We start from the raw sequence: 41,376 nt of genomic DNA, 5'->3' as shown, positions 1-41,376 counted from the left end.
ATACGCCGTGATGCGCGACCGGGTGCCCTACCGGGAGTAGCGTCGAAGGTTGACAAAACTATAGGAACACCCAACGACTAATGACTCGAGCGTGGAAAATCTCCCACTTTGAGCTCGCATGGGCACCAAAAGCAGGAGATTATCCACGCTCATTCTATTAGGAGTCGCAACCGCTACAACTCTACGACCTCAACGTTGCTGTAGATCTCGTCCCAGCGATCCATGACCAGGTGGCCGGTCTTGGGATCCATGGCGTTGAGCTTACCGCAGGTATTGGCGGTCTTGAGCACCGTGACGTCGTCGGCACCAGCAGCAATGGCATGCGCAAAACCGGCGATGGTCGAGTCGCCGGAACCCGTTGCGTTCACAGCCGCAATCGCGGGCGTCTTGGCGCGGAACGCGCGACCTTCATGGAAGCCTACCGAACCGGCAGCGCCCATCGAAACGACAACCCAGGGAATACCGGCAAAACGGTCATCGGCGGCAAGCGCCTCGCGCAGGGCATCGACATCATCGGTCGTAAAGGACGTACCCAGCAGGCCGTTAATCTCGGTCAGGTTGGGTTTTACGAGCTCAGGCTTAGCGTCGGACTCCAGCGCGGCCTCCAGCGATGCACCCGAGGTGTCGAGCAGCACCTTGGCGCCCGCCTCCTCGGCGATCTTGACGAGCTCGGCATAGTAGCCGGCATCGACGCCACGCGGCAGCGAGCCCGAAAGCGTCACAACGTCCGCCTTCGCCGCGAGTTCGGCGAACTTGGCCGTAAAGGCCTCGAGCTCGGCCGGGGCGATCTGCGGGCCGCTCTCCAGCAGCTCGGTCTGATTACCCTCGTGCAGAATATTCAGGCAAATGCGCGTCTCACCGGCGATGGGCACAAAGTCGTTCTTGACGCCGTCGGCATCCATAAGCTCGGCCATATAGGCACCCATGTGGCCGCCAAGCAGACCAGTCGCGAGCACGTCGTCTCCCAGTTGCAGCAGCACGCGGCTCACGTTGAGGCCCTTGCCGCCAGCGGTCTTTTCGGGCGTCACACGGTTAACATCGTCGATGACCAGCTTGTCGAGCTGATAGCGCGTATCAATCGACGGGTTCATAGTAACGGTCAGAATCATGTTGGACTCCTGTTTAGAAAACCGGCCCGCGTCCCCTCACAGAAACGCGAGCCGTCAACGGACTAGTTAATTACGCCGGATACCCGCTAGTCATGGTATTCGCCGCGGTCCCACTTCTCGAGGAACTCGTCAAAGAAGTGCGGGTCAGCCTGAGCCTCGGCGTCGGCCTTGTTGCAGGCGTCGATCTTGGCGATCAGGGCGTCGTGCTCGGGAGTCTTCTCGTAGGGCTCCTCAAGGAAGGCAAGCATGATGTCGGCCATCAGGAACTCGCCGGTGATCTTGCCGCCAAAGCCCACGATGTTGGCGTTGAGCTCGCGGCGGGCATACAGGGCAGAGGTCATGTCGCGGACCAGGGCGCAGCGAGCGCCGGGAACCTTGTTGACGGCGTTGGTGATGCCGATGCCGGTGCCGCACAGGGCCACGCCAAAGTCGGCCTTGCCGCTGGCAACAGCCTCGCCCACGGCCTTACCGTAGATGGGATAGTGCGTACGGGTGTGGCTGTAGGTGCCGCAGTCGAGCACCTTGTAGCCAGCCTGTTCCAGGCGGTCGGCCAGATAGATCTTCTCGTCCGTAACGATATGGTCGCAACCGATTGCGATGGTCTTCTTCATCAGAACGTCCTTTCGTCTGAATTCACAAGTTGAGGTAGAAGTTCGAGTTCTCGGTGGCTCTCGTTAGGCCATCTTGTTGAGCATGTCGACACGGATCTGGTGACGGCCGCCGGCGTACTGGGCGCGCAGGAACTCGCGGGCGATCTTCTTGGCGACCTCGGTGCCCACGACGCCCGGGCCCATGGTGACCATGCGCGAGCCGTTGTGCTCGCGGGTCATGTAGGCGGAACGCTCATCGGAAATGTTGGCGACGACCATGCCCTTGATCTTGACGGCGGCCATATAGGAGCCGACGCCGTACTTATCGAATGCGAAGCCCTGGGAATCCTTGTGCTCCAGCAGGTCCTTGGCAACGGCGGTCGAGGAATCGACAAAGTCCGCGGCAGGGGTCTCGGAATAGTCGACGACCTCGTGACCGTCGGCGATGAGCATCTCCTTGATGGACTCCTTCATCGACATACCGTCGGCATCGGAAGCGATTACAACCCTCATGACATCCTCCTTGAGAGATACGCAGGTGCGTAGTTTCTGTTTGGAAGTGTTGAATCGCGTTCAGGTCCGGGCATCTGAATGTGCGGTTCTTCACTGTTAATGTTTATTTGAACACATTCGAACATTTACTGCAACAACTATTTGTTTGTCTTTGTTCTTTTTTGAACAAATACCATTCACGGATGATTGCTGACCGCTTGGGCCCGGCGCGGACGTAGCGACCACGTGTTCAACAAACAAAAGGGCGGCCGAGAACGTGTCTCGGCCGCCCTTCTTACGGTTGATCTTCCAAAGAACGCTTTGCCGTCTACTCAGACTGCCCACTCTTCTTGGCATGTTTGGACGGAGCGCTCAGAAAACGACCCGTCAAATAGTTCGCTGGGACAGAGATATCGATCCCCAGTAGCACGTGTCCTAGCCACAGAAACGCCGCGAGCACCAGCAATGGGATCACACACGAGGTCACGATCATCACGATGACGCCTTCGATAAGATCGGTCACCTGTTGCACGATCTCGTCGGTCATCTGCTTGGCGCCGCTGGTCACCGACGTGACAAGACCCGAGGCGCCGTCGGCAAGCTGCTCAAGCACGTTCTTGGACTCTGTGGCCTCGGACTTTTTCTTGCTTGTTTTTGAGCTATCGGCATCTGCCGCGTCCGCAGCGTCGGCCGCCTTTTGCTCGGCCTGCTCGATGCTCACTCGATACGTTTCGTCGACCTTTTGCGACACCCATACGCTTGCAGGCACCAACGCCATGCCGATCACGGCGACCACCAGCACGCGAGTCGCCACGCGGCGTAGGACGGCGCTCGTGCTCCAGCGCCCGTGAATGCCGAGCGACACCGCAAAGAGCACCAACGCAAACGGGATCAGGATGCCCAGGCCAACCGACCATAAAATGGTCAGCAGGTATTTCTCGAGGTAGAGCACGGCAAGCACGATGCCCAAGTTACCCGAAAGCTGCGCGAGCTGCTCGGCAACCGGCGTTCCCGTATCGCCCGGCAGCGCCGTAATACCCGCAGATAGGGCAACGCACGAGGTCGTGAGCGCCAAAACGTTGCCCTTCTTTTGATCGATAACCTCGATGGTGGAGTCCCAGGTCTTGGTGTCGGCAAAATGCGGGCGCGCGACAAAGCCCGACAGCAGCGCCAGTACCACGAGCGCAACGATAAAGCCAATCTGCAGCTTTTTGTTTGCGCACACGACATCGGACAGGCTGGGCTGCAGCTCGGTTACTGTCGTGTGCTCGGTTATCTGGACAGAACGCCCATGAGCTACCTCGTGCGCGTCTCTTTTTTGTATTGACCCGTTATCCGGCATTTGGATACCTCCTCAGTCCGGCGTTTAATGCGAAGGGAAGTATACCCACCGAGCAAAAAACCGAACGGCAGGACGAACGGAGCGCACCAAGACTGTCCCCAATGACTAGTCGTTTAAGAACGTCCCCAATGACTATCACGGGATGAGTTGCGGTGAAATAGGGATTGTTTTGCGCCCGCCGGCCCCTATTCAATCCCTATTCCACCGCAACTTGGAGGAGGACAGAAAAGCCCTGTCGCGAGTTTGCGGCAGAGCTTTTGAAAGGGGACTTGGTTGTGAGAGCTCGTTAGGCGAGCTTGGCCTCGAGCTCGGCAATGCGCTTGTAGGCATCGATGGTAAAGCGGGTCTGCTTCTCCAGAATCATGGTGGTCATGAGGGTGTCCTGGGCGTGAGCCATGATGAAGGTCATCTCCATCTCGCCACCGCCGGCCTCCTGCGACAGCAGCTTGGTCTGCGTGTCGTGAGCGCCGATGAGCGCATCGCTGGCATCCTTGTGCAGCTGCTCGGCCTTCTCAAAATCACCCTCGCGAGCAGCATCGAGTGCTGCAAGCAGATCGGTCTGGGCGTCGCCCGCGTATGCGACAATCTCGAATCCAACCATCGAGATTTCTTCTTTGGTTGCCATATTGCGTTCCTTTCACATATGAACCAATGGAGAGCATCGCGTCCGGGCATACGCGCTGCGTTGTGTATGACAGAAACATTAACATTCAAACAAAAAAGAACAATGCAAAACGTAATTTTGAGCTATAAACGGTCGATATTTGCCCGTGAACGGTTTTTTAACCAATTCGAACAATATCAAACACTATTAGCGGCAACCCAAACAGGTCTGCACCCTAGCGTACATCGCGCACCGTATCGCCCTCGACGAGCACGCCCGGAAACAGCATGTGTTCCACGCCAGGCGAAACTCCCTCGGCGCCGGCGATCTTGTCGACCGCCCACATGCCGACACGCTTGTTATCAAAGCGCACCGTGGTCAGGCGACGATCGGGCACGATGTCGCCCAGGCTGTCATCGACACCCACCACGCTCACGTCCTCGGGCACGCGCTTTCCGCGCGACTCGAGCCCGCGAATGCAGCCGTAGGCCATGGCATCGTTGGAGGCATAGATGGCCGTGCAGGTCGGATCGTCCGCCAGAGCCTGACCGGCAGCATAGCCGCTCTGCGCCGTCCAATCGCCACGAATGAATCGCGGCGGCTCAATACCATGCGCGCGCAATGTCTCACGCCAGCCCTCCTCGCGCTGCATGCCCGAAAGCGAGCGCTCGGGGCACGATATAAAGTGCACGGTCTTGTGCCCCTGCCCCAGCAAGTACTCGACAACCTGGCGCGAGCAATCGAACTGGTCGTTATCGACCGTCGAGCACAGCGGGTGCTCCAACATGGTAACGAGCACCGTCTGCATGCCGGGCAGCGGCTCAAAGGTGCCAAAGTCCGCCGGCATGCGGTTCATAATCACAACCATGCCGTCCACCGGCAGTGCGCTCATGCGCGACGATGCGCTCTCGAGGGTATAGGGGTGTCCGTCTACTTTAGTAAGGGTGATGGCATAGCCGTGTTTGTCGGCAGCGGCGGCAAAACCCTCCATACGGTCGAGGTTGCCGGTGCCGGTAATGTTGAACATGGCGACGCCGACCGTCTTGAACTTGCCGCGGCGCAGTGACCGGCCGGCAAAATTGGGGCGATACCCCAGCTCACGCATGGCGGCGCGCACCCGCTCCTTGGTCTCGGGGCGAACGCTGGGCGAATCGTGCACGGTGCGCGAGACCGTCTGTTCCGAGACGCCCGCGAGGCGCGCCACATCCTTAACGGAAACCGATTTTTTAACAGCGGCCATAGGTCAATCTTTCTATGTCAACGATGCCATTGACGGCATCCTGCACAGTCATTTTAAACACATTTAAGTATATCCAACGTCTCTCCAACGATACGCTCACCACCCAAAACCTACCGTTCACCGACAATCCCGCTTCCCCGAACGGCTTTTGTCGACCAAATGTTAACGTTGCCATTGTGCAAACACAGAGCCACCGGGCGGCTCAAACGTTTACGCGTAAGGAATCGACGGTTCGCAGGTACAGGAACCCCCGATTCGCGTCTTTTTTTGTGCCGCAAAATGGCAACGTCAACATTTTGGCAACCGAACGCCAAAAGCTACCATCGTTGCTAACCCACCGACTCTTAGGAGCATTGCATGGAGCAACTCATCGCCATCATCGAAAAGGGCCAGCCCTTTTTCAACGCGATCGCCCGCAACAAGTACCTCAAGGCGATCCGCGACGGCTTTATCTCCGTCATCCCCATCATCATCTTCTCGTCCATCTTCTGCCTGGTAGCCTCGGTCCCCAACATCTGGGGTTTCTATTGGCCCGATGACATCAACAACGCCCTGTGGAAGTGCTACAACTACTCCATGGGCATCCTGGCCATCGCCTGCGCCGCCACCACCGCCAAGCACTTCGCCGACGCTCAGAACCGCGACCTGCCCAAGAACAACCAGATCAACTTCATCTCGTGCATGTGCGCAGCCATCATCGGCTTCCTGCTCCTTTCGAGCGATACGATCGCCACGGACGCCGCCAGCGGCTTCAACACCACCTACCTTGGTTCCAAAGGCCTGCTGACCGCCTTTATCGCTGCGTTTGTGACCGGCATCATCTATAAGTTCTTCATCAAGCGCAACATCACCGTCAAGATGCCCGAGCAGGTTCCGCCCAACATCTCGCAGACCTTTAAGGACATCATCCCCTTCTCCGTCTGCATCACCGTCTTTTGGGTCTTTGACATCGTCTTCCGCGCTGCCTTTGGCTTCTGCTTTGCCCAGGGCGTCATCCAAGTGTTCCAGCCCCTGTTCACCGCTGCCGACGGCTACATTGGCCTCGCTGTGATCTACGGCGCCATGAGCCTCTTCTGGTTCGTCGGCGTCCACGGCCCCTCGATCGTCGAGCCCGCCATCGCCGCCGCTCTCGTTGCCAACATGACCGACAACCTGGCTGCGTTCCAGGCCGGCCAGCACGCTTCCGCTGTCCTGACCCAGGGTGCCCAGTACTTCGTCGTCTGCATGGGCGGCACCGGTGCCACGCTCGTCCTGGTCTTTATGTTCTGCTTCCTGGCCAAGTCTCAGGAAATGCGCGCCGTCGGCAAGGCCGCCATCGTCCCGGTCTGCTTTGCTGTCAACGAGCCGCTGCTGTTCGCCGCGCCCATCGTGCTCAACCCCGTCTTCTTTGTCCCGTTTGTCTTTGCCCCGATCGCCAACATCTGGATCCTCAAGATCTTTATCGACTTCTTGGGCATGAACGGCTTTATGTACACCCTGCCCTGGACCGTTCCCGGCCCCATCGGCACCATCATGGGCTTGGGCTTCCAGCCGCTCGCCTTTGTGATGCTCGCCCTCATCCTGGTCGTCGACTTTGTCCTGTACTACCCGTTCTTCCGTGCCTATGACGCCCAGAAGTGCGCCGAGGAGGCCGAGATCTCCCAGGAGGAGCTCGCCGCCAAGAACGCCGAGAAGGCCGCCAAGCTCAACGATGCCTTCCAGGGCAAGGCTGACGCCAAGAGCGTTGCCGCCGGCGCTGCTGCCGAGGCCGTGAAGGTCGACTCCCCTGCCACTTCTGCAGCACCCGCTGCCGAGGCAACGACCGCCAGCGACCTCAACGGCAAGCGCGTGCTCGTGCTCTGCCAGGGCGGCGGAACCTCGGGTCTGCTCGCCAACGCGCTGGCCAAGGCTGCCAAGGAGCGCGGCATCAATCTTGAGACCGCTGCCGAGGCATATGGCAACCACGTGGACATGCTCCCCGACTTTGACCTGGTCGTCCTGGCCCCGCAGGCCGCAAGCTACCTGGCCGACCTGCAGAAAGACTGCGAGCGCGTGGGCAACAAATGCGTCGCCTGCCGCGGTAAGCAGTACATTGAGCTCTCCCAGAACGGCGACAAGTCTCTCGCCTTCGTCTCCGAGCAGCTTTCGAAGTAAGTAACGCCTAGGGCCAGCCGACCATCCAAGACCGGCTGGCCCTTCGATTTAGACGATTGGATCATCATGTCCGTTAATCCTGCTAGCGTCACCAATCCGCCTGCGCAGTTTCCCGAGGACTTTGTCTTTGGCGGCGCCACTGCTGCCTACCAGGTAGAGGGCGAGACCCGCACTCACGGTAAGGGCAAGGTTGCCTGGGACGACTTTCTGGAAGCCCAAGGCCGTTTCTCCCCCGATCCCGCTTCGGACTTCTACAACCAGTACCCCGTCGATCTGGAGCTGTGCGAGGAGTTTGGCATCAACGGCATTCGCCTCTCCATTGCCTGGAGCCGCATCTTCCCCAACGGCACCGGCGAAATCAACCCCGAGGGCGTCCAGTTCTACCACGATCTCTTCGCCGAGTGCCATAAGCACCATGTTGAGCCGTTCGTCACGCTGCATCACTTTGACACGCCGCTTCCCCTCTTTGAGAAGGGCGACTTCCTCAACCGCGAGACCATCGATGCCTTTGTGGACTTTGCCACCTTCTGCTTTAAGGAGTACGCCGACCAGGTGACCTACTGGTTCACCTTTAACGAGATCTGGGCCGACGCCTCCAACACCTACATCGAGGGTACCTTCCCCGGCGGCGTCAAAGCTCATCTGGCCGAGGCCTTCCAGTGCGAGCACAACATGATGCTCGCCCACGCCAAGGCAGTGCTGGCCTTCCACAACGGCGGCTTTAAGGGCAAAATCGGCGTCATTCAGTCGCTGGAGTTTAAGTACCCGCTCAACGAGAACGACCCCGCCGACATCAAGGCCGCCAACAACGAGCACGTGCTGCAAAACCAGTTTTTGCTCGACGCCACCTTCCGCGGCGACTACGCGCCCGACACCATCGAGTGCGCCAACCGCCTGGCTGCCGTCTCGGGCGGCACCATCGAGATCCTAGACGAGGATCTGGAAATCATGCGCGAGGCCGCGCTCTACAACGACTACCTAGGCGTTAACAACTACCAGTGCCGTTTCTTGAAGGCTTACGACGGCGAGAACGACCTGCACCACAATGGTACGGGCGAGAAGGGCACCGGCCGCTGGCGCGTCAAGGGTATTGGCGAGCATGTGAACAAGCCTGGCATCCCCACCACCGACTGGGACTGGATCATCTATCCCGAGGGTCTGTTCGATCTGCTCGTCTACATTAAGCAGCGCTACCCCAACTACAAGCAGATCTTCATCACCGAGAACGGTATGGGCTACAAGGACCCCTACAAGGACGGTTTTGTGGACGACCAGCCGCGCATCGACTACATCGAGCAGCACCTGCGCTGGCTGCTCAAGGCCATGGAAGTGGGCGTCAACGTGGGCGGCTACTTCCTGTGGAGCCTGCAGGACCAGTTCTCCTGGACCAACGGCTACAACAAGCGCTACGGCTTCTTCTACGTGGACTTTGAGACCCAAAAGCGCACGCCCAAGGCAAGCGCCTACTGGTACAAGCACGTGGCGCAGACCCGTCGTCTGGACTAGCGACTTGCGACTAGCGAGATGCCCCGCTCACACAACCTGCCCCCATTCCTCAGCCGGGGGCGGCACGTCACACGGCGCGCCGCTCCCGGTCTTTTTGTGCAGGTCGGAAGCCGTTTGTCTCGATCTGTAACATCCAGCCGAGCTTTTCAGTCCCAACTGTTACAGATTGAGATGAAAGGGACCGACCAGCCCGAATTGTCTCAATCTGTAACACTAAACCCGGTTTTGGGCGTCTACCTGTTACAGATTGAGACAAACGTACCGGCCAATCCTCTCAATCTCAATCTATAACAGTTAGCCGGTTATTTCGCCCCCACCTGTTACAGATCGAGATGAATAGATTAGACCTAGCCGAAAAATCTCAACCTGTAACACGTAGCCGAGTTTTTCAGTCCTAGCTGTTACAGATCGAGACAAACAGGCCGAGCAAGCTACACCCGTAGGTCTTTCACGCTGGAGCATTCGACCAGCACGCCTGAAACAAGCGTACGGCTTCTGGAGCTCGGGGCTTCTAGGCACGCAACGACCTCGTCGGGCGCACGGACACCCAGTCCGCGGTGACGGAACTTCACCGACATATCCCGAAAACTCGATCCCCGGCTTAGCTTGCGCGCATTATCACAATAAACCCCCAACGATACACGGTCCTGCGGTTCAATGAGCCACAGGACCGCATGCCGTCGATCAGATAAAGATCGTCATATACAGAGGTAGATATATCCTATGCCCTTCAGCCCTGAGCTGTTTTGGGTGAAGAACTATCTCTTCTCCGACTCGTCGTTCGAATCGTCTGCCGAAATCGTCAAGCGAGATTGTTGAATACGATTTGGAAGATTTAACTTCAACAGGAGTGACCCGCGGTTTTCCAGCCGCGTCTTCAAAGCCGCGCGAAACAAGAAAATCAATTTCACGCGTTCTGGGCCGACTCCCCTCTGTTTTGGAAGGCTCCTGCCAGCTGTAATAAAAAAGCGAATGCCCCAGACTCTTAAGCTGCTGCGCCACGATGTTCTCGATTAGCATTCCTTTATTAATTGAAATTCTTCCAAATTGAATGTCTCTATGAACATCCATAAGGTCCGGACCATCATCAAACGCCAAGCTCACGAGCAATCCCGTGTCCGCCATATAGCATTTAAGCGAAGACGCGTCCTCGTGCAGGCGGTAACCCACGCTCGGATCACTGCATAAATAGCAACGGTTAATCAGTCGCGCATCCTCAAGCCAGATTAACGCCGACTCATATGTCTCAAAACGGGACCCCTTCTCCAAGCTGTCAAATTTGAACCGTTTATTTGCCGCAGATAATTGACCCGGAATATCGTCATAAACCGCCCGCGCACGTCTAGCGTCCGAACCTCCAAACTTGGCAATGTCCTCCCTGTACAGTGCGATAATCTGCCGTTTAACCCTGTCGCATCCTCTAAAATCATTCTCTGCCACAAAGGAGTCGACCGACTGAGGCATACCACCGACAAGCATATACTCATCAAATAATCTCATGCACGTCGCATGAACGCCGTCCGGAAGCGCGGTCCGAGATTCGCGCGCTTTACGGATCTCTTCTGCATAAAGATCTTTTCCGGTCGCCCAAAGATACTCCTCAAAATCGAGGGGCTCGAGAGGGATTCTTTCTTCCTCTGACGGTATGACAATGCTATCGACATTCTTTTTGATGGAGACAAGAGAGCCTGTCTCGATGTAATCAAATCTGCCGTCTTCTACAAGATGCTTTATGTATTCGCGCGCGATGGGAAACCGCTGCACTTCATCAAAAATGACCAGCGACTCTCTCGGTTCGAGGGCCTTACCATACTGCAGCTGAAGCATGCGTAAAAAAAGATCGACATCTTCACGATGGTTCAGAAATATATCGAGCGTGGCTTTGCTAGCAGCCGAAAAGTCAATGTACAGATAATCCTTGTATTCATTTTGCGCGAAGCACTTGACGAGCGTCGTTTTGCCAACGCGTCTTGCACCCTCAATAAGCACCGCAGTGCGCCCTTGCGAGCGTTCTTTCCACTCCTGCAGACGATCATATGCCTTCCGTTTAAACATAATCTCACCTCAGCATAATTTACGTGCTAGTTTACAAAAATACCGACCTTCAGATATATCTAATAATACAAAAATACCGAGCTTTAAATGAGCTTATAGCTACAAAAATACCGACCATTGCAATGGCCGAAACACGCAATATCTCCCGCGGCACTCGCTAGCAAATGACCTGCGTGTGCTCCTCGATGGCGGCGCGGTCCTCGTCGGCAATATCCGGCTCGCACACCACAGCGTCCAAATTGTCCAGGCGGCAGAAGGTGTAGAAGTCGCGCTTGCCGATCTTGCTGGAGTCGGCGATCAGATAGCGCGAGTCGGCCTTGCTAAAGGCGAGCTGCTGGATGCGGCCCTCTTCCATGTTAGACGTGGACACGTCGCCGTTCAAAATGCCGTTGGCGCCGATATAGGCTGCGTCGATTCCCAGCGCGCGCAGGGTATCCTCGGCCATGGGCCCCACAAAGGCGGCGGTGCGGCGGCGATACATGCCGCCCACGAGGCACAGCTCGCAGTCTTCGCGCGCCTCGAGCAAGTTAAACACCGAAAGCGAATTGGTCACAATGCGCAGGCGAAACGCCGGCAGCATCGAAGCCATCTGCTCAACCGTGGTGCCCGTACCCAAGAAGATGGTCGAGCCTTCCTCGATAAGCTCCACGGCACGGCGTGCGATCTGCAGCTTTTCCTCGGCATGCTTAGTGCGCTTTTCGCTGTGCGAATACTCATGGCGCAACATAGCGTGGGGACGGCCCTGTGCACTGCGGGCTCCGCCATGCACGCGCTCGATCTCTCCTAGGCTCGCAAGTTCTTCGAGGTCGCGGCGGATTGTCATGTCCGATACGCCCAGCGCATCCGAAATCTCTTTGACCGAGACCGTGCCCTGCTCCTCGAGCAGCTGACGAACCTTATCCTGTCGCTCTGCCTTAATCACGATGAATCCTCGCCGTTCTTTGCGCGCATATCATTCAAACAGTAACGAACAAATTGTATCAGACTCGTACGCGTCAAAAATGAACGCCCGCGCAGCTCCAATCATCACTTTTTTGAGAAAAATACCCCCAGCTTTAGTGGGGTGTAGTGATAATCTCGCCTGTTCGCGCTACAGTTTGTCGGAAATACCTCGATGTTAGGAACCAAATGATCACTTCCGAGCTTTTCGGCACCGCGCCGTGCGGTACCCCCGTTCATCGTTACACCCTCAACGGGCCCGAGATCTGCGTTCGCATTATGGACTATGGCGCCACCGTGCTGGGTATCGATGTGCCCGACATTCCCGGCAACGTGCGAGATGTGGTGCTAGGCTTCGATAAGCTCGAGGATTACTTTGACAACCCCGCCTGCTTTGGCGCAACCATCGGCCCCGTGGCAAACCGCACTGCGGGTGCCACGATCACCATCGATGGCACAGACTGGCATCTGCCCGCCAACGAGGGCGCCAATAACCTGCACAGCGATCTTGAGCATGGCCTGCACAAGCGCGTGTGGGATGTTGAGCTCGACGAGGTCCACAACGCCGTGCGCATGACCACCTCGCTTGAGGATGGCGAGCTGGGTCTCCCCGGTAACCGCACCTTTACGGCCGTGTTTACCGTGACGCGCACCGGCGCCTTTCGTATCGAGTATGGCTGCGAGAGCGACTGCGCCACGTACGTGTCCATGACCAACCACACGTACTTTAACCTTGCCGGCCATAACGCCGGCATGGACTGCGAGCACTTCTTTGTTGCTAATGCTGCTCACTACCTGCCCATTAACGAGAAGAACATCCCCACCGGCGAGATCGCTCCGGTCGAGGGCACGCCGTTTGACTTTCGCGAGCTGCGCCCCGTCGCGCCTGGCATGGAGGCCGACGATCCGCAGATTAAGCACGCCCGTGGCTACGATCACTGTCTGTGCATCGATGGCTATCAGTATGGCCGTAATCTGCGCCGCGCGATGCACGTCGAGGAGATGTGGACCGGCCGTGAGCTGGACTACTACACCACCGCCCCGGGTGTGCAGCTCTACACCGGCAACTGGCTGGGCGACGAGCACGCCAAGGACGATGCCAACTATGGCTGGGGCGCCGGCTTTGCCCTCGAGGCAGAGATGTACCCCGACACGCCGCACCAGCCGCTGTTCCCGCAGGGCATTGTGGGCCCGGGCCATCCCTACAGCAATGTGATCGAGTACCACTTTATGAGGCACTAAGCCCGCAACGCGACATATCGCACAGCAGCGCCCGCCGGCACCACCGCCAGCGGGCGTTTTTCTACCTAGTCATTGGGGACGTTCCTAAACGACTAGTCGTTGGGGACACTCTTTGCCGAATGTGGCCGCCGCATCATCGATGATGCCGTGTCCTCGCGCGCAATGGTGGCGTCCGTCCCGCTTCGACCGTCGCGTTACGGCGCGAGAACATCCAGCGGAACAACTTGGACGCCACGCTCGGTAACATAGGCTTGCGAACCAAACCCGATGATCACGACTTTCGAAACCGGCGGGTTGTTTCCGGCGGCAACCATGCGTTTCTCGACAGCAACAAGGCTGTCAGACGCCTCTTCGATTTGAGCAGAGCTGAGTTTAACTTCGACCGGAATCCACGTTCCGCCGGGAGCCGCAATGACCGCATCGACTTCTAGATCGCGAGAATCATGATAGTGATAGAGGCCCATTCCGTTTGCTCGCGCATAAACCCACAAATCGTGAAGCACCAGCGATTCAAAAAGCAGTCCGAGCGTCTTGAAATCTAGCAGTAGTGTCTCCGGGGTCGCCCCGAGTGCGGCGGCCGCCAGCGACGGGTCGGCGAGGTGATGCTTCTTTGAGTCTCTTAAATGCACCGGAGATCTCATTGCAGGGTTCCACGCGGGAATATCGCGAACGAAACTAACCCGAGCAAGAAGAGATATATATGATGCCGCCGTCTGTCTCGACACCTCTCCGCCAAGATCGGCTACGAGCGTCTTGAGTGACGCCAAAGTGGATTCATTGCGCGCAAGCGATTCGATGACGGCTTTGACCTTCTCAGGGTCGCGTCGAGAGCCATCAACACGAGACACATCTTCTTCGGCGACTATGCCGATGTAACGTTTCGCCATCGCCGACGCAGCCAGCGCATCGCGACCGACCGCCGCGGGCCATCCACCACGGACAACGCACTCGGCAATCGAGGCAGAATCCAACGACCCGAAAGCTCCATTGAACTTTTCGCCAGAAATAATGCCCGACAGCTTAACCGCGCCGCTAGATTTCCCAAGTTCGAAAAGCGTCATGGTGTCCATGCGCAGTTTGGCGAATCTTCCAGCGCCACTGTGCATCGGACGTTCGTCGTCTCGCGGTGTCGCCGACCCCGTAAATATGAACTGGCCAGGCTCGCCGCCGCGGTTGTCGCACTCAAACCGTGCCGCGTCCCAAAGTTTCGGAACCTCCTGCCATTCGTCGATCAGCCGCGGCACCTCGCCGGAAACGGCAAGAGCCGGATCCGTCTCGGCGCGTAAGCGATTCTCGAAGTTGCGCGACGGGTCCATGAGAAGGAGCCTGGACGCCGCACGGGTCTCGGCCGTGGTCGTCTTTCCACACCATTTCGGTCCTTCGATGAGAACGGCACCGAATATACCCAGCAGCTGGTCGAGCTCATTTTCGACAATTCTGGTGTAGTACTTTTTTGGCATATTTATCACCATTGCTACCAGCGCGTTTAACCTAATTTACAGTTTACATTTAACCAAATTTCGGTTCTCTGATTAACCATATTTACGCAATTCAATTAACGAAACAGATTTAGGAGCCATTTTTGCGAACGGCTTAAGCTGTGGTGCAGTCATTGACGTTCTAAAAGACTAGTCGAAAGGGACACTCTTTTCATAGCTCCGACACATGTGCCAACATGCCTGAAATCGGCGCGCTACAGATTGCGCCCATCTACTACTTTTACTCCCGCACCCCTGACCATACGCCCCTATTTTCAAAAATCGCACGTTCGCTACCTGCAGTTTTAATATTGCGATTTTCATCGTGCTTCGAGGTAAGCGACCAAAAGTAGTAGATGGCCCCAATTCCTGGCCGAGGGCATCTCGCCGCTCCTCCACGGGAAAATACGATCCGTTTTCCTCCGCCCCCAGGTAATCACGCGAGCAGGTTCTCGATGGGATCGGGGTCGGAGCTGGGGAGATAGCGGATTTCTAGTTCTACGCCGAGCTTTTGTAGCTCTCTGAGAGCAGCGACGTCTGCATCGCCTATGGCGACTGCGGGCGTTACAGAGCGCTTGCCCTCCCCTGCCTGCATATGGCCAATGCTGATCTTGGTTATTGGCACACCACCCTTAACCAGCGCGAGCGCATCAGCGGGTGAGGCCACCATAATCAGAATCCATTGACGCGGCGTTGCGGTATGAATGATGTCGATGGTCCTTTGCACCGAGAAAAACCGCGTCCACACGCCCTCGGGCGCCGCGACCCTCATAGGCGCCCACTTGCGCGAATCCGCCGCAATCTCGTCGTTAACGATCAGGACGAGGTTGGAACCCACAGCCTCGTTCCACAGCTCAACGTCTTGCCCGTAAATGAAACGGTCATCGATACGTGTAAGAAGGATCCTGGGTTGAGCCATGGCAGCCCCATTCTGTTTGAGACCCGTAAGTGCAAGACATCGCGTTTCCAATATTAGTGCATTTAAAGTGAGAAAAGCCGCCAGAACCCTTGCGCGGATTTGCGATGTCCCGTATCATAGACAGCCGTTGACGCCTCAGTTGCGTCACCACATGGCCGCCAGCGTAGCTCAGTTGGTAGAGCACCGCTCTCGTAAAGCGGGGGTCACCGGTTCGAGCCCGGTCGCTGGCTCCATTGCACAAGATAGCCGCCTTCGGGCGGCTTTTTTGTTGCCGATTTTGAGTGCGCATGCGCCAACCCAAGCATCACCACGTCGACAGCTCCCCTACTCAAAAACAGAAACCCCGCCACGTTTGATTTGAATCGCGCCCGCCCGAGTTTTCGGGGAGGTGGTCGCTATGTCCGAGTTCCGTCTTATGATCGTCGCTCTTCCTCTGGTGACCATTCTGGCCATTTTGGGCTAGGGTAAAACCCGGCCTTTAAAGACCAAAGCCATCCTGCCTGGGACGGCCTTGTTTCCTCGATTATCAACTTCATACGGATGGATGCGGGGTTCGATACCCCGGCGGCCTGATCGGCAGGCCGCCGGGAACTCTCACTCCTCGATAAAAGCCGGCGCCCGGTTAGTCCTGCGCATCTTGAAATCGCCAGTTTCGTGGGAGACGTAGAGAATGCCGTCCATCCCGTCTCGCGATGCATATGAAAGGTGAACAGAACCGCAATCCGCTCCATCATCGTCGAGAAGATCGAACGAATTCGGATCGCTCGTTGCGGCCAAACGACCACTCATGCAAGAGCCATCGCCATTACAGATTTGCCATTCCATGTCTTCGCCTGCAAGAATCGCCATAGACGGCCTGGTCGCGCCATCGTTGACATACATCCCGTCTATGCCAAACCCATTTTCAGCGCCATCGATAAACGATTGCTCGGACCTATACTTCGCGAATGATGCGCACAGCGCCATTGCAAGACCGATCGCAAGGCCAACAGCCGCTATCTTTGCATAACTCTTGCCTATCATGTCATCCCTCTTTTCGCTTGCCTAAAGAAATGCGGAAGAAGCTGTTCGTCGCGGCTTGCTTGTGCGCCTTTCTGCCCTGGTTCGGTTACTTAGGTTACTTGAGAGATCCTATATATGATTGTTACCCATATGCGTAATATGAATTTCGAACATGTCGAAATCAATCAATGGTTGCGGGAGTTTCCGACCTCAGTGAAATGCCGCCCTATACCCACAGAATCAGTCTGGCTTGACATGTGCCAATGGCCGCTAATGGCACTTGGTCAGCAACGGTCTTAGCCCATCGGCCCCAACAGTGTCTCCTTCTGTCGCGCCGTGGGCCAGACGCACAGCGGTGGCGCTGTGTCGAGGCAGCTGGACGACCGCGTCGTCGGTCGCGGCGATTACACTCGCGGCGACACGCCTCGCTAGCTTTGAACTGTCCTGCCCTAGCGCGCTGCAATTCAATCAGCTGTTACAGAATCCTGAAAGAAAGGGTCGAACCGAAGTGTCTGGCCGGACGCCAATTGTCCGGGAACTGCTTCTGGTTCGACCCTCTTTTACTTTCGCCCACTCGGTGGACTTCGGGTTTGGTGGTTGGAGCCGACGATTTACCAAAGAGAAAAATGAAATATAACCTAGCTGCAATAATCGCCTTATTGGGGGCTCGAATTGGCCATATAGATCTAAAATAGTCACAATATACAAATGTCGAGAGACGTTGGGGATATAGATGAAAAGAACTAAGGGTTTTCTTTTGTTGGTAATGATGCTGCTCGGACTGTTCTGCCTGAGTGGCCCTTCTTGGGCCGAGGCTGCCTGTCCTGAAGGTGAGCCTCAGCAGTCTTATACGGGCAGCCTGCTGATAACTGCTAAGGAGGGCGATGCCGACTCTCAGTCTGGGGTAAATCCCCTTGCCACTTTTGAGGGGGACGGCGGAACGGTCAAGCTTGACCATATTGGTAGCGGGATTTTGAGGTGGCAAGTTCTTCCGGACAAAATTGCGAACGATCCCTTCTCTTTTGCTGGAACGATATATCTATACAAGGTTGTGAGCGGAAAACAAAAATACGTCGATTGCTATCCGACAAACGGGTCTGGAATTGCATTCACCGGCATTTCGGGGCAGATTGATACACATGTACGAAAGGGAACCTATGTGGTTCGTTGGGTTGGAGCTGCTGCAGGTCCGATATGGATTGCGGTCTTGCGCCCCGACGTCCAAATAGGTTTCTCTCTCTAGACGGGAAGTTGCTCATGGACGCCATATATGACGGAGATGACTGGGTCGATCATTATACTTGGCGCCTGGTCGGCTCGAACGACAATGGGGATGTGGTGTTTGATGGACTATGTCCAAAGCATCTCCATCCTTTTGTCTCGTCGTTAATTGAGAGTTCCGCTCGTGTTGCCCCCTACAGCTCGGCATCGCTTCATGATACGGACGTTTTGAAGACCATAAGGGGATCAATTGACGATGGCACGATGAGCGGCCCGCTGTTTTCTCGGCTTGTGGGGCTAGATGAGATTGGCTCGAAACGACTGCTTGCGGGCGAAAAAGTGGAACTCACTTATCGGTCGATGATTTCAATCCTGCGGCTAGCCGATGTTCTTCGCAAATAAATGAGGCTTCCCTATTCAAAAACCGAAAACCCCGCCAAACGTGATTCCCCTAGGGAAAGCACGTTTGGCGGGGTCCTAGCGTGATTTCCCTAGGGGAATCACGCCATCAGACGAACAGCTCAGCCGAGCAGCTCGCTACTCCTCCCAGTAGGCGTCGGCAAGCAACTTAAAGCAGATCTTCTTGATCGGTTGTGCGCCATCGCCCGGGAACTCGAGCGTGGGCATGTGAGGCTCGCCGGCAACGAACAGCGCAAACTTGTCGTCGGCAAGATCGCCGGCGATCGAAGCGTCGGAATCGACCAGATCGTAGTCGTCCTTCTCGTCAAACTCCTGAACCAGCGTCAGGCTGCCCGTGGCGACCTTAAAGGCCTCGCGACCCTCGACGTCGATCTGCAGGTCGTGATAGCGCTGATGCGTCTCATAGTGAGCCTCGGCCTCGGGACGCGTCGTGGGAGCCATGACGTTCGCATAGACCTTGTCGCCCAGAATCGGATGGCTGCCGACCTCGAGCTCTGCCGGGTCGTTCTCCTCGAGCCAGTCGATCAGCACGTCGAGGCCCTTGAGCATTCCGCGGTACTCCTCGATATCGCCCAATGCACCGTAAATCATCTAAATCCCCTCTCGGATCGCTTCTTTGGCGGCTACTCGGCAAACGCGTTACCGACGCTGTTGCCACCCACATACGCCTCGACCAGGGTAAGGTCGGGATTGAACACGACAAACTCAGCGTCGCGCCCCAGCATAATGCTACCGCACTTGTCGTCGACATGAGCTAGCAAGCAATGCCGGGGCCGACGCTCAGGCTTTTACAGCTCGGTCACGACAACGCCGTTGTAGACCTCGTCCCAACGGTCCATGACCAGATGGCCGGTCATGGGATCCATGGCATTGAGCTTGCCGCAGGTGTTGGCGGTACGCAGCACCGTCTCGTCGTCCGCGCCAGCAGCAATGGCATGCGCGAAGCCAGCGATAGTGGAGTCACCAGAGCCCGTGGCGTTAACGGCAGGGATATCGGGCGTCTTTGCGCGGAACGCACGGCCATTGTGGAAGCCAACGGAGCCGGCAGCGCCCATGGACACGACGACCCAGGGGATATCGGAGAAGCGGGTATCAGAGGCTAGCGCGGCGCGGAGCTCGTCCACATCGTCGGTGGTAAAGCTCGTACCCAAAAGGCCGTTGATCTCGGCCAGGTTAGGCTTGACCAGCTCGGGCTTAATTTCGGACTTAAGGGCGGCCTCGAGCGAAGCACCCGAGGTATCGAGCAGCACCTTGGCACCGGCGTTCTCGGCAATGCCCGTGATCTTGGCATAGTAGTCTGCCTCGACACCACGGGGCAGCGAACCCGAGATGGTGACGACGTCGGCCTTGCTCGCAAGCTCGGTAAACTTGGCGGTAAAGGCATCGAGCTCCTCGGGGGCAATTGTCGGGCCGCTCTCGAGCAGCTCGGTCTGGTTGCCGGCATGAAGGATATTGAGGCAGATGCGGGTCTCGCCCTTGATGGGCACAAAGTCGTTGTTAATACCGTTGGCGTCCATGAGCTCAGCCATGTAAGCGCCCATGTGGCCGCCGAGCAGACCGGTTGCCACGACGTCGTCGCCCAGCTGACCCAGCACACGGGCCACGTTGAGGCCCTTGCCGCCGGCGGTCTTTTCGGGCGTCACACGGTTGACGTCGTCGATAACGAGCTCATCGAGCTGATAGCGCGTATCGACAGACGGGTTCATCGTAACGGTGAGGATCATTTTTAGCTCCTTATCTCGCAGGCTCCTAGTGCCTCGCGATACGAGTCGACAAAACGGAATTACAGAATTTCAATCGTGAACGAGCGAACGACGGTCTCCTTGGGCTTGGCGACAAGGCAGCCGCGCTTATGCTCAAGCACGTCATCCTCATCGGAGCAGGTCGAAAGGCCGCCCCAGGGCTCAACTGCCACAAAATCGCCCTCGGGCTTACTCCACACGATGAGGTACGGAAAGCCCTCGAAGCTCAGGCGAACGCCCTTGTCCTCGCCCTTTTTGGAAAGCGTGACCTGACGACTCTCGAGTACGTCAAAGATGGTCTCCGCAAAATCGAAGAGCTCGTGCGACAGGGGCAACGTCTTCCCCACCATGGGGTTCTTGGAGCGGTTTGCCACATCAATCAAGCCAGTCGAAGGAACGGCGGTGCAGAGCTCCGCAGCCTCGTCCTTCTCAAAGCGCAGCTCGTAGTCCGTATAGGCCTCGCCCTCGTCGAGCGGGCACCTAAAGCCGGGGTGTCCACCGATAAAGAACGGCATGTCCTCGGTGCCCTCGTTGGTCACCTCATAGGAGACGCGCACGGTATCCCCCTCAAGCGCATAACGAGCGACAAGCTTAAACGGGTACGGATAATCGCTCAGCAGCGCGGCGTTATCCTCCGAAGCCAGGCACATCGCCAGCTCGTTCTCGCTCTGGCTCAGCAGCTTCCACTCCTGTTTGCGCGCAAACCCGTGGCGAGCGAGCTTCACATGATGCCCGGCAAACGTCATGGCGCTGCCATCACGCAGGCCTCCGCAAATCGGGAAGCAAATCGGTGCCTGGCCGGACCACACGGCGGGATCACCCTGCCACAGGTACTCGCGACCTCCAGCCTCAATCGAGGTAAACGAGCCGCCGGCCGTGGAGACCTTGATAGAAATCGAATCGTTGGAGAGAGCGTATTCCATTGTCCATCCTTTCGAACAACTGCTTTTTGCTCGCAAGAACCCGTCTCGGCCCTGACCAAAGGACAAACCCGCACGTTCATCGATGCGTCCGGTATCCCAGCCATGCAACGGGGTACCATACAGACATTGATGCAATTACAGCTGAAAGGCCTTCTTATGCGAACCATCATCCTTTATGCCTCACGCCACCACGGCAATACGAAAAAGCTCGTGGACGCCATCGTCGAGGCGCACCCCGAAATCGATACCCTCGACGTCAAGGCGCTCGGCAAAAACGAGTATCCCAACCTGCACGAATATCATCTGATCGGTGTCGCCACGGGCATCTATTACTCCGAGATCGACAAGGACATGGCACGCGTGCTCACGAACGTGCTGCAGCCGCAGGACAAGGTGTTTGGCCTTATGACCTACGGTGGCAAAAACAAGTGGTACGGCAAGGATATCGATGGCATCTGCCGCATGAGGCAGGCCATCTTTATGGGCGTCTACGGCTGCCCCGGCTTTGATACGTGGGGGCCGTTCAAACTCACCGGCGGTGTCCAAAAGGGGCACCCGAACGCTGAGGAAATTAAGGGCGCCGTCGACTTCTTCGACAAGATCGAAGACGAGTATGGCGACATCATCGTCGAAGAGTATGCCAAGCGCGAGAAGCGTCTAGCCTACGAAAAGGAGCATCCTGCAGGAGGCCTGGTGGCCGGCGTTAAGCGCACGGCAAAGAAGATCGCTAACAAGCTGTAACTGTAAAGGTGCTTTTGAGCGTTTAACCCATACGGCGGGTCCGAGCAGATTCGGGCCCGCCGTCTTTTTCTATCGTTACTCGGTAAAGGCGTTACCGACGCTCTGACCGCCAACATACGTCTCGACGAGGGTGAGCTCGTGGTCGAACACGACAAAGTCGGCGTCGCGACCCGGCATGATGCTGCCACACTTGTCCTCGATGTGCGCAGAGCGAGCCGGCACCTCGGTTGCCATGCGAATGGCGATATCGGCGCTGGCGATGCCCCAGTCGACGATGTTCTTGACGCCCTGGGCAAGCGTAAGCACCGAGCCGGCAATGCTCTTGCCGTCGGCGAGCCAGCACAGGTTGTCCTTCATGATGACATCCATGCCGCCACTGGTGTAGCTGCCCTCGGGCATGCCGCCGCAGCCCAGGCAGTCGGTGATGAGCACCGTATGCTGCCAGCCCTTGGCCTGCAGCAGCGCCTTGATGGCGGCAGGGTTTACGTGCTTGCCGTCACAGATGATCTCGGCGTAGGTCTCGGGCGTGGACATGGCAGCACCCACAACACCGGGCTCACGGTGATGCAGCCCGCGCTGGCCGTTATAGGTATGCGTAAAGCAGCTGGCACCGGCGTTGATGGCGGCGATGCACTCATCGTAGGTGGCGTCGGAGTGACCGATGCTGGTCACCACACCCTTGGCGTTCAGAGCAGCCGCATAAGCAGCGGCGCCGTCGCGCTCGGCCGCCATGGCGCTCTTGACGATACGTCCGCCAGCAGCCTCCTGCCACTGGTCGAAGACCTCCTCGGAGGGATCGATCAGGTAAGCGGGGTTCTGCGCGCCCACGTGCTTCATGGTAAAGAAGGGGCCCTCCAGGTAGATGCCCTGAATGCGAGCACCGCAGAAGTCGGGGCCGCGACCCTCGTCCGCCTGGGCGATAGCGGCGCAGGCGTCCTTGATCTGCTCAACGCCATCGGTGAACGTCGTGGGCAGCCAGCTGGTGGTACCGCGACGGGCGAGCTCGGTCGAGCTGATATCAATGCCCTCGGGATCGTTATCGGTAGTTGAGTGGTTGTAGAAGCCATGGATGTGAGTATCGACCATACCCGGTGCGATCCACGATCCCGTGTAGTCCTTAATCTCGCAAGAGGGCTCGTCGGCCTGCCAGGCGCCAAAGACGCCATCCTCGACCATAAGATAGCCGCCCAGTTGCGGGCCTGCCGGCAAGAAGAACTTGTCAGCCTTAATTGCGTACGTGCTCATATGCACTCCTTGCTTCTAAAGCAGTTGACTGTGGTGATGCTTATACCCGGTCCATGTAAAAACAAAAAGCGCCCGCCCGCCGTTATGAGCGGACGGGCGCCCTTACAGGGGGACGCGATTAAGCGGTGAAGGGGTGAATCGTCACGCCCTTGACCACGCGGTTGACCGTGCCGGTGGGGCTCGGCGTATCGGGCGTGTTGCCCACGCGCACGGAGTTGAGCAGGCTGATAGCCTGGGCAAACATCACGAACGGCAGGGCAAGGTAGCCCTCGGGAAGCGCCTCGTAGCCCTTAAAGGTAAAGGACTCACCCTCATAGACGGTAGCGCCATCCTGCTGAACGGCAACGGTGTGCTGAGCGATCTTGTCGCCACCGATCTCGTTGAGGATGTCGATGTCGTACTGACGGGTGTAGACGTCGTTGTTGACGAACACGAAGACGAGCGTCTTATCGTCGACGAAGGACTTAGGTCCGTGACGATAGCCCATGGAGGTGTCGTAGGAAGTAGCGACCAGACCGTGAGCGAGCTCGAGGATCTTGAGCTGGCTCTCCTGGGCAAGGCCACCGAAGGAGCCAGAACCCAAGTAGGTCACGCGGTTGAAGTCGCCAGCGAGGTAATCGGCAACCTCGGACTCGCGAGCGATAACCTCCTCGCCCATCTTGGCGATGGTCTCGACCCACTCGGCCTTCTGCTCGTCAGAGGCAGTGTCGAAAATAAGGGTGGAGAGCAGGGTCATGCAGGTGTAGGAACCGGTCATGGCGAAGCCCTTGTCGTTGGCGCGCGGGATGAGCAGCGTCAGCGCATTGGGATCATCGGCGGACTCGACGGCAAGCTTGCCCTCGGGAGCGCAGGTGATGTTGAGGAACTTGACGTTGTGGACGAGCTCCTTGGCGACGGCAACGGCGGCAAGGCTCTCGGGGCTGTTGCCAGAGCGGGCAAAGGAAACCACGAGCGTGGGATCCTCGGCGCGCAGGAAGTCGCGCGGAGCGCTCACGATGTCGGTCGTGGCGATGGGCTTAAAGTCGTAGAGATCAGTGTTGCCAGCGTGACGCAGGTACGGGGCGCAGGTATCGCCAACGTAGTCGGACGTACCGGCACCGGTGAAGACAACGGACAGACGGCCCTCGCCCATAGCGCGAGCCTCGGCCAGAAAGGCCTCGATGGCCTCCTTGTTCTCGCGATAGATGTTGAGCGTATCACGCCAAAGCTCGGGCTGCTGAGCAATCTCGGCCGTGGTAATCTGGGCGCCGAGCTCGGTGAGCTCCTCGACACTCTTCTCGAACATTTCTAATACCTCTCTCTAGAAGTAATCCTCTGACGTGCAATTATACACTTCGGTTGGTTATCTGGTAGTAACCAGTTAAATGCAAAGAATCACCATATGGAAACGATGTGGACACTAGTTGCTACGCTGGTGGTAAACCTTGTATTTAAACTGATCGGCACGAGCAACCGAGAGTGTATACTCCACAACCTCGTTTGACTCGTTATACGTAGTCCTAACCAAATCGAGCACAGGCGAGCCCTCGACAATTCCCAAAAGGTGGGCGTCGGTGGGACGGGCTATGCTCGCATAGAACTCCTCTTCAGCCACGCGTATCTTTTGCTGAAAGTCTTGCTCAATCACATCGTAAAGCGGCTTGCGCTCCAGCAGCGGTCGCTTTAGGGACAGAAATTGACGAACCGGTAGATAGCTGCGTTCGACCATCATGGGCATGTTGTCGGCAGAACGAAGGCGCTTAAGCTTAAAAATGCGATCACCGATACGCAATCCCATATGCTCGGCCAGATTCTTATCGGCCTCCATCTCGCAAAACTCGAGAATCGTGGTCTCGGGGTCGCGACCCATCGCGCGCATCTGCTCGGTAAAGCTGTAGGACTGCATAAGATTGGTTGCCTTTGCCGAACGGTCGGTCACAAAGGTACCGCGACCGTGCTGCCGAACCACCAGTCCTAAACGCTCCAGTTCCTGCAGAGCCAGGCGTACCGTAGTGCGCGAGAGACCATAGCGCTCCGAAAGTTCGCGCTCGGAAGGAATCATGTCACCGGCGCGATATTCATGGTCAATCTTTTCGGTCAGAATATCGACCAGCTGATCGTACAGCGGTTGCTTACGCGCTCCGATCGCCATCCTATCCTCCCTTTTGCTCGAATTCGGCTAACTACCTAGGGTGTTAAGCATTATCTGTCTGCCACACCCGAATCATCAAGAAAACAAAAGCCGCGCGCTCTTTCGAGCACGCGGCTTTTAACATACACATGGCTTAAGGGGTCGGGGTGTGAGCCGCGTAGGGACACACCCCTCAAGCTAGAGCCTTACCAGATGCTCGGCCAGAGACCAAGCGGGCCAGCGCCCAGGATGCCCAGGACGAAGAGCAGCAGAATGCCCTTGGTCGGGGTCCAGCTGTGCTTAGCGAACATGTAGTAAAGCAGCAGCGTAAGCATAAGCGGGACGAGCTTCGGGACGATGGTGTTGAGGGTGTCGGCAACGGAGAAGTTGACCGGATCCTCGGTGACGGTGCCGTAGGTAACGGACTCCATGCCGTTGCCCAGATCGGTGACGCCGCACTCGACAGCGTTGCCGTCGGCATCGGAAGCGGTGAGGGCGTTGCCGTCCTCATCGGTCATGGCGATGGTACCGGCCTCAGCGGTCTCGGTATCGATGCCCTCCATACCGGTGAAGTTCTCGGCCTCCTTCTCGGAGACGATCACGGTAGTAGCGGAGAGGCCACGGGTGGTGCCGTTGGGGATCTGGAGGTTGATCTGGGTGCCACCCATGGTGACGACCAGGCAACCGACGACGAAGACGCCCATGATGGAAGCGGCACGCGTGAAGGCCTGCATGTTGGCAGTCAGAGCGTCAATAGCGCTGGTGCCAAGTTTGTAGGACCAGTTCATGAGCCAGAAGCGCAGAGCGAACTGGACGACGTTGAAGATCACCAGGAAGATGATCGGCGCAGCGGCGTTGCCGTTGATGGCCATGTTGGAGGTGATGCCGGCCGTGATAGGCACGAGCGTCAGCCAGAACAGGGCGTCACCGATACCACCGAGCGGGCCCATTGCGGCGACGCGGACGGCGCGGATCGTGGGGATGTCAACCTTGTTCTGCTCGAGCGAAAGCACGATACCCATAACAAAGGTGACGAGGAACGGGTGGGTGTTGAAGAACTCCAGGTTGTGGCTCATGGAAGCCGCGAGGTCGTTCTTGTTGGTGTGGATCTTCTCCAGACCGGGGATGATGGAGTAAAGCCAGCCAGCGGCCTGCATGCGCTCGTAGTTGAACGATGCCTGCAGGAAGCAGGAGCGCCAAGCCATCTTGTTGAGGGTCTTCTGGTCGAGCTGCGGAGCAGGAGTGAGATCCTCGTAGTGCTCCGGGATCACATACTCATTAGATGCCATCTTCGAAGTCACCTCCGTCAGAAACAGCTGCACCCTTCAGCTCGGTCTGCTGCTGGAAGTCCCAGAAAGCGATGCCGAAGCCGATGAGAGCGAGGATGAGCAGAGCAGGGGTTGCCAGAGAATCGTTGGCAACGGTGATGAGCGCGAGGCCAAAGCCCATGAGGAAGAAGCCCCACATATCGCGGTTCATCATAACCTTGAGCAGGACGGCGAAGCCGACGAAGCGCATCATGCCGCCTGCAGCGGAGAGACCGGTCTGCAGCCAAGTCGGGATGGCGGAAGCGATGGTCTGACCGATGGTGGCGCCAGCGATGAAGAACAGGGTGACGACGACGGCGAAGATCAGGCCGAGCAGAGCCATGGCGAAATAGTTCAGACGCTCGATACCCTTGGTGTCAGCGTTGTGAGCCATGTTGTCCGCAGAGGACATGAGCGGCGACATAAGCGTGAAGACCAGGGTAACGCCGAGCTGACCAAGCAGAGCGAACGGAATGGCAAGGCCGACTGCCGCGTTGGGCTCGAGGCCCGTAGCGATAGCGAGAATGGCTGCCATGATGCCGCCGATGACGGCGTTAGGCGGCTGAGCGCCTCCGATCGGCATGTTGCCGATCGTCATGAGCTGATAAGTACCACCCACGAGAAGACCGGTGTTGAGGTCGCCAAGGATAAGACCGATGACGGCGCCGGTGACGATGGGCTGATAGAGAGACTCGAGGAAGTTGAACTGGTCGATTGCCGCGACGAACGTGACGATGAAGACCAGAGCGACCTGGATGATCGAGTATTCCATCTTGCTCCTCCTTTCAAAATGTATGTACGCACTTTGGATTTCACGTACAGAATGTCAGGGTTTCATTCCTGACAACGTGGATCATGAGGATTACGAGAAGAGCTTGCTCGTGTCCTCAACAGGCGTGCTCGGAACGCGCCTGATCTCCAACTCCACCCCCAATTCCTGCAGCTCTTTAAACGCAGCGACATCCTCGTCGTTAACTGCGACGGAGGTGGCGACTTGGCGCTTTCCTTCCGACATGTGCATGTTGCCGATGTTTACCTTCTTTATAGGCACACCGCCCTTGACGAGCGTAAGCACGTCTTCCGGTGTTTCGGCCACGATGAAGATCTTCTGGCGCGGGCTCGCCTTGCCAATGACGTCGATGGTCTTCTGCAGGGAGAAGAAACGCGTAGCGACGCCGGCGGGAGCGGCCATCTTCATGAGGTTCTGACGCATGGTGTTGGTCGACACATCGTCGTTGGCGACGAGGATGAGGTTGGAGCCCAGGGTGGAGTTCCACTGGGTCGCGACCTGACCATGAACCAGTCGGTTATCGATGCGGGTAAGAAGAATGTTGGGTTCTGCCATGTTGATCAGCTTCCTTTCGTTGATTGCTGACGACAGTTACTTAATCTCCTGAATCGCGTAACGCGAAACATCTACGACGGCACCGGATCGGACTTTGATCTGGACCTTTTCGCCTTCGATGCCTTTGACGGTTCCGTAGATACCGCCGGCGAAAAGAACCTCCTGACCCGGCTTGAGCTCCGTGTGCAGCTCCTTGAAGTACTTCTGCTTCTTCTTCATGTTGATTTGCGACCAGATGGTGTAAATCAAGCCCATGATGACAAGCAGGCCCAAAAGAGCGACCGAGGAACTCAGAACACTGGCTCCGAAATCGGCCATTAGATGCCGTCCTCGTCGCCGAAGATATCCTCTTCCTCGGCACCAGCGACGGAAGCGACCGTCTGGGCGGTGATGCCCGTCTGGCCAACGGTCACGGCCTGCTCGCCAAGCTCGGCGAGCGTGGCGTTGCCGCGGAGGAACAGAAGCTCAATAACCATGGGAAGGTTAGTTCCAGTCAGAATCTCGACGTTGTCGACATCCTGGGCAATCATCATTGCCTGGTTGAACGGGGTACCACCAAGCAGGTCGGTAAAGACGAGCACGCCATCGCACTCCTCGCGCATGGCGGTAATAGCGGCGCGGAGATCCTCACCGTAGGAAGCAGCCTGGTCGCCCTCAAAAGGAACGACGGTAAAAGCGGGCTGGTCGCCAGCGACCATAGCGATAGCGCTTGCGAGGCCGGGTGCGAACTGTCCATGACCGGTAAGAATAAAGCCAACCATTCAAATTTCCCTTCCGAAGGTGTGTACGATCTGAGTCCGATGATGTTCGGAAGCCAACGGGCAATCGCCCTTAAAGCTTCTTGGAAAGCGTTCTTTGAGAACCAGTGGTCTCTCAACTGGTAGTAACCACGTGACGTGTTGTTGTCACTATATCACCACAGAAGAGGTTGCTTTCGTTGATTCATACAGTAAAACGTTTTTGCACCGTTCACGGTAAAAAATCGACCGTTTACCGCTCGTTAACACTTCTACCTGCGGTTTTGAAACCGTATCGAAATACTTTGACGAAAGATCGGAACTTTTTTCGTGTCTAAACAACGCAGGGTGGCTAAAAATGGCGTGTAGAAAAAATGCAGGTCATTGTGAAGATTTGTGAATTGGTCTTTTTGACTTAATACCAGTTAGAACCAGTTTCGATATTATCGGTGAACGGTAGTTTTCGACCGTTCACCGGTTATTTGCAATCGTTTGCAGCCGTTTTCCCATATGAATTAGGGAGACCCGATGAAGCACTTGCGCGGTTGCAGGATATTTCAATACTCGTCCATCTCCCCGCGCGCCAAACTCCCACTCCCTGAATGTGCCATAAGCTCTCGCTATTCGTCGTACAAATATTACTTACTCTATTATGTAATTGTTTATCGTTTGTCGTTAAGCATGTTATAAGATACAAGTATCATCCAAGACATTGGTTGGAGGAGCTATGATCCGCTGGAACGTATCCACATCGAATGAAGCCATCGACCGTGAACAGGCAATAGCCAAACTGAGGAAGCTCACTCGCTACTGCAAATGGGGCACAATCTGCACCATCGTGGCGCTCGCTCTGGGACTCCTCGCAGTCATTGCAATCTACGATCTACTCATATTGCCTAGCCTCTCCCAAGGGTTCTGTCTCCAATCCGTAGAGCTTGAGGCTAGCGAAGGGCCAATTCTCGCTCTCGTCGGCACCAATGAACAGACTCCTCTTATGCTTGTCGCGCACGACGGTCATACTGCCATAGGGAGCGGCATGATGGCATGCCTCGCGCTTGCCATCGCGCTAAGCGCATACAGGTTTTTCTCCGCCATTGAAAAGGCGGGCAGGCCCTTTGACCTCGAATGCATCCGCATACTACGTCAAGTAGGACATTTGTTCCTTATTGGCGGCGTTGCTGTGAAGCTTCTTGGTGCCATAGTCACGGGGCTGATACTCTCAGGATTTGGCGGCAACTTTACGGATGCGCTTGGTGGCCAGCACCTCGACCTCTCTATGGTCTTTGCAGGCCTGATTATTAGCCTGATTGCCAGCGTCTTCCAGTACGGGTGTATCCTGCAAAAACAAGATGACGAGTTGCTCTAGGGGGAATCCATGATTATTCTGCGGCTCGACCGCATGCTTGCCGAACGCAAGATTTCATCCAAAGAGCTTGCGGAACGCGTGGGTATCTCCCAGGTCAATATGTCGCGTATCAAGACGGGCAAGGTTTCTGCCGTGCGCTTTTCAACTCTTGACGCGATATGCCGGGCTCTCGACTGCCAACCGGGCGATGTGCTGGAATATATGCCTGACGATGAAGCCGATAACCTCTTTGGACTTAAAGATGAATAGCCATAATTAAGCCGCCAATCACGCCCTCAACGCAAAAAGCCCGCCAGAACGACGTTCTAGCGGGCTCAATCAGATATTTCGACTTCGTGCTCGAAAGCTCGGGCAACCTTTAAGCAAACAGGCCGTAGATGCTGATGTTGGCCTTGGCGTACAGGCCGTTGGCATACTCGGTCCACTTGGAGCTGGCGCTCGAGGCCTGCGAGGAGTACTGCTGATAGGCGGTGTAATAGGCGGTCATGGCCTGCTTATAGGTGGCACTATCGGCGGTAAAGGCATCGTTAGCGAAGGCCTTAGCGTAGGTGCTGTTCTCGTCCTTCCAGGTGCCCTTCGAGCTATCCCACTCGTCACCGGCAAGGTTGATGATGTAATCGGCGTAATCCTTGCTCGCGGTGTCCTCGTTGCCGTCAGAAGGCTCGGTCGGAGCGGTCGGCATGCTCGCGGAAGCATCGCCCACCTTCTTCTTGTAGAGCTTCTGCAGCGTCGCGGACTGGCGGACGATCTGCTTGGCCTGGTCCTTGGACACGCCATACTGCTTGGCCATGGTGTCGTAGTCCGAGGTGCCGATAGAATCCTCGGCGTACTTCTTCATCTCCTTAGAGGAGACGGTAATGCCCTCGTCCTCGGCAGCATCGAGCAGAATCTTGTTGCGCACGTAAGACAGGATGACGTCGGCAGAGGGGGCGGTGTAGTTGCCGTTACTATCCTTGACGGTATCGAGGCTGTACTGGCTCTCGATGGCCTCGCGCGCGGTGATGTCGCTCTTCTTGCCGCTATAACTATAGCTTGCCACGGTCGAATCGAGCTGGTCCTCGGTCAGGGTCGACGAACCGACGCCCTTGCCGCCAAAGCCGCCATTGCCCATAAAGAAGCCGACCACCGCAGCGATCACGACTGCAACCACAAAGGCGGCAATCATCGTCTTCTTGTGCTTGGATGCATGGTCGTCCGCGTCGGAGTCGTCCTCGTCTTGCTCCTCGGGCATGAGGTTCTCGTCAGCGGCATCTGCGGCGATCTGAGCCTCCAGACGGGCGTCCTCTTCCTCGGCCGTCGTGCCAGCAGCAATGTGCTCGGCAGACGTACCGGCAACCAGGTCGATCTTCTCGTCCTCGTCACCATCGGGGCCTTCGCCGCGCTCGATGATCTGGATGCCGTCGATCTCGTCCTTCTCGTCCTTCTTTTGAATCAGACCCATATCAGTTACTCCTTGTTAGGAAACATAGTCCGCAATAGAATACGCCCGACAGAGCGCCGGGCGTATTGATTCTCAGGTTATACGCAAACACTTAAGTACTATTTAGGCGTTTGCAGTCTGCATGCCTTAGGCCAGGTGCGCGATAACGGCATCGGCAAAGGCCTGCGTGCCCACAGCGCCCTCAACGGAGCCGGTCTGGGCACGACGAACGTCGCCGGTGACCTGCTCACCCTCGTCGAGCGTGGCAGAAACGGCGGCGCGAATACGATTGGCCGCGTCGTTCTCGCCCAGGTGATCGAGCATCATAGCCGCAGACAGAATCTCGGCCGTGGGGTTAGCGATATCCTGGCCAGCGATATCGGGCGCGGAGCCGTGCGTCGCCTCGAAGATGGCGCAGTCGGCACCGATGTTGGAGCCGGGGGCCATCCCTAAGCCGCCCACCAGGCCGGCGCACAGGTCGCTCACAATGTCGCCGTACAGGTTGGGTAGCACCAGGACATCGAAGTCGTTGGGGTTCTGGACCAGGCCCATGCAGGTGGCGTCGACAATCTTGTCGTTGAACTCGATATCGGGATAGTTGGCGGCCACCTCGCGCGCAACGCGCAGGAACAGGCCGTCGGTCGCCTTCATGATGTTGGCCTTGTGCACAGCCGTCACCTTTTTGCGGCCGCAGCGGCGGGCGTACTCAAAGGCGTACTCCACAATGCGGCGGCTCTTGGCGATGGAGATGGGCTTGATCGAGATGGCGGAATCAGCGGCGAAGGTCTTTTGGCCCGAGCGCTCGACGAGCTGCGAGAGTTCCTCGACCTCGGCAGCGCCCTCATCGAACTCGATACCGGCGTAGAGGTCCTCGGTGTTCTCGCGCACGATGACCAGATCGACGTCACGGAAGCGCGAGCCGTCGCCCGGCTGCGACAGGCAAGGGCGCACGCAAGCGTACAGGTCGAAGTGCTTGCGCAGGGCCACGTTGACGCTGCGGAAGCCCGTACCGACCGGTGTGGTGATGGGGCCCTTGATGGCAACCTTAGTCTCGGCAACCGCATCGAGCACGTGCTGGGGCAGCGGCGTGCCAAACTCGTCCATGACGCCGGCGCCGGCCTCCTGGACGTTCCAGTTGATCTGGACACCGGTGGCCTCGACCACGCGGCGCATGGCCTGCGTAATCTCGGGACCGATACCGTCACCGGGAATCAGGACTACATCGTGCGCCATAATCTGTTACTCCTCGTCTTCGGCGTCGTCAGATTTTTTAACGCTAGCACGCTTCTTCTTTTTGGAGAGATCCAGGCCAAAACGTTTAACAAGCATTTCGCAAATCTCGCTCGAGCGAGCCTTGAGATAGCTGCCCTTGCCGTTCTCGGCATCGAACTTAAGACGCAGCGCAAGCTTCTCTGCGACCTCGGCGTCGATCTCGCCCTGGCCAAACTCGTACAGGCAACCGAGCATGTCGCGATACTCAAGGTCGCCGTGGTAGCACTGAATGGCCTCGTCCAGGATGGGCCAAGCCTCGCGCGAACGCTCAACGCTCGTGGCGCCCCACACGCACAGCAGGCGGAAGGCGGCATAGCGCAGCGTGGAGGAAATCTCGTCGAACAGCGCGGTCTCGGCGCCCTCAAAGGCATCGCCCATCTGCTCGGGGCAGGTGGTGGCGAGCGCCGCCAGGGCATCGAGAGCCTCCCAGCGGGTCTGCGCCTCGGGGCGGTCGAGTGCCTCGATCAGCGCGGGCACGCAGGGCACGACGCGTTGCGGGTCGCGCTCGGCCAGCAGATGCAGCACGCGGGCGGCAAACTGGCGGATGCGGCGTGTGGGGCAGCCGAGCTCCTGGACCAGGCGGTCGACGGCGTTCTCGTTCTCCTCTGCCAGCTGAAGCTGTGCCAGCTCCTCGTCGGTGAGCTGTTCGTCTTTGTTTTCTGCCATAGTTACCTCTTCTTACTATTTCTTAGCGTGCTTGCCAACACCCTTGCTGTCATCGGTGACCGAGATGAGCTGTCGGTCTGCCGCACCATTGTGACGCGCGCGGCGGCGCTCCTCGGCGTCGCCCGCATCGGCGGCGGCGCGATGGGCCTTGTTGACATTAAAGACCTCGTCGTGCTTGCGCCACGGGCCAACGGACTCGCCAAAGCTCATCTTAAGACCGGCGATAAAGCCGCCGAGCCAGCCGATCGGCGCAAACTGCACCAGCGGGAACAGCGAGAACACCCAGGTCAGCAGGACGACTGCCGCCGCTCCCGCAAAGTTGGCAATCCAGTAGTCGCGCTTGGTGATGACGCGCTTTTCGCACGCCCACTGGCCGCACAGAAAGCCGATGTAGATCGCAAAGAGAAAGAGCGCCAGCGCAAGCACCACGAACGTCCAGCTCATGGGCGCTACTCCCCGTGATGGTGGCCACAGCAGCACTCGTGGCCGTCGTCATGACCGTGGCCGCCGCAGCACTCGTGGTCCTCGCCGTGATGGTGGCCGCAACCGCACTCATGCTCGTCGCCGTGCTCGCCGTAACCGCAGCCGTCCTCGTGGGCACCGTGCTCCTCGGGGCGATACTGCGACCAGTCCAGACCGGCGGCGATGGCGTCGGCCTCCTCCTTGTAGAGGACCGTGATGGCCTGGGTGCCCAGCTTGGCGCCACCGATAGCGTCGAGCATGTCGTAGAGCGTAAAGGCCACGTCGGCGCCGGGCAGCGCGAGCTCGCGGTCGTCGGCGTAAGCAAGGGCCAGGCGCAGGTCCTTAATGAAGTGCTCGACCATAAAACCGGGCTTGTAGTCGCCGTCGAGCGCCTTGGGAGCCAGGCTCTCCATGGCGCCGGACTTGCCGGTACCGCCCAAGATCATCTGGCGGGTCTTCTCCAGGTCAAGGCCGCTCAGCTCGGCAAATGCCATGGCGTCTGCCATGCCGACCATGCAGGCGCCCAGCGACACCTGGTTGGCGAGCTTGGCAGCCTGGCCCTTGCCGGCGCCATCGAAGCAGCAGATGTTGGCCGCAAAGGTGGCAAGGATATCGCGGACCGGCGCGATGTCGTTCTCGGTGGCGCCCACGATAGCCGTGAGCGTGCCGGCGATGGCGCCCGACTCGCCGCCGGTGACGGGGCAGTCAAACGCCATGCGACCGGAGACTTGAGCGGCCTCGGCAATGTCACGGGCGAGCTCGGGCGAGCTCGTGGTGAGGTCGATCAAGACCGCGCCCGGCTTGGTGCACGCGAGCAGGCCGTCGCCCGCCAGGTAGAGCTCCTCGACCTCGGAGGGATAGCCCACCATGGTAAAGACGACATCGGCGTTCGCCGCGGCATCGGCCGGCGTATCGGCCCAGACGGCGCCGCGCTCAACGAGCGCTGCGGCCTTGGACTTGGTGCGGTTGTTGACCGTGACGGGATAGCCGGCGTCCAGGATGTGGCCGGCGATGGGGGCACCCATGATTCCGGTGCCGATAAATGCGACGGAGAGCTTGTTTGCCATGAAACCTTTCCTTTTGGGTTGGGTGTTATTACCAGGTTGAATACTCGGTGCCAGCGTTTGGGCTGTGAGTTGAGGGCGATTACGGCCGCGTTACTTGCCTACTGGCCGCGCACGCGGCGGGCGATGCGGTCGGAAAGCGAGGCTTTCTCGGCGCGGTTCTTGCCCCAAAACGCAAGTGCCACCATGCCGGGCCCCACGTGCGAGCCGATGGTAGGACCGACGGAACTACGGATAATCGTGACGTCGGCGCAGCCCTCCTCCTTGCGGATGGCGGCTTCGAGCCAGTCGCCGTCCTTCTCGGCATCGGCAGTCATAATGGCGATGGGCATAGTGCGATCGGGCACGTAGTTCTCACGGAACGACTTGAGGATGGACTTGAGCGCCTTCTTGCGGCCGCGGTTGACGCCGATCAGCGACAGCGAGCCGGCAAGGTCGTAGGAGAGCTCGGGCTTGACGTCGAGCTTTGCCGTGAGCTGTGCCGCCGCGGGCGGAATGCGGCCGCCTGCAGCCAGCGCGTCAAAGCTCTCGAGCGTAAAGTAGCCGTGGACATAGGTCTTGGCCTCGTTTGCCCAGTCGACCAGCTGCTTGGCGGTGAGTCCCGCTGAGCGCTGGCGCACGGCCTCGAGCGCCAGGAGCTCGCCGGTCGCGCAGGGCAGAGCGTTGTCGACCACGTACAGCTCAAAGTTGGGATACTCGGCGCGCACGGCGTCCGCCGCCTGGCACGCGGAGTTGTAGCTCGACGACAGCGCCGAGGTAAAGCACAGGTAGACCGTGGGCGTACCCTCTTTGGCGCACTCGGTAAAGAACTCGATATAGCGACCGAGCGACACAGCCGAGGTGGACACGCGGGCACCGGCGCGCATGCGGTCGTAGAACTCCTTGGGTGTGATGCTCGACCAGATGTCATCCGTGCGCTCCTCGCCATCGATAATGAAGGGGAAACCCAAGATATCGACATCGAGGTTCGCGGCGACCTCGGGGCTAAAGTCGCAGCAGGTATCGACGACGATGCGGCAACGGTCCGAATGACCGGCGGATGCGGCCTTGTCCATCAAAGCGACTCCTTACGTAAAAAGGCGGCCACCCGCATGGGATGGCCGCCAACCGTTAACTCATGCAAGTTAACGTATTTTACTCGTCAAGTGTTTCGATGCGGGGCTTGATGATGCCATATCCACCATTCTTACGGTGATACACCACATTGATGAGACCGGTCGTCGCGTTCTCGAACACGTAGAAGTCGTGGCCCAGCAGATCGGTCTGCACCAGCGCCTGCTCCTCAGTCATCGGGGTGACGTCGATAACCTTCTCGCGGACGAGCAGGTCGTCCTCCTCCTCGGGCAGCAGCAGGTCGGCCAGATCCTCGACGCGCTCGACCGGCGCGACATCCGCGGCGCTGGCACCGCCCTGGCGGTTGTCCACGACCTTGGTCTTGAACTTACGCAGCTGGCGGGTGACCTTATCGGCAGAGAGGTCGATGGCGGCGTACATATCTGCACCGTGCTCGGCAACGCGAATTACCGAACCGCGGGCACGAACCGTAACCTCGACGATTGCCGGGTTGGGGTTCGAGGGGTTCTTCTCATAACGAAGTACAACGTCGACCGTCATGGGCTCGATATCGAAAACCTTGAGCGCCTCGCCGATCTTCTCATCCACATGCGCACGCAGAGCATCGGTTACCGTCGTCTTGCGTCCAGAAACCTTGATATCCATACGTGGCTCCAATCTGCCTCGGGGACTTACTGTACTGGCTATGTACCCATTGCCGTGCATTTAATCACGCGGATTCCTAAAGACCCGAATAACGACTGCTTGATACCGCATACCGAAGTCTCGCACTTTTCTGTGGCAAAGTGCGCTATGGAAGAGCGACGGCGACTTTGGTTTTGCACCTAAAAAATGTCTTTGACCTGCTGGTTTTATGGAAACGAAAAAGCCGGGCTCCCCTGTTGGGAGAGCCCGGCGATGCGTGTTGAAACCGTGAAGAGGCGTCCCTCCTAGCGCATAGGAGACGCCACCCCTAGCAATAACTAGCTATTGAGCTTGTTAATGTCGTCGTCGGTGATAGTGCCCTCCTGGCTGGACGATTTATCCTCGGAGGATGCACCATCGCTGCTCGAATCGGAGGATGCGGACTCGCTGGATCCGGTGTCGGTCGGCTGCACGTCGGCGCCCGAGACCGTCTTGGTGGTGAGGTCATAGGGCATCGTGCCGTACCAGACGGAGTGGACCGCCTCGAGCGTGCCATCGACCGTGATACCGTCGAGGGCATCGCTCACGGCACGGCATAGCTCGTCGTTGGCCGCGAGGCCCGCGACGCCGAGCGTCGAGGGCGTCTCGAGCGTGCCGACGTAAGAGACCTGGCTCATCAGGCGCGCAAGGTAGCCGCCGGCCGTGGAGTCGCAGATCACGTAGTCGACCTCGCCGGACTCGAGTGCCTCAAAGCACTCGTTGATGTTGGAGAAGGTCTTTTGGTTGGCCGTGATGCTCTGCTTGGCGAGCGCTTCCTGCGAGGCCGAGGAGGTCTGAACGCCCAGGGTAGCGGTGTTAAGCGTTTCGGTGGAAACGCTCAGCGACTCGCCGTCGCTCGTCTTTCCGAATACTGCCGCAGCGTCGTACAGGCAAGTACCAAGCGTGCTGATGTCATCATCCGTGGAATTGATATCGCCAATGAAGATGTCGGCCTTTTTGTCGCCAAGCACGGAATCAGCAGAAGACGCATCGACGAAGGCAACTTTAAGGCCCATACGGCTTGCAAGGGCGCGGGCAGCGTCGACCGCATACCCCGTGAGCTCGCCGTCGGTGCCCTGCATGGCCTGCGGCGCATCGGAAGTATCGAGGGCGACCGTCAGGGTACCGGGGGTGAACAGGGCATCATCCGACACCGTGGGCGTGACGGTCTCGTACTCGATCTGGTCGATCGTGGGAGTCGTGAACGTAGACAGCGGGTTGAACGCGCATCCGCTCAGACCCAAAACGGCGATGACCGCTGCGGTCCCAGCACCTAACCGAGCCGCGTGCATCAAGCTGCCCCTCACCATGTCCACTACCCTGCCTTCTGTGTCGTATACGATCCGTGCGATGCGCGGAATATCAGATTGTTCCCACCAGCTGACCTGGTATTTGACCCCACACTTGCGCACCGGGGTGTTTGCTCGGGAGGCCGCAGCCACCTTCACGACTGGCCCGCTCGCCCGCGAGGCGGTATTGCCCCAAAGAAAGTAGAACGGACGGTGCGGCTTACATCTAGGACGCGCCATGATCGCGCCGCGCGCACGCGGTCGCTTACGTGGATCCCTTTGACCGCGTCTGTCTTGGACTAGGACGGGCATTTCGTCCGTCCGCAACCACAGCCTGGTAGGAACGTAGCGCATTATAGCTAAGTTCAAGCTAAAGTTTAAGGTTAGGGGCGTCATTCGCATCGCGAGTACAGATTTCGCAGGTCGGAGTGGGCTATTCGTGCCCCTGTGAAGCCCGGAGCTCCCCTATGGGGAGCTCCGGGGCACCCTTCCTAGGGTGCTGTGGCCAAAAAATGGCAAATATGAGTACTGTCACCAATTTAGTAACAGGCAGTTTTAGCCTCTCGGACAGATTTTGCGCTCAGTGTCGCCAACCTGATGCTTAGTTATTCTACATTTGTTTATTATCTTCTTACTTTATGACGCCTCCGAGTCCTAAATTCCTTGATTTTGCTGTTACTGATTTAGTGACAGTACTCATATTTGCCATATTTTGGCCAGGGCATATGATTAACCCCCTATTTTCGACGTGAATTAGACCGGCTTAAGCCCAAAACACGCCCGCAGCGTGTTAAGCAACGCCTCTTGCTTCTTCCTGCGGGCATCGACACGATTCCGGTACCGCTTTCGCATACGCTGGTGCATGCGCCATGCGAGCGCTTCCATCGCTTCCATGTCACAGAGCATTTCGTTGTTGACCGTTGCGACCTCGATTCCCATAGTAATCAAGCCCGTGTTGCGCTTTTCATCATGGATACGTCCCCTCCGAGAGGAATGGCCCAGCTCACCGTTGTATTCCAGATCAAACCGGGCTGTCTCCTGATATGCATCGCAAACTGCATGGGGCATCCCCGAGATTGCCTGCGCACGGTCATCGAACTCGATCTTGTAGTCGGTCTTAAAAGGTCCGCAGGCAAACCCGCCATAGGAAAACGGAAGCGAAAACAGGGCGAGCATGATGCACTCCATGGGCGAGAGCAGGTTTTCCGAAAGATAGGGACACAGACGCAGCAGCTGTTTGGCCACATTCCCCTTGCATGCCGCAAGGTAATCTGCCAGACGATCGGGCATCAGCACCGGCTCGACTTCAAAGTAGCCCACGTCTGCTGGCTGGTCCTTGTCCTTTGTAAGTTTATTCGTAACAGGCGAGGTGTAGGGAGGCAGATACTTCCCGCGGTCGCTCAGTGAAATCTTAGAGCACAGCTCCTGGGCCAGGGCAAACGCCTGGATGCAGCCGACCTCACGCGCAACGGCAACACAAAGGGCCTCGGGAGATAGGCTGTACACCCCCGGTTCCACCTCTAGAATCGAGCCGGCGGGCAACCCGGAACACACGGACCAGCCTACGCCAGGCATGCGGCGGCGCTGCGCCGCAGATCCCACCAACAAGCACAGATCTTCCTGCACCTCGCCACTTTTGGCTCCAATTCGCACCAAGTCAGGAAGATAGATATCCTCGGTCGAGGGCGACGACGTGCGCAGCACACGGCGCTCTTCATCGGGATTAAGGTCCTTCCAGCTGATATAGCCCATCTGCCGGCGCTCGGCGCGCATCATGCGAAGCGCCGAGGCACCTGTTAGGATTACGGAAGCCGCTAGCTGTTCGCCTGTCGGCTCGTTGCGCCGCTCAATCTTCACTGCCACAAAACCACCCCTACCAAACACGTGCGATAGCGAGGCCATCGACTGCCGCAGCGCCGGCGCGCTTGAGTTCCGCCGAAGCCGTGGCCATCGTCGCGCCCGTGGTGATAACGTCATCGATCAGCAGCAGGCGGCGGCCGTGCACGTCCTCAACCGTCTCGTACATGCCTTGGGCACGCTCGCGGCGCTCCTCACGACCGAGTTCGCGCTGGTCGCCATGCCCGTACTTGACGAGAGCATCGAGCAGGGGAACACCCGACAGCTCGCAAAATGGGCGCGCAATAGCCTCCATATGATCAAAACCACGCCGCCGAAACGCTGCCGCCGTCGCAGGCACAAACACCACCGCATCCGCACCGGATAGCACACCTCCTAAGCGTTCGGGCGCTACGACCTGGGCATGCAGGGCGGTGTCGTAAAGCAGCTCCGCCAGATACGGAGCCAGACGTCGCTCGCCCGCATCCTTGTACGCTTTAATGATGCGCGGCAGCGGATGCGCGTAGACGGCGCACGCCAGGCAGCGGTCGAGCGCCTCCGACATTGCCGAGGACGTGCCCTCGACCGAACATTCAGTGCACAGCAAATCCCCAAACGGGGCGCCGCATCGGGTGCAGCTATGACGTGGGTCGATGAGCGTGAGCGCAGCCAGGCAGTCTTGGCAAATAAGCGCACCGGCGCGCTCGCAGCCGGCACATCGTGTTGGCGACAATGCCTCGAGCGCCTCGCGTGCCACCCGCTCGGCAAACGGTAGCAATTCGTCCGCAAACGGTAGGGCGCCGGCACCCTGCAGACGGCTCAATATGTTCAGATGGCTCTTCAAGACACAACCCTCCCTACGTTCGGTCGCAGGGAGGGTTGTTGATTCAGCGCTATGATACCCCGATGCGCTCGGGGCAAGGCGAGCTAAATCCGCTCGCGGGCGTTATTCGCCGGCGGGCGGTTGTGGTGCAGACGAAGACAGGGTCGAGCCCTCGCCACCATCCTGGCGCGGCTTGCGGGAACGGCGACGGCGACGGCGCTTTTGACCCTGGTCGGCCGAGCCCTCGCCACCGCGATCCTCGCGCGGCTCGCGCTCGTCGCGAGCGGCGCCACGCGAAGCCTTGGCAGCAGCCCCCCCGCCATCTCCGGGACGACGGCGCGTGACCTTGACCTCGCCATCCGAGACCTGATCGGCCACGGAGGGCACTGAAGGCTTCTGCTGTGCGCCCGAGGAATGGCGACGGCGCGGACGCGGCGCGCGCTCCTCCTCGCCACGTGACTTGCCGCCCTTGTCGGCAGGCGCATCGGAGGCCGAGGGGCCCTTGGAAGCGGCACCAGCCTCGCGAGCAGCTGCGGCGCGGAAGGCGTCCTCGCGCTCCTCGCTCGACAGATGACGGCGACGACGGCGCGTGGGATTCATGCCACCGCCGCGATTCTGCTGCTGGGGCTGTTGAACCTCGCGCTCGCGAGCGCCGTTCTTGCCGGCGGCTGCGGCCTCGCCGGCATCGGCAGAGCCCGCACGCTTGCGGCGGCGACGGCCGCCAGCGGCCTCCTCGGCCTCAGGCGTTGCGGCATTGCCACGGCCCTTTCCGCGGCCACGACCCTCGCCCTGCCCCTGACCGGCACGGGCATCGGATTCAGCATCGCGACGACGGCGCTTGGGCATCGACGTACCGGCCAGACGGTCGGCACTCGACAGGCCATCGCCCACGTCGACGCCGTTCTCGCGATCGAGTTCCATGAGCGCCAGGCGCATCTCGGGCGACTCGATGCGCTCGAGCACATCGCGCGTCACGCAGTCGGGGCGGCAATTGCAGCC

At 58.2% G+C, this 41,376-nt stretch carries 41 protein-coding genes and 1 tRNA gene (1 of these 42 cut by a window edge); 9 read left to right on the top strand and 33 right to left on the bottom strand.

Annotated elements, in window-relative coordinates; all coding sequences use genetic code 11:
• Window positions 1-173: 173 nt before the first annotated feature.
• The 6 genes from DWZ52_RS03645 to DWZ52_RS03620 form a co-directional block, all read right to left on the bottom strand.
• Complete coding sequence (locus tag DWZ52_RS03645) at window positions 174-1,109, bottom strand: hexose kinase (protein WP_117648448.1); 936 nt, start codon at window positions 1,107-1,109, stop codon at window positions 174-176.
• Window positions 1,110-1,195: 86 nt separating this feature from the next.
• Complete coding sequence (gene lacB / locus DWZ52_RS03640; RefSeq protein ID WP_006234831.1) at window positions 1,196-1,720, bottom strand: galactose-6-phosphate isomerase subunit LacB; 525 nt, start codon at window positions 1,718-1,720, stop codon at window positions 1,196-1,198.
• Between the two features lie 63 nt (window positions 1,721-1,783).
• Complete coding sequence (lacA, locus tag DWZ52_RS03635; RefSeq protein WP_118384925.1) at window positions 1,784-2,212, bottom strand: galactose-6-phosphate isomerase subunit LacA; 429 nt, start codon at window positions 2,210-2,212, stop codon at window positions 1,784-1,786.
• A gap of 307 nt (window positions 2,213-2,519) precedes the next feature.
• Window positions 2,520-3,533, bottom strand: coding sequence for a hypothetical protein (locus DWZ52_RS03630; RefSeq protein ID WP_118384924.1), 1,014 nt, complete (start codon window positions 3,531-3,533; stop codon window positions 2,520-2,522).
• A 286-nt stretch (window positions 3,534-3,819) separates the two neighbouring features.
• Complete coding sequence (locus DWZ52_RS03625; RefSeq protein WP_006234827.1) at window positions 3,820-4,158, bottom strand: PTS lactose/cellobiose transporter subunit IIA; 339 nt, start codon at window positions 4,156-4,158, stop codon at window positions 3,820-3,822.
• Between the two features lie 214 nt (window positions 4,159-4,372).
• Window positions 4,373-5,377 (bottom strand): LacI family DNA-binding transcriptional regulator, encoded by a 1,005-nt coding sequence (locus DWZ52_RS03620; protein WP_118384923.1) that lies wholly within the window; start codon window positions 5,375-5,377, stop codon window positions 4,373-4,375.
• 357 nt (window positions 5,378-5,734) lie between these two features.
• Between DWZ52_RS03620 and DWZ52_RS03615 the strand changes: the two genes are divergently transcribed.
• Both DWZ52_RS03615 and lacG read left to right on the top strand, forming a co-directional pair.
• Window positions 5,735-7,510, top strand: a complete 1,776-nt coding sequence (locus DWZ52_RS03615) for a lactose/cellobiose PTS transporter subunit IIB (RefSeq protein WP_118384922.1) — start codon at window positions 5,735-5,737, stop codon at window positions 7,508-7,510.
• A gap of 66 nt (window positions 7,511-7,576) precedes the next feature.
• The gene (gene lacG / locus DWZ52_RS03610; RefSeq protein ID WP_118384921.1) at window positions 7,577-9,016 is read left to right on the top strand and encodes a 6-phospho-beta-galactosidase; all 1,440 of its coding nucleotides are present in this window, start codon (window positions 7,577-7,579) and stop codon (window positions 9,014-9,016) included.
• A gap of 684 nt (window positions 9,017-9,700) precedes the next feature.
• Here lacG and DWZ52_RS03605 read toward each other — a convergent pair.
• Both DWZ52_RS03605 and DWZ52_RS03600 read right to left on the bottom strand, forming a co-directional pair.
• Window positions 9,701-11,071, bottom strand: coding sequence for an ATP-binding protein (locus DWZ52_RS03605; RefSeq protein WP_117629883.1), 1,371 nt, complete (start codon window positions 11,069-11,071; stop codon window positions 9,701-9,703).
• A gap of 157 nt (window positions 11,072-11,228) precedes the next feature.
• A complete protein-coding gene (locus DWZ52_RS03600; protein ID WP_233547254.1) occupies window positions 11,229-11,993 on the bottom strand; it encodes a DeoR/GlpR family DNA-binding transcription regulator in 765 nt (254 codons plus the stop codon).
• A 206-nt stretch (window positions 11,994-12,199) separates the two neighbouring features.
• Between DWZ52_RS03600 and DWZ52_RS03595 the strand changes: the two genes are divergently transcribed.
• A complete protein-coding gene (locus DWZ52_RS03595; RefSeq protein WP_118384920.1) occupies window positions 12,200-13,252 on the top strand; it encodes an aldose epimerase family protein in 1,053 nt (350 codons plus the stop codon).
• 194 nt (window positions 13,253-13,446) lie between these two features.
• On the opposite strand, the gene DWZ52_RS03590 is transcribed toward DWZ52_RS03595, so the two are convergent.
• Together DWZ52_RS03590 and DWZ52_RS03585 are read right to left on the bottom strand one after the other, a co-directional pair.
• A complete protein-coding gene (locus tag DWZ52_RS03590) occupies window positions 13,447-14,712 on the bottom strand; it encodes an ATP-binding protein (RefSeq protein WP_158572406.1) in 1,266 nt (421 codons plus the stop codon).
• Window positions 14,713-15,166: 454 nt separating this feature from the next.
• A complete protein-coding gene (locus tag DWZ52_RS03585; RefSeq protein ID WP_118384918.1) occupies window positions 15,167-15,649 on the bottom strand; it encodes a PTS sugar transporter subunit IIB in 483 nt (160 codons plus the stop codon).
• A 157-nt stretch (window positions 15,650-15,806) separates the two neighbouring features.
• On the opposite strand from DWZ52_RS03585, the gene DWZ52_RS03580 reads away from it, so the two are divergent.
• A tRNA-Thr gene (locus DWZ52_RS03580) sits at window positions 15,807-15,882 on the top strand.
• A 361-nt stretch (window positions 15,883-16,243) separates the two neighbouring features.
• On the opposite strand, the gene DWZ52_RS03575 is transcribed toward DWZ52_RS03580, so the two are convergent.
• Window positions 16,244-16,672, bottom strand: coding sequence for a hypothetical protein (locus DWZ52_RS03575; RefSeq protein WP_118384917.1), 429 nt, complete (start codon window positions 16,670-16,672; stop codon window positions 16,244-16,246).
• Window positions 16,673-17,384: 712 nt separating this feature from the next.
• Here DWZ52_RS03575 and DWZ52_RS03570 point away from each other — a divergent pair.
• Both DWZ52_RS03570 and DWZ52_RS03565 read left to right on the top strand, forming a co-directional pair.
• The gene (locus DWZ52_RS03570; RefSeq protein ID WP_117736086.1) at window positions 17,385-17,894 is read left to right on the top strand and encodes a hypothetical protein; all 510 of its coding nucleotides are present in this window, start codon (window positions 17,385-17,387) and stop codon (window positions 17,892-17,894) included.
• A 14-nt stretch (window positions 17,895-17,908) separates the two neighbouring features.
• On the top strand, window positions 17,909-18,274 hold the full coding sequence (locus tag DWZ52_RS03565) for a hypothetical protein (protein WP_118384916.1): 366 nt from the start codon (window positions 17,909-17,911) through the stop codon (window positions 18,272-18,274).
• Window positions 18,275-18,409: 135 nt separating this feature from the next.
• On the opposite strand, the gene DWZ52_RS03560 is transcribed toward DWZ52_RS03565, so the two are convergent.
• The 3 genes from DWZ52_RS03560 to DWZ52_RS03545 form a co-directional block, all read right to left on the bottom strand.
• Window positions 18,410-18,883, bottom strand: a complete 474-nt coding sequence (locus DWZ52_RS03560) for a YhcH/YjgK/YiaL family protein (protein ID WP_117583557.1) — start codon at window positions 18,881-18,883, stop codon at window positions 18,410-18,412.
• A gap of 197 nt (window positions 18,884-19,080) precedes the next feature.
• Entirely contained in the window at window positions 19,081-20,016 is a 936-nt protein-coding gene (locus DWZ52_RS03550; RefSeq protein WP_118384915.1) for a hexose kinase, read from the bottom strand.
• Between the two features lie 59 nt (window positions 20,017-20,075).
• Complete coding sequence (locus DWZ52_RS03545; protein ID WP_117736082.1) at window positions 20,076-20,957, bottom strand: aldose 1-epimerase family protein; 882 nt, start codon at window positions 20,955-20,957, stop codon at window positions 20,076-20,078.
• Between the two features lie 156 nt (window positions 20,958-21,113).
• Here DWZ52_RS03545 and DWZ52_RS03540 point away from each other — a divergent pair, with 156 nt between their 5' ends.
• Window positions 21,114-21,698 carry a flavodoxin domain-containing protein gene (locus tag DWZ52_RS03540; RefSeq protein WP_233503118.1) on the top strand — a complete coding sequence of 195 codons (585 nt, stop codon included), beginning with the start codon at window positions 21,114-21,116 and terminating at the stop codon, window positions 21,696-21,698.
• Window positions 21,699-21,773: 75 nt separating this feature from the next.
• Here the strand turns inward: DWZ52_RS03540 and nagA are convergent, their stop codons facing one another.
• From nagA to DWZ52_RS03500, 8 genes are all read right to left on the bottom strand, one after another.
• Window positions 21,774-22,943: an N-acetylglucosamine-6-phosphate deacetylase gene (gene nagA, locus DWZ52_RS03535; RefSeq protein ID WP_022094606.1), complete on the bottom strand. Its 1,170-nt coding sequence runs from the start codon at window positions 22,941-22,943 to the stop codon at window positions 21,774-21,776.
• A gap of 118 nt (window positions 22,944-23,061) precedes the next feature.
• Window positions 23,062-24,228: an SIS domain-containing protein gene (locus tag DWZ52_RS03530; protein ID WP_118384914.1), complete on the bottom strand. Its 1,167-nt coding sequence runs from the start codon at window positions 24,226-24,228 to the stop codon at window positions 23,062-23,064.
• A gap of 114 nt (window positions 24,229-24,342) precedes the next feature.
• Window positions 24,343-25,074 (bottom strand): GntR family transcriptional regulator, encoded by a 732-nt coding sequence (locus DWZ52_RS03525; protein ID WP_117806791.1) that lies wholly within the window; start codon window positions 25,072-25,074, stop codon window positions 24,343-24,345.
• Window positions 25,075-25,259: 185 nt separating this feature from the next.
• Window positions 25,260-26,342, bottom strand: coding sequence for a PTS system mannose/fructose/sorbose family transporter subunit IID (locus DWZ52_RS03520; protein WP_022094609.1), 1,083 nt, complete (start codon window positions 26,340-26,342; stop codon window positions 25,260-25,262).
• Entirely contained in the window at window positions 26,332-27,132 is an 801-nt protein-coding gene (locus DWZ52_RS03515; RefSeq protein ID WP_089572403.1) for a PTS sugar transporter subunit IIC, read from the bottom strand. Before DWZ52_RS03515 ends, DWZ52_RS03520 begins: the two co-directional genes overlap by 11 nt.
• A 90-nt stretch (window positions 27,133-27,222) precedes the next feature.
• Window positions 27,223-27,705: a PTS N-acetylgalactosamine transporter subunit IIB gene (gene agaV, locus DWZ52_RS03510; RefSeq protein WP_089572404.1), complete on the bottom strand. Its 483-nt coding sequence runs from the start codon at window positions 27,703-27,705 to the stop codon at window positions 27,223-27,225.
• A gap of 36 nt (window positions 27,706-27,741) precedes the next feature.
• Window positions 27,742-28,023: a preprotein translocase subunit YajC gene (gene yajC / locus DWZ52_RS03505; RefSeq protein ID WP_117583566.1), complete on the bottom strand. Its 282-nt coding sequence runs from the start codon at window positions 28,021-28,023 to the stop codon at window positions 27,742-27,744.
• Entirely contained in the window at window positions 28,023-28,466 is a 444-nt protein-coding gene (locus tag DWZ52_RS03500) for a PTS fructose transporter subunit IIA (protein ID WP_117564748.1), read from the bottom strand. Before DWZ52_RS03500 ends, yajC begins: the two co-directional genes overlap by 1 nt.
• A gap of 703 nt (window positions 28,467-29,169) precedes the next feature.
• Between DWZ52_RS03500 and DWZ52_RS03495 the strand changes: the two genes are divergently transcribed.
• Together DWZ52_RS03495 and DWZ52_RS03490 are read left to right on the top strand one after the other, a co-directional pair.
• Window positions 29,170-29,808, top strand: coding sequence for a DUF2975 domain-containing protein (locus DWZ52_RS03495; RefSeq protein ID WP_118384913.1), 639 nt, complete (start codon window positions 29,170-29,172; stop codon window positions 29,806-29,808).
• A 9-nt stretch (window positions 29,809-29,817) separates the two neighbouring features.
• Window positions 29,818-30,057 (top strand): helix-turn-helix transcriptional regulator, encoded by a 240-nt coding sequence (locus tag DWZ52_RS03490; protein ID WP_117637057.1) that lies wholly within the window; start codon window positions 29,818-29,820, stop codon window positions 30,055-30,057.
• Window positions 30,058-30,166: 109 nt separating this feature from the next.
• Here the strand turns inward: DWZ52_RS03490 and DWZ52_RS03485 are convergent, their stop codons facing one another.
• The 11 genes from DWZ52_RS03485 to DWZ52_RS03435 all read right to left on the bottom strand — a co-directional run.
• Window positions 30,167-31,249 carry a hypothetical protein gene (locus DWZ52_RS03485; RefSeq protein ID WP_117637058.1) on the bottom strand — a complete coding sequence of 361 codons (1,083 nt, stop codon included), beginning with the start codon at window positions 31,247-31,249 and terminating at the stop codon, window positions 30,167-30,169.
• 126 nt (window positions 31,250-31,375) lie between these two features.
• The gene (locus DWZ52_RS03480; protein ID WP_022094615.1) at window positions 31,376-32,461 is read right to left on the bottom strand and encodes an isocitrate/isopropylmalate dehydrogenase family protein; all 1,086 of its coding nucleotides are present in this window, start codon (window positions 32,459-32,461) and stop codon (window positions 31,376-31,378) included.
• Window positions 32,462-32,467: 6 nt separating this feature from the next.
• A complete protein-coding gene (locus tag DWZ52_RS03475; protein WP_118066265.1) occupies window positions 32,468-33,166 on the bottom strand; it encodes a hypothetical protein in 699 nt (232 codons plus the stop codon).
• 15 nt (window positions 33,167-33,181) lie between these two features.
• Window positions 33,182-33,610 carry a hypothetical protein gene (locus tag DWZ52_RS03470; protein ID WP_117640374.1) on the bottom strand — a complete coding sequence of 143 codons (429 nt, stop codon included), beginning with the start codon at window positions 33,608-33,610 and terminating at the stop codon, window positions 33,182-33,184.
• A gap of 5 nt (window positions 33,611-33,615) precedes the next feature.
• Complete coding sequence (locus tag DWZ52_RS03465; protein ID WP_118384912.1) at window positions 33,616-34,695, bottom strand: NAD(P)-dependent oxidoreductase; 1,080 nt, start codon at window positions 34,693-34,695, stop codon at window positions 33,616-33,618.
• Between the two features lie 98 nt (window positions 34,696-34,793).
• On the bottom strand, window positions 34,794-35,747 hold the full coding sequence (locus tag DWZ52_RS03460) for a DegV family protein (protein WP_117820898.1): 954 nt from the start codon (window positions 35,745-35,747) through the stop codon (window positions 34,794-34,796).
• Window positions 35,748-35,826: 79 nt separating this feature from the next.
• Window positions 35,827-36,411 carry a ribosome hibernation-promoting factor, HPF/YfiA family gene (hpf, locus tag DWZ52_RS03455; RefSeq protein ID WP_035137685.1) on the bottom strand — a complete coding sequence of 195 codons (585 nt, stop codon included), beginning with the start codon at window positions 36,409-36,411 and terminating at the stop codon, window positions 35,827-35,829.
• 317 nt (window positions 36,412-36,728) lie between these two features.
• Window positions 36,729-37,739 (bottom strand): ABC transporter substrate-binding protein, encoded by a 1,011-nt coding sequence (locus tag DWZ52_RS03450; protein ID WP_233547255.1) that lies wholly within the window; start codon window positions 37,737-37,739, stop codon window positions 36,729-36,731.
• Window positions 37,740-38,471: 732 nt separating this feature from the next.
• Window positions 38,472-39,581 carry a hypothetical protein gene (locus DWZ52_RS03445; protein WP_147352141.1) on the bottom strand — a complete coding sequence of 370 codons (1,110 nt, stop codon included), beginning with the start codon at window positions 39,579-39,581 and terminating at the stop codon, window positions 38,472-38,474.
• Between the two features lie 10 nt (window positions 39,582-39,591).
• The gene (locus tag DWZ52_RS03440) at window positions 39,592-40,398 is read right to left on the bottom strand and encodes a double zinc ribbon domain-containing protein (RefSeq protein ID WP_233547253.1); all 807 of its coding nucleotides are present in this window, start codon (window positions 40,396-40,398) and stop codon (window positions 39,592-39,594) included.
• Between the two features lie 102 nt (window positions 40,399-40,500).
• Window positions 40,501-41,376, bottom strand: the 3' portion of a protein-coding gene (locus DWZ52_RS03435) for a regulatory iron-sulfur-containing complex subunit RicT (protein WP_118384909.1). Its footprint extends 825 nt past the window's final position; 876 of the gene's 1,701 nt are visible here — the last part of the coding sequence; the start codon falls outside the window, past its right edge — the gene reads right to left on this strand; the stop codon is at window positions 40,501-40,503.

It is taken from the genome of Collinsella sp. AF33-16 (assembly GCF_003475325.1).
In the GTDB taxonomy this organism is placed as follows: domain Bacteria; phylum Actinomycetota; class Coriobacteriia; order Coriobacteriales; family Coriobacteriaceae; genus Collinsella.
This window is presented reverse-complemented; position numbering and strand designations above follow the sequence as displayed.

What these genes read in the sequence shown, in the direction of transcription:
- DWZ52_RS03645 (WP_117648448.1), bottom strand. Translation starts at nt 1,109, where the DNA reads ATGATTCTGACCGTTACTATGAACCCGTCGATTGATACGCGCTATCAG.
- lacB (WP_006234831.1), bottom strand. Translation starts at nt 1,720, where the DNA reads ATGAAGAAGACCATCGCAATCGGTTGCGACCATATCGTTACGGACGAG.
- lacA (WP_118384925.1), bottom strand. Translation starts at nt 2,212, where the DNA reads ATGAGGGTTGTAATCGCTTCCGATGCCGACGGTATGTCGATGAAGGAG.
- DWZ52_RS03630 (WP_118384924.1), bottom strand. Translation starts at nt 3,533, where the DNA reads ATGCCGGATAACGGGTCAATACAAAAAAGAGACGCGCACGAGGTAGCT.
- DWZ52_RS03625 (WP_006234827.1), bottom strand. Translation starts at nt 4,158, where the DNA reads ATGGCAACCAAAGAAGAAATCTCGATGGTTGGATTCGAGATTGTCGCA.
- DWZ52_RS03620 (WP_118384923.1), bottom strand. Translation starts at nt 5,377, where the DNA reads ATGGCCGCTGTTAAAAAATCGGTTTCCGTTAAGGATGTGGCGCGCCTC.
- DWZ52_RS03615 (WP_118384922.1), top strand. Translation starts at nt 5,735, where the DNA reads ATGGAGCAACTCATCGCCATCATCGAAAAGGGCCAGCCCTTTTTCAAC.
- lacG (WP_118384921.1), top strand. Translation starts at nt 7,577, where the DNA reads ATGTCCGTTAATCCTGCTAGCGTCACCAATCCGCCTGCGCAGTTTCCC.
- DWZ52_RS03605 (WP_117629883.1), bottom strand. Translation starts at nt 11,071, where the DNA reads ATGTTTAAACGGAAGGCATATGATCGTCTGCAGGAGTGGAAAGAACGC.
- DWZ52_RS03595 (WP_118384920.1), top strand. Translation starts at nt 12,200, where the DNA reads ATGATCACTTCCGAGCTTTTCGGCACCGCGCCGTGCGGTACCCCCGTT.
- DWZ52_RS03590 (WP_158572406.1), bottom strand. Translation starts at nt 14,712, where the DNA reads ATGCCAAAAAAGTACTACACCAGAATTGTCGAAAATGAGCTCGACCAG.
- DWZ52_RS03585 (WP_118384918.1), bottom strand. Translation starts at nt 15,649, where the DNA reads ATGGCTCAACCCAGGATCCTTCTTACACGTATCGATGACCGTTTCATT.
- DWZ52_RS03575 (WP_118384917.1), bottom strand. Translation starts at nt 16,672, where the DNA reads ATGATAGGCAAGAGTTATGCAAAGATAGCGGCTGTTGGCCTTGCGATC.
- DWZ52_RS03570 (WP_117736086.1), top strand. Translation starts at nt 17,385, where the DNA reads ATGAAAAGAACTAAGGGTTTTCTTTTGTTGGTAATGATGCTGCTCGGA.
- DWZ52_RS03565 (WP_118384916.1), top strand. Translation starts at nt 17,909, where the DNA reads ATGGACGCCATATATGACGGAGATGACTGGGTCGATCATTATACTTGG.
- DWZ52_RS03560 (WP_117583557.1), bottom strand. Translation starts at nt 18,883, where the DNA reads ATGATTTACGGTGCATTGGGCGATATCGAGGAGTACCGCGGAATGCTC.
- DWZ52_RS03550 (WP_118384915.1), bottom strand. Translation starts at nt 20,016, where the DNA reads ATGATCCTCACCGTTACGATGAACCCGTCTGTCGATACGCGCTATCAG.
- DWZ52_RS03545 (WP_117736082.1), bottom strand. Translation starts at nt 20,957, where the DNA reads ATGGAATACGCTCTCTCCAACGATTCGATTTCTATCAAGGTCTCCACG.
- DWZ52_RS03540 (WP_233503118.1), top strand. Translation starts at nt 21,114, where the DNA reads ATGCGAACCATCATCCTTTATGCCTCACGCCACCACGGCAATACGAAA.
- nagA (WP_022094606.1), bottom strand. Translation starts at nt 22,943, where the DNA reads ATGAGCACGTACGCAATTAAGGCTGACAAGTTCTTCTTGCCGGCAGGC.
- DWZ52_RS03530 (WP_118384914.1), bottom strand. Translation starts at nt 24,228, where the DNA reads ATGTTCGAGAAGAGTGTCGAGGAGCTCACCGAGCTCGGCGCCCAGATT.
- DWZ52_RS03525 (WP_117806791.1), bottom strand. Translation starts at nt 25,074, where the DNA reads ATGGCGATCGGAGCGCGTAAGCAACCGCTGTACGATCAGCTGGTCGAT.
- DWZ52_RS03520 (WP_022094609.1), bottom strand. Translation starts at nt 26,342, where the DNA reads ATGGCATCTAATGAGTATGTGATCCCGGAGCACTACGAGGATCTCACT.
- DWZ52_RS03515 (WP_089572403.1), bottom strand. Translation starts at nt 27,132, where the DNA reads ATGGAATACTCGATCATCCAGGTCGCTCTGGTCTTCATCGTCACGTTC.
- agaV (WP_089572404.1), bottom strand. Translation starts at nt 27,705, where the DNA reads ATGGCAGAACCCAACATTCTTCTTACCCGCATCGATAACCGACTGGTT.
- yajC (WP_117583566.1), bottom strand. Translation starts at nt 28,023, where the DNA reads ATGGCCGATTTCGGAGCCAGTGTTCTGAGTTCCTCGGTCGCTCTTTTG.
- DWZ52_RS03500 (WP_117564748.1), bottom strand. Translation starts at nt 28,466, where the DNA reads ATGGTTGGCTTTATTCTTACCGGTCATGGACAGTTCGCACCCGGCCTC.
- DWZ52_RS03495 (WP_118384913.1), top strand. Translation starts at nt 29,170, where the DNA reads ATGATCCGCTGGAACGTATCCACATCGAATGAAGCCATCGACCGTGAA.
- DWZ52_RS03490 (WP_117637057.1), top strand. Translation starts at nt 29,818, where the DNA reads ATGATTATTCTGCGGCTCGACCGCATGCTTGCCGAACGCAAGATTTCA.
- DWZ52_RS03485 (WP_117637058.1), bottom strand. Translation starts at nt 31,249, where the DNA reads ATGGGTCTGATTCAAAAGAAGGACGAGAAGGACGAGATCGACGGCATC.
- DWZ52_RS03480 (WP_022094615.1), bottom strand. Translation starts at nt 32,461, where the DNA reads ATGGCGCACGATGTAGTCCTGATTCCCGGTGACGGTATCGGTCCCGAG.
- DWZ52_RS03475 (WP_118066265.1), bottom strand. Translation starts at nt 33,166, where the DNA reads ATGGCAGAAAACAAAGACGAACAGCTCACCGACGAGGAGCTGGCACAG.
- DWZ52_RS03470 (WP_117640374.1), bottom strand. Translation starts at nt 33,610, where the DNA reads ATGAGCTGGACGTTCGTGGTGCTTGCGCTGGCGCTCTTTCTCTTTGCG.
- DWZ52_RS03465 (WP_118384912.1), bottom strand. Translation starts at nt 34,695, where the DNA reads ATGGCAAACAAGCTCTCCGTCGCATTTATCGGCACCGGAATCATGGGT.
- DWZ52_RS03460 (WP_117820898.1), bottom strand. Translation starts at nt 35,747, where the DNA reads ATGGACAAGGCCGCATCCGCCGGTCATTCGGACCGTTGCCGCATCGTC.
- hpf (WP_035137685.1), bottom strand. Translation starts at nt 36,411, where the DNA reads ATGGATATCAAGGTTTCTGGACGCAAGACGACGGTAACCGATGCTCTG.
- DWZ52_RS03450 (WP_233547255.1), bottom strand. Translation starts at nt 37,739, where the DNA reads ATGGTGAGGGGCAGCTTGATGCACGCGGCTCGGTTAGGTGCTGGGACC.